Origin of the sequence: Micromonospora sp. AB353, from assembly GCF_049538395.1 — a bacterium.
Taxonomy (GTDB): domain Bacteria; phylum Actinomycetota; class Actinomycetes; order Mycobacteriales; family Micromonosporaceae; genus Micromonospora; species Micromonospora aurantiaca.
On the sequence record NZ_JBMVFV010000005.1, the window covers coordinates 111989 to 167878 of the forward strand.

Genomic DNA, 55890 nt, shown 5'->3' on the forward strand with positions numbered 1-55890 from the left:
GGAACCGACGCGGGCGGGGTGGACCCGCCCGCTGGGCCCGGTTCCTGCTCGGCGCCGGGCTCGTCCTGGTCCTGCTCGCCACGCTCGGCGTCGCCGGGCTGCACTGGCTCACCTCGCGCTACGACCGCACGGTCGCCAAGGAACAACTGCTCGACCCGTCCGCCCGCAAGAAGCGGACGGACCTGGACGGCGCGCTCAACTACCTGTTGATCGGCTCCGACCACCGGCCCGGCGCGAACCCGGAGGACCAGCGCTCCGACAGCATCCTGATCGTGCACGTACCGGCCGGGATGCGGCAGGCGTACCTGATCTCCGTACCGCGCGACCTGCTGGTGGCGCTCCCCCCGGCACCGGGCTTCCCCGGCGGCCAGGACAAGGTCAACGCCGCCTACGAGCACGGCGGCGGCGGTGAGGGCGGCGCGCGCCTGCTCAGCACCACCCTGAACCGGCTCACCGGGATCCGCTTCGACGGCGCGGCACTCGTCGACTTCTCCGGCTTCAAGGAGGTGATCGACCAGCTCGGCGGCATCCGGATGTGCGTGGACACGCCGGTGCGTTCGATCCACACCCGGTACCAGTTCGAGGCCGGCTGCCAGCAGATGGACGGCGCGCGGACGCTCGACTACGTGCGGCAGCGCTACGACCTGCCCGGTGGCGACTTCGACAGGCAGCGGCACCAGCAGCAGATGCTGCGGGCGGTGCTCGACCGGGCGGGCGAGACGCGGCTGCGCAGCGACCCGGTCAAGCTCGACCGGGTGCTGCGCGCGGCCGGCGGGGCGCTGACCGTGGACACCAACGGCGTACCCCTGGACGAGCTGTTGTTCGCGCTGCGCGGCCTGCCCGCGGACGCCCTGCGCGGGGTCCAAGTGCCCTCCTACCCGCAGACCATCGACGGCGTCTCGTACGTGGTGCTGGACGACGGCGGCGCCGGGCTGTTCGGCGCGCTGCGCGACACGCGCGTGCCGGAGTGGGCCGGCGCCAACCCGCGCTGGGTCAACCGGCTGTGAGCGCCGCGGGCGACTAGGCTTGGTCACCGTGTTCGGAGCCTCACTACCCAGCGTCCCCGCGTCGGCCGTGCCCGACGACGTCTACCTGCTCGACGTCCGCGAGGACGACGAATGGGCCGCCGGCCACGCGCCGGCCGCCCACCACCTGCCGATGACCGAGCTGCCCGCCCGGATCGCCGAGATCCCGCAGGACCGCGACGTGGCGGTGATCTGCCGCTCCGGCGGCCGGTCCGCCCAGGTGGTCGGCTACCTCATGCGCAACGGCTGGGACCAGGTCCGCAACGTCGACGGCGGGATGGGCGACTGGGCCGCCGCGGGCCGTCCGGTGGTCACCGACGACGGGCAGCCGGGCCGGGTCGCCTGAGCCGGTGACACGGCCATGACCGTCCCCCTGGTCTTCGCCCATCGCGGCGCCTCGTACGACCTGCCGGAGCACACGCTCGCCGCCTACCTGCGCGCCCTGGACGAGGGCGCGGACGGGCTGGAGTGCGACGTCCGGCTGACCCGCGACGGCCACCTGGTCTGCGTGCACGACCGTCGGCTGGACCGCACCAGCAACGGCCACGGCCTGGTCAGCGCGCGGACGCTCGCCGAGCTGGAGGCGCTGGACTTCGGTTCCTGGCACCGGGCCGCGACGCTCGCCGAGGACGACGTGCCGCTCGACGAGTCGCACACCCGGCTGCTCACGCTGGAGCGGCTGCTCGACGCGGTGCTGGCCGCCGGGCGGCCGGTCCGACTGCTGATCGAGACCAAGCACCCGTCCCGCTACCGGGGCGAGGTCGAGCGCCGCCTGATCGAGATGCTGCGCCGGTACGGGCTGGCCGAGCCCCGCCCGGACCATCCGGTCCAGGTGACGGTGATGTCGTTCTCGCCGCTCGCCGTACGCCGGGTCCGGGAACTCGCTCCGGCGCTGCCCACCGTGCTGCTGCTGGAGGTGCTGCCGCGCCTGCTGCCGCTGGGCCGGCTGCCGTTCGGTACCCGGATCGCCGGTCCCGGCGTGGACCTGGTCCGGGCCCGCCCGCGCCTGGTCCCCTCGCTGCGCGCCGCCGGCAACTCGGTGTACGTCTGGACCGTCAACGAGCCGGAGGATCTGGAACTCGTGCTGGAAGCGGGCGTGGACGGGGTGATCACGGACCGGCCGGCCCACGCGCTGGCCCGGTTGGGCCGGTGAGTCCCGTCGATCGGTCCCGGGGACCGTCGACCGGCCGGGGGTGTCCCGGACGCGGACGGCGCGGCACACTCGGGACATGCCGGAGCGAACCGACTACCCCGCCTTCATCGCCGGCCACACCGCAGTGATCAAGATGATCAACTCGGGCGAGTCCGGCCTCGCCGTCCTCACCCGCCTGCTCCGCGAGGTCGAACCCGCAGTCGGCGCGGCCGGCCTGGTCTTCGTGGAGTTCACCCCGGCCGGCGGACGCGTCGTCGCCGCGACCGGCAGCGCCGAGTTCGTCCTCGGCCGCCCGCTGCCCGCCACCGACCCGGCCACCGTCTGCCTGCTCGCCGGCCCGCCGGTACGGGAGGTCCGGGTCGACGCGATCCCCGGTGCGCTCGCCGACGAGGTCGCCGGCCGGGGCCTCTGCCGGATGATCGTGGCGCGCGCCGAGATCGGCGGGCTCACCATCGGCAGCCTGCACGCGCTCTACCCGCTGAGCGAACCGCTGCAACCCTCGCAACGCGCCGTCATCGGCTACATCGCCGCCTGCATCGCCCACATGTACGGCGACCAGACCGGACTGCCCGTACACGGGGACGGGCCGGTCGTGGCGGCGCTCGCCGACGGCCTCGCGGTGGTGGACCGGGACGGACGTGTCCGGCTCTGGAACCCGGCCGCGGTCGAGGTGACCGGCCGGTCGGCGGACGAGGCGCTGAGCCGGCCGTTGCCGTTCCCGCTGCCGCCGCCCGGTCAGGTGCTGGACCACCGGCTGCCGGACGGCCGCTGGCTGCGGATCACGTCCGGCGAACTGCCCGGCCCGAACGCGCTGCGCGTGGTCAGCTTCCGCGACACCACCGACCAGCAGCGGCGCGACCACGACCGGGATCTGTTCGTCGCGGTGACCAGCCACGAACTGCGGACCCCGGTCACCGTCATCAAGGGGTACGCGGACACGCTCACCGACCACTGGGACTCGCTGAGCGACGGCGACCGCAGGCAGGCCGCCCGGATCATCGGCCAGCGCGCCAACGAACTGGCCCGCCTGGTCGACCGGCTGCTGACCGCCGCCACCGAGAACCGTCCCGGTGGCGAACCGGCCGCACCGTTCGACCTGGTCGACGCGCTGCGCGCGGCGGTGGTGGACCTGCCGGCGGACGTCCGGCACCGGGTCGTGCTCGACCTGCCCGCCGACCTGCCCAAGGCGCTCGGCGACCGGCACAGCCTCGCCACGGTCCTCACCGAACTGGGCACGAACGCCGGGAAGTACTCGCTGCCGGACACACCGATCGAGATCACCGCCGAGGCGAACGAACGGACCGTCTCGTTCCGGGTGGCCGACCGGGGCATCGGCATCCGGCCGGAACACGTGGAGCGGGCCTTCGACCGGTTCTGGCAGGGGGAGTCCGGCGACCGCCGCCGGTATCCCGGCGCCGGGCTCGGTCTCTATCTCGTCCGCCAGATCGTTGAACAGCAGAATGGATGGGTATCCCTCCGGCCCAGAGCCGGTGGCGGTACGGTCGCAGAGGTGCGGCTGCCCCGGGGTTGACCGGGGCGCTCACGGGCGGGGAAGGAACGACGTGTCGACTGGTCCGGCCGAACGGTCGTGGTGCGTGGTGGTGCCCCACGACGCCTCCGGCGCGCGCCTGGCCCGGCATCGGCTCGCCGACGAGCTGACCGGCGTCGTACCCCCGGTTCTGGTGGCCGACCTGGTCGCGGTCCTCGCCGAGCTGGTCGGCAATGCGGTCCGGCACGCCGACTCGCTGCCCGGCGGCGTGGTGCGGGTCGCCTGGCGGCTGCGCCCGACCGAGCAGGGGCCGAGCGTCGAGCTGCGGGTCACCGACGGCGGTTCCGGTGCCGGCCCGTGCATGCGTACCGCCTCGCCGGACGCGGCCGACGGCCGAGGGCTGCACATCGTCGCCGGGCTCGCCAGCGGCTGGGGCGTGGAGCGCGACGGCCTGGGCCAGAGCGTGTGGGCGCGGTTCGACCCGGTCCCGGCGCATCGGACCGACCTGGTCGCCGCCGGCTGACCGACGCGGCGGACGGGTCCGGCCCCCGCCGCCGAGACCCGGCATCTAGGCTGTCTCGCCATGACCGAGCGGAGCGGAGCGGGCGCATGAGCAAGCGTCGGAAGAACCAGCGGGCCGGCGAGGCCACCCCGAAGCGGGAGAAGGTGCGCGACGTCTTCGTGCCCCGGCCGTTCGAGGGCCTGGCGGACGAGCCGGAGTGGATCGCCCTGCGCGAGCTGGTCCCGGCGGCGTCCGCGCCGCTGCGGCTGACCCCGGAACTGATCGAGGAGTACGGCGACCGGCCGGTCACGCTGGCGACAGTGCTGCCGATGGCCGCACCGGCGATGACCAAGCCGGACGGGCGGGTCTTCATCGGCCTGCAGCGGCACCAGCAGTCCGGCGACGTCTCCCGCGACCTGGCCGACGCGCTGATCTCCGCGCTGCGTACCGAGCCGGGCGGCCAGGTGAGCGTGCCGCCGCTGCCCGGGCCGGGCCCCCGCCTCCAGGACATCCTGGTGGACGGCCCGCTGGAGATCAGCATGCACGACGGGTTCGACTTCTGGCTCGACCCGGGCGCCGCCGACGACCCGAACGTCCAGGCGTCCCTGGAGCGGGCCAACTCGGCCATCTACCCGACCGTCAAGCTGGCCGCCGCGCCGGCCGCGTACTGGTGCCAGGTGCCGGAGAAGGCCCACGTGCGCCTGGTCCTGCCGGAGGACGAGGACACCGCGCTCGACGCGCTGTCCCGGCTCGCCGCGGCGGGCGCGCTGACGCTCGGCGACGACACGAAGTTCGCGGGCATGTTCCGGGCGCACGGGCGCCTGGCGCCGGTCTGGGACCTGCCGGAGGACACCCCGGCCGCCGAGTGGGAGGCGCCGGTGGCGGAGTTCGCCAAGCGCTACGCCGAGGCGGTCGCGGAGCGGGAGCCGCTCGACGCGGCCGGCCGCCGGGCCCGCCAGGGCCTCCTCGGCCGCCAGCTGACGCTGCGCTGACGTCTCCGGGTCAGGCGGCCCCGCCCTTCTCCCGCACCAGCGGGCAGGACATGCAGCGCGGGCCGCCCCGCCCGGAGCCCAGTTCGGACCCGGCGATGGCGATCACCTCGATGCCGGCGCGTTCCAGTTGCGCGTTGGTCTCCACGTTGCGCTCGTAGCCGACGCACAGCCGGGGTGCGAGCGCGAGCGTGTTGTTGCCGTCGTCCCACTGCTCGCGTTCGGCGGTGACCGGGTCCAGACCGGTGTCGATCACCCGGAGCTGGTCGAGGTCCATCGCGTCGGCGGCTGCCCGCAGGAACGGCGCCGGGCCGTCGACCCGCAGGTCGTCGCCGTCCGCGCCGGCGATGACCGTGTACGCGGACAGCTCGTGGGCGACGTTCGGGTACATCAGCACGGCGTCCACGTCGACCATCGTGCAGATCGTGTCCAGGTGCATGGTGGCGCGTTCCTGCGCGATCGGCACCACCAGGATGGTGTGCGCCAGGCCGGCCGCGAACACCTGCCGGGCCAGCCGTTCCGCGCCGGCCGGGGTGGTGCGTTCGCCGACGCCGACGGCGAGCACCCCCGGCGCGAGCAGCAGCACGTCGCCGCCCTCCAGGTGCTCCATCCGGGGGTGGTAGACGAACTCGGTGCCGACGAAGCGCGGGTGGTAGCGGTAGATCGCGTCGGTGAGCGTGGTCTCCCGCCGCCGGGCCGGCATGGCCAGGCTCGTCACGCCGACCCGGTCGCCGATCCAGACCGACGAGTCGCGGGTGAACAGCAGGTTGGGCAGCGGGTCGATGACGAAGTCGTGCCGGTCCATGAGCGTCCAGACCAGACCGCCGGGGCGGTCGCCGCCGAGCCGCAGTTCCTCGTGGGCGAGCCCGGCGGTGAGCACGTCGGCCAGCCCGGCCGGATCGAGGTACGCCAGATGGTCGGCGACGCGGCGCCGCAGGGTGTGGCCGAGCCGACGGGACCGCAGCACCTGCTCGGTCAGCTCGGCCCGGGCGTCGGGCACGGCGAGCGTCTCGGCCAGCAGGTCGGCCAGGTAGAGCACCTCGACCCCGCGGGACCGCAACGCCGCCGCGAACGCGTCGTGCTCCTCCTGCGCGCGTCCCACCCATGGGATAGCGTCGAACAGGAGACTGTCGTTGTTGCGTGGGGTGAGGCGGGCCAGTTCCGGTCCCGGGCGGTGCAGCAGCACCGTCCCGAGCCGGGCGACTTCGCTGTCCACATAGTGGGTCACCCCCGCAGCCTAGGGCAGGCTTGCGCACCATCCGGAAAAGAAGTGTGAATGAATATGGCATTCATCCGCACTCACTCCGGCGGTCCAACTTGCCGAGCCCCGGGGGGCGCAACGTAGGGTAGTGGAGACATAACTTCGAGAGACCTTTTGCCGGAGGTCGCGATGACTGTCTTTCCCGCGCGTCGAGCCGTACCGAGCAGGGCACTGCCGCCCCGCACGGTGCCGCACTCCCCCCGGGTCGAGCCCACCTCGGTGCTCGAGCCGGCCCGACCGACTCCATTGGAGTGGGCCCGGCGTCGCCGGGCGGAGCGGGGGGCCCGCCGGTTGGAAGCAGCAGGGGCCCGCGCCCTGGGCCAACTCGACCACCTCGGTCCCGCCTGGCACGTCATCGAGTGGCCCCGGACGGACCCGGCCGACATGCTGCTCGACCGCGGCCGTGACGACCGGGCCGGGTTCCTGGCCATCGGCCCGAGCGGTCTGTTCGCGGTCACCATCGCCGACCACGGCCGGGCCCGCGTGCTGGTGGCCGGCGACGTGGTCCAGATCAACGGCAAGCGCCCGCCGTACGTGCTGGAGGCCCGCCGGGACGCCAAGCGCGCCAGCAAGGCCCTCTCCGACGCGGTCGGCCTGCCGATCCCGGTGACGCCGGTGCTGACGTTCGTCGGCTCCGGGGTGATCAGCGTCTACGGCCTGCCGAAGGACTGCCTCATGGCCACCCACCGCGAGCTGGACCGCCTGCTCGTGGCCGGTGGGAACCGGATCAGTCCGGCCACCGCCGAGAAGCTCTCCCGCGTCGCGCAGGCGCCGGCCACGTGGTTCAACGGCACGTACCGTCCAACCGCCGACTACCGGTGGTATGACGAGGGCCGAACGGCCGCTGACAAGCAGGCCGCCCGCCGGTAACGTCTCCGGCGACGCCACGCGGCCCACGGCACCGCCCCCGACTGGTTCCGTCGGTCCGCGTCGTCGCCGGCCGCCCGGCAGCCGATGCTTCCGCCGCACCGACCGGCTAGCGTGGACAGACCGTCGGTGTACATAGGAGGCGCGGTGGCCCACGTCGAACTCTCACTCTCGGAAGTGTTCGCGCCCGCGGCATCCGCCGAGCAGGAGTCCGACAACTTCGGGCAGTGGTCCGGCATGGTCTCCCGGGCCGCCGAGCCGTGCCTGCTGATCGACGCCGGCACCACTGTCGTGGCGATCTCCTCATCCGGCTGCGACCTGCTCTGCCTGGGCGCCCCGGAGGACGTGATCGGCCTGCCGCTGCTGGAGGGCGGCCTGCGCCTCGTCGACTTCACGGCGAGCCCGAGCGAGCTGACCGAGCAGGAGACCGACAAGATCCCGCCGCTGCTCGCGCTGCACTCCGGGCGGCTCGCCCGCGGCCTGCTGCGGGTGCAGGGGCCCGGCTCCGACGCCGGCCGGACCGTCGACGCCATCTCCACGCCGGTGCTCACCGACGGCGCGGTGGCCGGGTCGCTCACCTTCCTCTCCGCGGTCTGACCCGCGACGAGACCCGGAGCCCTTCTCCCGGGCCGGTCCTGCTCCTACGATGACCTCGGCCCCACCGTACGACGACATCCCTCGATGCCCGAGGACGCCCCCGTGCCCCGCACCCCACGCCCCCGACGCCGCCACCGCCCGCTGGCGCTGCTGACAGTGCTCGCCCTCGCCGCCTGCGGCACCCCGCCCGAGTTGCGCGCGCCGCCACCCGCCGCCGCCACGCCCGTCCCGGTCCCGTCGGCGTCCGTCACGGCCGGCCCGAGCGCGACGCCGACCCCACCCGTGCCGATTCTCCCGCCCACGCTCTCCCCGTCCGTGCCGGCGTCTGCGGCACCCTGCCGGGGGCGGCCCTCCGGCGACCGGATCGTCGCGCTGCTGCGCGGCTCCGCCGGCGTGCTGCCCCGCGACGTCCGGGTCACCGTGTCGACCGGTCCGCTCTGCGCCGAGGGCTGGCAGTACACCGTCCTGTCGGTCACCGGGCACGAGGAGTTGCAGGTGGTCACGCGCGGCGAGAGCGGCACGCCGAGGCTGGTCACAGCCGGCACGGACGTGTGCGGCGTCGAGGTGCGGACCGTGGCGCCGGCCGGCATCCGTACCCTGGCCTGCGACGGCACGCCGGGTGCGTAGGCTGGTCGGCATGCCGGGAACACCGCCGACCCGCTTCGTCTACCTGGGCCCCGAGGGCACCTTCGCCGAGCAGGCCCTGCGTACGGTGCCCGCCGCCGAGCGCGGAGACCGCACGCCGGCCCGCAGCGTCGGCGAGGCGCTCGACGCGGTACGCGCCGGCGAGGCGGACGCGGCGCTGGTGCCACTGGAGAACTCCATCGGCGGCGCGGTCGGGGTGACGCTCGACGAGCTGGTCGAGGGCGACCCGCTGGTGATCACCCGCGAGGTGGTCCTCCCGGTCGAGTTCGTGCTGGCCGCCCGCACCGGCACCACGCTGGCCGACGTACGCTCCGTCGCGGCCCACCCGCAGGCGTCCACCCAGTGCCGGGGCTGGCTGCGGGCGCACCTGCCGGACGCCACAGTGGTCGACGTGCTCTCCAACGGCGCCGCCGCGGCCGGGGCGGCGAATGGCGAGTACGACGCCGCCATCTGCGCCCCGATCGGCGCGAGCCGGCACCGCCTGGCAGTGCTGGCCGACAAGATCGCCGACCACCCGGACGCGGTGACCCGGTTCGCGCTGGTGTCCCGCCCCGGGCCGCCCCCGCCACCAACCGGCGACGACCTGACCTCGCTCGCGGTGTGCCTCGCACACGACCGGGTGGGCGCGCTGCTGGCGGTGCTGATGGAGCTGGCCGTGCGCGGCGTGAACATGACCCGGATCGAGTCCCGCCCCACCGGCGAGGCGCTCGGCCGCTACGTGTTCTTCCTGGACTGTGCCGGGCACGTCGCCGACGTACGCCTCGGCGAGGCGTTGCAGGGACTGCGCCGGGTCTGCGCCGACGTGCGGTTCCTGGGGTCGTACCCCCGGCACCGCTGGAGCACGGCGGCGGGTGACCAGCAGACGCCGGTGCCGCCGGGGCTCACCGACGCCGACTACGCCGACGCGGCGGCCTGGGTGGCCCGGCTGCGGGCCGGCGAGCTGAGCTGACCGGCCCCGGGGCGACCTCCGCGGACGCCCCGGGCGCCCAGGGTCACTGCAGCAGGCCGCCGAGCACGCCGCCCTGCTGCTGGGAGCCGCTGCCGGCCACCGGAGGCTCCTCCGAGGGCTGGACCACGACGAAGCCCTGGCCGGCGAAGCTCATCGTGAACGCCTCACCGGTGCTGCGGCCGAGCAGCGTGCCCAGGCCGAGCTGCTCGGCACGGTGGTAGCCGGTCTGGAGGTTCGCCGACCAGCACACCGCCGCCTGCGGGTCCACGTACGTCGGGGCGTCCACGTTGAGCACCACAGGGGTGCCCTTGGTGGTGATGGCGATCCGGCCGTGGCCGGTGAAGACGCAGTTGAACAGGCCGGACGAGGACGCGAACCCGGCGCCGCCGACCATCTTGATGTCGTACTGGAGCGTCGAGTCGAACGCCAGCACACTGGAACCGTTGATGGACAGCGCGTCGCCCGGCTCCAGGTCGATGACGTGCACGTCCTTGGCGAAGTCGGCGAGGAAGACGTCGCCGCGCCCGGAGACCTTCATCAGCGGCACGCCCTCACCGGTGAGCCGCTGCTTGATGAACTTGCCGATGCCGCCGGAGCCGAGCGCCTGGAACTGCACCTGCCCCTGGTAGGCGACCATCGACCCGACCCGGGCCATCGCCTCGCCGTTCAGCTCGATCTTCAGCATCTTGGAGTTCTGCAACCGCATGCCGGGCTGCTGGGACTCCTTCTCAAGGTTCTCCGCGGAGAACAGCGCGCTGCGCATGGGTTTTCCTCCTGCATCAGGATCTGCCTGATCCGCAGGTTAGGCGACCGGCGCAACCGCCGGGATCGGCCGAGCGGGGACGCGCCGGAGGCCGGTCAGCCCCAGCCCAGGGCGTGCAGCCGCTCGTCGTCGATGCCGAAGTGGTGGGCGATCTCGTGCACCACCGTCACCGCCACCTCGTCGACCACGTCGTCGTCGGTGTCGCAGATCGCCAGGATCGGGTTGCGGTAGATCAGGATGCGGTCGGGCAGCACACCGGAGTAGTCCCAGCCGCGAGAGGTGAGGGCATGCCCCTCGTACAGACCGAGCAGATCCTCGCCCGGCGGCGGGTCGTCCTCCACCAGGATGACCACGTTGCTCATCAACCCGAGCAGTTCCTCGGGCACCTCGTCGAGCGCCTCGCCGACCAGTTCCTCGAACCGGTCCCGGCTCATCTCCACGGCCACGCGGCCCGGTCACTCCCTCCGGATCGGGCACACCGCACGGCGAGGGCGCCCCGCAGGACACCCCCGCCGTGCCGTACGCGATGTCAGGCCAGACGGGCGTTCAGCGTGATCTGCGCGCCCGGCGACAGCAGCCGGGAGATCGGGCAGTTCTCCTTGGCCGCCTCGGCGAGCTTGGTGAACTCGGCCTGGTCGATGCCCGGAACCTGGCCCACGGTCTCCAGGTCGATGCGGGTCACTGTCATGCCGGCGTCGGTCTTGTCGAAGTGCACCTTGGCGGTGGTCTCCACCGCCGTCTCCTGGGCGCCGGCGTCGGCGAGCTGCTTGGAGAGGGCCATCGAGAAGCAGCCGGCGTGCGCGGCGCCGATCAGCTCCTCGGGGTTGGTGCCCTCGCCCTCCTCGAAGCGCGACTTGAAGGAGTAGTTGCCGGACAGGCCGCCCTTGCCGGTGCGGACGGTGCCGGACCCCTCGGTGAGGTTGCCCTGCCAGCGAGCGGATGCGGTACGGATAGGCATGGCACCGACGCTAACCGAAAGCGGGCCGCCCCGCACCGGACCCCGGGGTCGCGATCCGGGCCGGCGGGAGCGGGCTGTGCCATGATTCGACGCAGGCCCGCGTACGGGAAGGGTGGCCATGTCGCAGGATCTCCCCGTTCCCCGGCAGGACAAGCGAATCCCCATGCAGGACACCAGGTCCGACGACACCACGATCGTCGAGTGGGGCGACGCCGAGCCGGAGTCGTCCGGCCGGGCCGCGCGCTCGCTCGCCGCGCTGGGCCGGGACCGCCGTCTGCCGCCCGTGCTCACCGGGCTCGGCGCGGTGGCCGCGCTCGCCTCGCTGATCGGCGAGTGGCTGGCGATCACGGTGCCGGCCGACACCCGGGGCGAGGACGCACCGGCCCGGCTGACCAGCGGCATCTCTGAGATCGGCGGGCTCGGTACGGCGTACCTGGTGGGCCTGCTCGGGCTGGCGGTGGCGGTGGGGCTGGCGCTGCGCGGTGCCCCGGCGGTGCGGCAGCACGCCCGGCTGGCCGGGCTGGGTCTCGCGGCGGCCGTGCTCGGGGTGCTGGTCGCGACCGCCGCCTCCCTCGAACAGTTGGCCCGGCGCATCCTGTTCTTCGTCAGCGAGCAGAGCCTTCAGGTCGAGCACGGACGCGGCCTGGTCAGCGCGTTCGTCGCTGTCGCACTGCTGGCGGCCGCGCTGCACCTGGCCGGTCGGGCGGCCGGCGGGACGCCCACCGACGGGGAGCCGGACGAGGATCGGCCCGAGCGCCGCCGCCGGGTGGACGAGGACGACGTGCCCCCGGCCCCGGCGGATCTGACGGTGCAGCCCACGGTGCCGTTCGCGGGGCCCGAACGGGCGTACTGACCCAGTTCCGGCGGCCACCGGAGCTTCGCCGCCGATTCGCCGGAAAGCCGTGGTTGCCGCCCGTTCCGCGAGATACGGTTGCTGCCCGCCGTCCCATGGTCGCGGCACCGAGGACCTGGTCGGCCGGCGTGACGGCGGCGGGCGAAGGAGGAACCATGACCCGCCCGGGACTGCCCAAGCTGATCGCCACCGACCTCGACGGCACGCTCGTCCGCAGCGACGAGACCGTCTCCGCGTACACCCATCGGGTGCTGGACCGGGTGCGGTCCGCCGGGATTCCGGTGGTCGGCGCGACCGGCCGCGGACCGCGCCTGACCGAACTCACCCGCAACGACATCCGGGCCGCCGACTTCCTGGTGATGGCCGGCGGCGGCCGGGTGGTGGACCAGAGCGACCCGGAGGGGCCCCTGGTGCTGCGGGACGAGCGGCTGCCCGGTGAGGTGCTGGCCCGGATCCTCACCGACCTGGAGGCGGCGGTCGGCCCGCTCACCGTGATGGTGGAGGCGTCGGACGAGCACGACGCGCCGCTGTGGGGCGACTACCACCCGAGCTGGCCCTACCCGGACCGGTTCGAGGCCCGCAGCCGGGTCGAGTGCCTGTCCTGCGACGTGATCAAGGCGTTCGCCCGGACCGCCGACCACCACGTGGACGAGCTGCTGGCCGCCGCCCGGACGATCGTGCCGCCGGACGTGGCCACGCTCACCCAGGCCGGGCTCGGCTTCATCGAGATCTGCCCGCCCCGCACCGACAAGGCCAGCGGGCTCAGTGTCATCGCCGAACGACTCGGCGTGGACCCGGCCGACGTGCTGGTCTTCGGCGACCAGCCGAACGACCTGCCGATGTTCGACTGGGCCGGATGGGCCCGGGTGGCGGTGGCGAACGCCCACCCGGAGGTCCGGGCCGCGGCGGACGAGGTCACCTTGCGCAACGACGACGACGGCGTCGCGGTCTATCTGGACCGGCTACTCTCCCGGTGATGGAAGATCCACCTCGGCTCGTCGCCTCCGACATCGACGGCACACTGCTGCGCGACGATCGGACGGTCAGCCCGCGTACCGCCGCGGTGCTGGCCCGCATCGCCGCCGCCGGCACCCCGGTGGTCCTGGTCACCGGCCGTCCGATCCGCTGGCTCCCGATGGTGTACGAGCAGCTCGACGCGCCGCTGCCGGCCATCTGCGCCAACGGCGCGGTGGTGTACGACCCGGACACCGACCAGGTACTGCGGGCCGACCCGCTCGCCCCGGAGCTGCTGGCCGAGGTGGCCCGGCGGCTGCGGGCCGAGGTGCCCGGCGTGAGCCTCGCGGTGGAGATCGTGGACAGCCGGCAGATGCGGCACGAGGCGCACTACCCGCTGCGCTGGGACGCCGACCTCGACGCGATCCGGGCGGTCGAGTCGCCGGAGGAACTGCTGGCCGCGCCCGCGGTGAAGTTGCTGGCGCGGGCCGGCGAGCAGGATCCGGACGTCTTCGTGCGGGTGGTGGCGGGTGCGCTGGAGGGGCTGGCCGAGGCGACCCACTCGTCGTACAGCGGGCTGATCGAGATCTCGGCCGCCGGTGTGACGAAGGCAGCCGGCCTGGCCTGGTACGCGGAACGGCTCGGCGTCGACGAGCGGGACGTGGTGGCCTTCGGCGACATGCCCAACGACGTGCCGATGCTGGCCTGGGCCGGACGGGCGGTGGCCGTCGCCAACGCCCACCCGGCCGTACGGGAGATCGCCCACGAGGTCACCGGACCGAACACCGAGGACGGCGTGGCCGCGTACCTGGAGAAGGTCTTCGAGCTGGACTGAGCGGCCGGGGCACCGTGCGGCGCCCCGGCCGGCTGTCACAGGTACTGGCCGGGCGCGTGGCCCTCGCCGGCGCCGGGCATCCCGGGCATGCCCGGCATCACGCCGCCCGGGCCGCTGGGCAGCGCCTGACGGCCGGAACGCATCTGCTCCAGCTGGACGCGGGCGGCCATCTGCTGGGCCACCAGCGCGGCCTGGATGCCGTGGAACAGCCCTTCCAGCCAGCCCACCAGCTGGGCGTGCGCGATCCGCAGCTCGCCCTCGCTCGGCGCCTGCTGCTCGGTGAACGGCAGCGAGATCCGCTCCAGCTCCTCGCGCAGCTCGGGCGCGAGGCCCTCCTTCAGCTCGACGATCGAGCGTTCGTGGATCTCCCGCATCCGGTGCCGGCTCGCGTCGTCGAGCGGCGCCGCCTTCACCTCCTCCAGCAGCTGCTTGATCATGCTGCCGATCCGCATCACCTTGGCCGGCTGCTCGACCAGACGGGTCGGGTCCTCGCCCTTGCCCTCGTCGGTCTGCACCGTGCCGACCGGGCGGCCGTCCGGCCCGACCACCACCACGGTGCCCGGGATGCCATCGTTGCCCTGTTCGTCGTCGTGTCCGGCGGAGTGCGCTTCGGTCATGGCACCCATCTTTACCCACGCCGACCATGTGCACGCGGCCGGTCCGGGGGACGCTACGGTCGCCGCATGCTCTCCGACCCGCGCGAGGTGCTGACCCGCCCGTCCCCGCCCCCGGATGCCACGGTCTCCTACGGCGACCACCCGGACCAGTGCGCCGACCTGCGGCTGCCGGCCGGTGACGGGCCGCCCCGGCCGCTGGTGGTCGTGGTGCACGGCGGCTTCTGGCGGGCGGAGTACGACAGGGCCCACACCGGCCCGATGGCGGCGGCGCTGGCCGCGCTCGGCCACCCGGTCGCGCAGATCGAGTACCGGCGGACCGGCCGGCCGGGCGGAGGGTGGCCGCACACGCTGACCGACGTCCGCGCCGGGATCGCCGCGCTGCCGGCACTCGCCGCCGCCGCGATGCCCGGCCGGGTGGCGCCCGTACCGCCGATCCTGGTCGGTCACTCCGCGGGCGGGCACCTGTCCCTGTACGTGGCCGCGCACGCCCCGGAGACGGTCGGCGGGGTGCTCGCGCTGGCGCCGGTGGCCGACCTCGCGCAGGCGTACCGGCTGGACCTGGACGAGGGTGCGGTGGCCGCGCTGCTCGGCGGCAGCCCGGAGGACGTACCGGACCGGTACGCAGCAGCCGATCCATCGGCATTGGTGCCCATTCGAACACGCACAGTAGTCATTCACGGTGATCAAGATATCCAGGTTCCGATCGCGATCAGCCGGTCCTGGGTGGCGTCCGACCACGCCGCAGGCGGCTCCGCCACGCTCGTTGAGCTGCCTGAATGCGAGCATTTCGGGCTGATCGCACCGGGCTCCACCGCGTGGCCCCAGGTGGTGGCGGCGTTGCGGTCGCTTCACGATGATCTTCAGGGCATTGACGCAGCGTCGTCGACCAGGTAGAACGCCGAAGGGGTGTGCACCATGGCCACCCCGTCGGGAAGGAAATTCGGTGGCACAGATGAACCGCAGGCGGGCGCTGCAACTGCTGGCCGCGCTGGGTACCACCGGACTGGCGGCGGGTTGCGGCTCCGGGGACGACGAGTCCGGGGACCAGGCCGGATCCGGCAGCCCGATCAAAGTCGGGCTGATCGTGCCCGGCAGCGGAGCGAACAAGGCCATCGGTGACGAGATCACCAACGGCTTCCAGCTCTTCCTCAGCATGCGCGGTCAGCAGATCGCCGGCCACCCGGTCACGCTCGTGACCGCCGAGGAGGGCGACACCGCCGCCACCGGAAAGGCCGCCGTCGACCGGCTGCTCAAGGAGGGCGTGCTCGCGCTCACCGGCGTGGTCAGCCCCACCGTGATGACCGGCATCAAGGAGGCGGTCGAGGAGGCCCGAGTGCCCCTGCTCGGCTCCAACGCCTCCCCGTCGACGCTCCAGGGCGTCGTCTACATCTGGCGTACCTCGTATGTGCTCACCGAGCCCGGCGAGGCGCTCGGCGAGTACCTGCGCCAGAAGCTGGACGCGTCCAGCCGGATCGCCATCTTCGGCACCCGTGGCCTGGGCAGCCAGGACGTCATCGAAGGGCTGCGGCGCGCGTACGAGCGGGGCCGCCGGCTCACCGAGGACCCGATCTTCACCGACGACGACCCGAACCCGTCCCGGACGCTCTACTCCGGGCCGATCCGCAAGGCGCTCGGGCGCAAGCCGGACGCGGTCTTCTGCCACTACTCCGGCGCGCAGGCCGTGCAGTTCGTCAAGCAGCTCTACGCCCAGGGCTACCGGGGACCGATCTACGCCCCCGGGTTCCTCACCGAGGGCACCGCGCTCGACCAGCTCGACGACGGGGAGAAGGGCCGCGAGCGCAAGCTCATCCAGACGTACGGGATCGAGACCGCGCTGAACTACTCGGCCGACCTCAACAACACCGCGAACCGGATCTTCGCCTCGGCGTACCGGAAGACGTTCAACTCGGCGCCCACCACGTACGCGATGGCCTCGTACGACGCCGCGCTGGTGCTGGACAAGGCGATCCGGCTGGCCGGGTCGAACCCCTCGCCGCAGCAGGTCAACCTGGCGCTCGGCAAGGTCGGCCAGGTGGACAGCCCGCGCGGCACCTGGCAGTTCAACCAGACCCGCACCCCGCAGCAGAAGTGGTACCTGCGCCGGGTGCAGACCGACGGCCGGCTGCTCTCCAACGTCGTGATCAACGAGCTGGCGACGCTGGGCTGACCGGCCCCCGTACACGCGCAAGGGCGGTCTCCCACCGGGAGGCCGCCCTTCGCGTCGAGGCTCTGCTCAGTGCCGCAGCTCGGCGATGCAGCACTTCACGCTGCCACCGCCCTTCTTCAGCTCGGCCAGCTCCACCGGGACCGGGTGGTAGCCGGCCGCCTTCAGCTTGCCGGCGAGCCGGGTCGCCTCGTTGTTCAGCACCACGTTGAGCCCGTCGCTGACCAGGTTCAGGCCGAACGCCAGCGCGTCCTCGTCGTCCGCGACGATCGCGTCCGGGAAGAGCTGGGCCAGCACCTTCTGGCTGGCGGCCGAGAAGGCACCCGGGTAGTAGACGACGTTCTCGTCGTCGATCGAGGCCAGCGCGACGTCCAGGTGGTAGAAGCGCGGATCGACCAGGTGCAGCGAGACGACCGGCCGCCCGAGCGCCTCCTGCGCCTCGGCGTGCGCGGCCGGCTCGGTCCGGAAGCCGTACCCGGCGAGGATCAGGCCGCCGTGCGCCTCCGGCAGGTACGCGAAGTCGCCCTCACCCTCGTTCGTCTCGCTCGGCGCGATGAACCGCCAGCCCCGCTGCTCGTAGAACGCCCGGTGCGCGGCGGCCTCCGCGGACCGCTGCTCGTGCTTGAACCGGGCGCCGTAGACCGTGCCGTCGACCACGAACGCGCCGTTCGCGGCGTAGACCATGTCCGGCAGACCCGCCTCGGGAGTCAGCAGGTGCACCTCGTGGCCCAGCCCGACGAGCGTCTCGCGCAGCCGGTCCCACTGCTTGACCGCCAGGTCGGCGTCGACCGGCGTGGTCACGTCCATCCACGGGTTGATCGCGTACTCGACCGTGAAGTGCTCGGGCGAGCACATGAGATATGTCCGCTTTCGCGAGACTCGCTGCTGGTTCACGGTCACCAAGAGTAGGTACGGTACAACTTTGGTAACAGCCACAAGCATTGCTTCCCGGGAGCGGAACGTTGCAGATAGACGCGGTCGACCAGCGAATCATTGCGTTACTCGTCGCGGATGCTCGCGCCTCGTACGCGGACATCGGCAGCCGGGTGTCACTCTCCGCCCCCGCCGTCAAGCGACGCGTCGACCGCCTCCGATCCGCCGGGGTGATCCGGGGATTCACCGCCGTCGTCGACCCGGCCGCGGTCGGCTGGACCACCGAGGCGTTCGTCGAGCTGTTCTGCGCCGGCCGGACCACACCGGCGCAGATCGGCGCCGCCGCCCGCCGCCACCCCGAGGTGGTCGGCGCGTACACCGTCTCCGGCGAGGCGGACGCGCTCGTGCACCTGCGCGCCGCGGACATCGCCCACCTGGAGGAGGCGCTGGAACGGCTGCGCGCCGAATCGTTCGTCACCTCGTCGCGCAGCACCATCGTGCTCTCCCGGCTGGTCGAGTCCCCCGGCGTCGGACCGTCCACGCCTTGACCTCAACCTCGCTTCATGTCGTGCACTGGACCGCGTGACCGGCGAGACGCGAGGAGGCGGTATGCGTGCGGTGTGGCTGCGGGAGTTCGGCGGACCGGAGGTGCTCGTGCCCGGAACGGCACCCGACCCGGCACCCGGACCGGGCCAGGTCCTCGTCGACGTGGCACACGCGAACATCACGTTCGTCGAGACGATGTTCCGGGCCAGCGGCTTCGGGCCGTTCGGCAGCGAACTGCCGGTGATCCCCGGTAACGGGGTCGGCGGCACGGTCACCGCGCTGGGACCGGGCGTCGACCCGGCGCTCGCCGGCCGCGTCGTGGTCACCGCCACCGGCGGCACCGGCGGGTACGCCGAACGCGTCGTCGTCGACCGGGACGCGCCTGTCCCCGTACCCCCGGGGTTGCCGCTGGACGCGGCGGTGGCGCTGATGGCCGACGGCCGGACCGCCCTGATGCTGGCCCGGGCGGCCGGGCTGCGGCCGGGCGACCGGGTGCTGGTCGAGGCGGCGGCCGGCGGCGTCGGGTCGCTGCTCACGCAGCTCGCGGCCGCCGCCGGCGCGACGGTGGTGGCCGCGGCCGGCGGCGACCGCAAGGTGGGCGTGCTCCGCGCCGCCGGCGTCGACGTGGCGGTCGACTACAGGCAGGCGGGCTGGGCCGACCGGGTCCGGGACGCCGTGGGCGCCGTCGACGTGGTGTTCGACGGCGTGGGCGGGCCGCTCGCCCGGGAGGCGTTCGACCTGCTGGACCCCGGCGGGCGGATGCTCAGCTTCGGGCTGGCCGGCGGCACCTGGGCGGACATCCCGGCCGAGTCGGCAGCCGCACGCGGGGTGACGCTGCTGAGCCCCCGACCCGGCCCGGACGAGCTGCGCGCCCTCACCGAGGCGGCGCTCGCCGAGGGCGCGGCCGGGCGGCTGCGGCCGCTGATCGGGCAGCGCTTCCCGCTGGAACGGGCCGCCGCCGCGCACGCCGCGATCGAGGCCCGGGAAACCCTGGGCAAGACCTTGCTCGACGTACGCTGAGCAGCGCTCAGAGGTACATGCCGGTGCGGTGCTCCTCGGCCCGGGCCGGCTTGTCGCCCTCGCCGAAGAAGCGCTTGCCGCCGAACTCGCCGTGCAGACGGTCGTCCAGCTCGTCGGCGAGACCGGTCATCACCTGCACCGCGAGCATCAGGTGGGTGGGCTGGAAGTTGCGGCCGAACACCGGGATCGAGGCCCACACCGTGTCGTCGGCGCAGTAGAGCCGGCCGATCGGCATCCGGTTGGTCAGCTCGGAGAGCTTCACGTACAGGCGCTCGGTCGGCTCGACCTCGGTCAGCACCGGCGAGAAGACGTCCACGAGCGGCGGGTTGTCGCGCACCCGGACGAAGACCATGGCCGAGCCGGCCCGGATGTTGATGTCGCCGTCGGAGTCGACCTGGAGCTGGTCGGACGCGGACTTCAGCATCGTCGACACGACGGTACGGACCCGCTCCTCCAGGGCCAGCACGTCGTTCTCGCCGGACTGCGCGGCCGCCGCCGCGGCCAGCGCCTCGTCCAGGTCGGCCTCGACGTCGCGGTCCGGGCCGAACTCGCTGCGTGCGGTACCGAGCGGCTCCACGGGAAGCGCGTCGCCCTCGGCGTCGTGCACCAAATAGACGAGGAAGGCCGGGTGCGGTGCACCGTAGACGTCACGCAGCGTCCGGGACAGCACGGCGGCCAGCCGGGTCGACTCGTCGGTGCCGCAGTCCAGCCCGAACTGCTCACCGGAACCCGGCACCACACCCGGCGGCGACCAGCCGAGCGCCACCATGTCGGCCACCGCGGCCCGGTCCAGCCGGTAACCCTGCGGCAGCGTGGCGTTTCCGACCGCGCGGGCCGAGAGGCGCCCCTCCTCGCCCGCGTCCACGCTCACCGAGTAGACGGCGTCGCCGGTGCCCGAGGCGGTCGGGTCGAGCGTGACCTCCAGGTGCCCACCGGAGGGCAGCCCGCGCAGCCGGTCGGCGAGCGCCCGGGCGAACTCGCGCCAGGCCTCGGTGACCTTGGCCCGCAGATCAGCAGTGGTCGGCTCGTCGAGCAGGATCGACTCGTGGTGCTCCGGCGCGCTGCCGGTGGCGTGGTGCTCCGACGTCGCGCCGGTGGCGTGGTGCTCCGGCGCGCCGCCGGCAGGCTCGTCGACCGGCTCCGAGGGGTGGTCCGCCGTCATGATCGCCTCCGTCCGTTCCCGCCACCCTACCCAGGGGCGAAGGGGACCGAATCCCGCGCGAGGCGCTAATCCTCGGGTGTGGAACCCCCCAGGTCCACCGGCCAGGACCCGGCCAGCGCACTGAGCCGCTCGGCCACCGCGGCCGGGTCCGCGCCGCGCCCCACCGCCAGCCCCAGCAGGTACGCGGTGACCGGCGCACCCGGCCGGACCACCTGGTGGGCCACGTCCCGGGCCACGTCGAGCACAGTCGGCACAGGCACCCCCGCCGGGTCCAGGTCCAGTTCGGCGCAGACCGCCGTGACCCAGTCGTCCAGCACCGTCATCTCGTCCACTCCTCCGCCCGGCGTACGTCCTCGTCAGTGTCGCAGTCGAACCACGGCGGCGGCCCCGAGCCGGACCAGGACACCTCGCGTACGGCGACGTCGGCCAGCAGCCCGCGTACCGGCGCGCCGTCGAGCGAGCCGCCCCGCGTCCCGGCGAGCCGGTCGAGGGCGGACCGCAGGGCCGATACCCGCCATAGGGCGCAGAGGTGCTGGCGTCGGCCGTCCCCGTCCACGTAGCAGGCGAGCGCGGCGGACCGGCCGTCCAACGTCTCCCGCCAGGTGGCAGGCGCGTCTTCCGGCCCGGCGGCGGCAGGCGCGTCTTCCGGCCCGCTGGCTGCGGGGTCGAGCGCGGGCGGCGGGTCGTCGCGGGGGTGCCAGGCGGCGAGCGCGCGTCGCAGCTCGGCCACCGCTGCGGTGGTGAGCAGCGGCAGGTCGGCGGCGAGCACTGCGACTGTCGTCGTACCGGGGTCGAGCAACGCCAGCCCGGCTGCCGTGGCGGCCACCGGACCGCCCCCGGGCGGCTCCTCCCGGGCCGTCCGGACTCCGCTGGGCAGCGGGCCGGACGAGCCGACCACGATCCGCTGGTCCGCGTCGGCCACCGCGTCCAGCACCCGGTGCAGCATCGGCCGGCCGCCTACTGCCCGGGCCGGCTTGTCCACCCCGCCCATCCGCCGCGCCGCACCACCGGCGAGCAGGATCGCCGCGTACCCCGTCACCGCCTCACAGTAGCCACAGCCACGTCGCCGCATCCCGGCTCGGACCTCTGCCCGGTGTTGTTGGCGGTTTTCCGACGTTGATCGACTGCTTTCCGCCGAAGTGGTGGCATCCAGGGCCCTCCGATACCGCCACTTCGCCGAACTGGTGTCGATCATGGGGCTCCGACCGGCCCTGGGGCGGGGTGGGGCGGGGTGCGGGCGGCGGGGTGGCCGGGGAGGATGGCGGCATGGGACGGGCGACGGATCGGCGTGGTGTGCTGCGGATCGACCTCGACGCGGCCGGGGACGGCCGGGAGCGGATCCGGCGGCAGGACACCCTGGCCGTGGAGGAGCCGCTGGAGATCCGCGTCGGCGCGGCCGGGCCGGGTCGACGCCGGCCGCTGGCGGTGACGATGCGTACGCCCGGCGACGATCTGGACCTGGCGATCGGCTTCCTGCTCACCGAAGGGCTGATCCGGTCGGCGGAGGACGTGCACACCGCGCAGCTCTGCGCCGGCGCGGAGACGCCGAACACGTACAACGTGGTCGACGTGGTGCTCTCGCCCGGTGTGCCGGAGCCCGTCACCGACCCGGCGCGCAACTTCTACACCACCAGCTCGTGCGGCGTGTGCGGCAAGGCGAGCATCGACTCGGTACGCACCCGCTCGCAGTTCGCGGTGCGGGACGACCCGCTGGTGGTCACCGCCGACCTGCTGGCCGGGCTGCCGGACCGGCTGCGTGCCGCGCAGCGCGCCTTCGACCGCACCGGCGGCCTCCACGCCGCCGGCCTCTTCACCCCCGACGGGGAACTCGTCGTGCTGCGCGAGGACGTCGGGCGGCACAACGCGGTGGACAAGGTGCTCGGCTGGGCCACCCGGGAAGGGCGACTGCCGCTGGCCGGGCACGTGCTGCTGGTCTCCGGACGGGCCAGCTTCGAACTCACCCAGAAGGCGTGGATGGCGGGCGTGCCGCTGCTCGCGGCGGTGTCCGCGCCGAGCACGCTCGCGGTCGAGCTGGCCGAGGAGGCCGGGATGACGCTTGTCGGCTTCCTGCGCGGGCCGACCATGAACGTCTACACCGGGGCGGCGCGCGTCGGCGGTTGACGGCACCGGCATCGCGGACGTGGCCGTCCCGCCGGACGGGTGAGCGGTCACCGGCGAGGCCGTCCCGGCGGACGGTGAGCGCTCATCGGCGGGCCGGTCCGGCAGACACGGGTGAGCGCTCACCGGCGTGGGCGTCGGCGGCGGCGGCGCAGCACCGCGCCGTCGTTCGGACCGCCCCGGCCGTCCAGCGCGGACGGGGCGACGCCACGCCGGAGCGCCTCGTCCAACAGCACCGCGAGCGAGTAGCCGGGGTGGGCGGACAACACCCGCTCCAGGGCGACGGCGGCCAGTGCCCCGTGCCCCGATCGCCACGCGGCGAACGCGAGCAGGCAGCCCGGCGCGGCGATCAGGTCCGGCTCGGCGCGCCGCAGCACGTCCGTCCAGAGGCTGATGTCCTCGTCCCGGCCGTCGGTCCGGGACCAGGCGTGGTCGCGTACCGCGGCGTGGACGAGGAGCACTGTCAGCCAGGCCACCTCGTCGTCGTCCATCCGCTCGCCGCGCCGCTGCCGGCGAAAGGCGGCTCGCACGGCTGCCGTACCCGCCGTCCGCACCGCACGCGGCGCCGCACCCGAAGCGGGGCCGTCGGCCGGAACCGGCAACTCCCCGTCCGACCCGGGGCCGTCGGCCGGAATCGACGCCTGTCCGCCCGGCCCGGAGCCGTCGGCCGGTGCGCCGCCCAGCGGGCTTCCGGCCGACGGTGCGGACGGGGGCCCGGTGAGCGCGGCCAGGCGGAGACGGGCCCGAGCGGTGGCCCGGCGCATGGCGAGCCGGACCGGCCCGTCGAGCGGGGACACCTGCGCGACCAGCGCGGCCCGGTCGGGCAGCGCGACCTGACCGGCGAACACGGCGGCCGCGCTGACCTGGCTGGCGGCCGGGTCGTACGGGGTGCCCTCGGGTGGGCAGCAGGACGGCTCGGCGCACAGGTACGACCACCAGCGCCCGTCGGTGACCCGCAGCGCGTCGAGCACCGTAAGACCGGTGGCGGTCAGCGCGTCGCCGATCGCGTCCACGATCCCCGTCACCCGGGCGGCCGGACCGTAGCCGACGACTGTGGCGGCGTCGGCGTCCTGCCGGGCCACCACCTGCGCCAGGTGCCGGGCCGCCGGGCCGGGGTCGACGCCCGGTGCGGGCAGGTCGCCTCGGGCGGCGAAGACGACGCGGCGGCCGCGTACCGCGACCACCACGACACTGTCGGCGGGATGGAAGCCGAGCAGGTAGGGCACGGCCGCGACCATGTCGGCCGGCGAGCGGACGGAGAGGCGCGCTGGCTCGGTGGAGTTCATGCCGGGAGCGTGGGCGGCCGAGTGCCACCGCGTCCGCCCCTGTGGACGACACGCCGTCCGTCCACAGATACGGAGCGTATCGGTGCAGCTCAGCGGCGATCGGCGGCGGCGCTCGGCACACGGATGTCCGGGGTACCGGCTACCTTGCGCACATGGACCTGGCGTACCTGCGGGCACACCCGGAGCACCTGCCGACCTTCCTGACCCACCAGCGGATCCGGGAGACGCCGGTGTCCGGTGGTGACATCTGCGCCGCCTCCCGGCTCACGCTGGACGACGGGCACTCGGTGTTCGCCAAGACGTGGCCGGAACGGGCCGCGCGTCCGCTGCCGGAGGGCTTCTTCGCCGCCGAGGCGGCCGGGCTGCGCTGGCTGCGCGAGGCCGGCTCGGTGCCCGTACCGGATGTGTTCGTCGCGTTGCCCGACCTGCTGGCGCTCGACTGGGTGGAGCCCGGCGAGCCGACGCCGGAGGCCGCGGAGGCGTTCGGCCGCGACCTGGCCGGGCTGCACCGCGCCGGGGCGCCCGCGTTCGGCGCGGACTGGCCGGGGTTCATCGGCGCGCTGCCGCAGGACAACACGCCCGACCCCGGTCCGTGGCCGGACTGGTTCGCCCGGCGCCGCCTCCTGCCCTACCTGCGCCTGTCGGTCGACGGTGGGGCGCTCGACGGCGCCGGGGCGGCGCTCGTCGAGCAGGTCGTCGACCGGATCGGCGAGTTCGGCGGTGACGAGCCGCCGGCCCGGCTGCACGGCGATCTCTGGCCGGGCAATCTGCTCTGGGGTGCCGACGACCGGGTGTGGCTGGTCGACCCGGCCGCGCACGGCGGCCACCGCGAGACCGACCTGGCGCAGCTCGCGCTGTTCGGCGGCCCGCCGCACCTGGACCGGATCATGGCGGCCTACCGGGAGGCGTGGCCGCTCGCCGACGGGTGGCGGGAGCGGGTGCCGCTGCACCAGTTGCACCTGCTGCTCGTGCACACCGCGATCTTCGGCGCGGCGTACGCGGACGCCGTGGGTTCGACCGCCCGTGCCGCCCTCCGCGGGCTCGACCGCGCTACGGTCGACCGATGAGTACCCCCCGGACGACGACCGACGGCGTTCTCGCCGACCGGTACGGCCGTGTCGCCCGGGACCTGCGGGTCTCGCTCACCGACAAGTGCAACCTGCGCTGCACCTACTGCATGCCGGCCGAGGGCCTGCCCTGGCTGGCCAATCCGCAGCTGCTCACCGACGACGAGATCGTCCGGCTGGTGGGTGTCGCGGTGACCCGGCTCGGCATCACCGAGGTGCGCTTCACCGGCGGTGAGCCGCTCATCCGGCCCGGCCTGCCCGGCATCGTGGCGGCGGTCGCCGCGCTCACGCCCCGGCCGCGCGTCTCGCTGACCACCAACGGCATCGGCCTGGCCCGCATGGCGCCGGCGCTGCGCGCGGCCGGACTGGACCGCGTCAACGTCTCGCTCGACACGCTGGACCGGGACCGGTTCACCGCGCTGACCCGCCGCGACCGGCTCGCCGACGTGCTCGCCGGGCTGGCCGGGGCCGCCGAAGCCGGGCTGACCCCGGTGAAGATCAACTCGGTGCTCATGCGGGGCACGAACGACGACGAGGCGCCCGCGCTGCTCCGGTTCGCCCTCGCGCACGGCTACGAGCTGCGGTTCATCGAGCAGATGCCGCTCGACGCCCAGCACGGCTGGGACCGCTCGACCATGGTCACCGCCGACGAGATCCTGGCCTCCCTGCGCGCCGCGTTCGCGCTCACGCCGGACCCGTCCGAGCGGGGCGCGGCACCGGCCGAGACGTGGCTGGTGGACGGCGGGCCGGCCCGGGTCGGGGTGATCGCCAGCGTGACCCGGCCGTTCTGCGGCGACTGCGACCGCACCCGGCTCACCGCCGACGGCCAGGTGCGCAACTGCCTGTTCGCCACCGAGGAGTCGGACCTGCGCGGCGCGTTGCGCGACGGCGCGGACGACGAGGAGCTGGCTCGCCGCTGGCGGTCCGCGATGTGGGCCAAGCGGGCCGGGCACGGCATCGACGACCCCACGTTCCTCCAGCCCGCACGCTCGATGTCGGCGATCGGAGGCTGAGGGTGGAGCTCACCGTCCGCTACTTCGCCGGCGCCCGCGCGGCCGCCGGACGACCCGAGGAGACCGCATCCGCCGGCGTATCACTGGACGAACTCCTCGATGACCTGTCCGCCCGGCACGGCGAACGCCTCGCGGTGGTGCTGAAGGCGGCGAGTTTCCTGGTCGACGGTGTGGCCTGTCATGATCGACGGGCACTGTTGCCGGCCGGGGTGACGGTGGACGTGCTGCCGCCCTTCGCGGGCGGCTGAGGGGGGCACACGTGCTGGCGATGGCGACATTCCTGGGCTTCGTCGTGCTCGTGATCGGCCTGATCCACTTCTACCTGTGGAAGCGGCTGGTCCGGGACACCACGCGCCCCGGGCGGTGGCGCCGGGCCGGTGGCGTGGCGATCGCGGCGCTGGCGGTGCTCGTACCGGTGACCATGGCGGGCACCCGCAACGGCTGGTACTGGCTGGCCTGGCCCGGCTACCTCTGGGTCGCGCTCATGTTCTACCTGCTGGTGCTGCTGCTGGTGCTGGAGGTGCCGACCGCCGTGGTCCGGCTCGTGCTGCGCCGGCGGGCCCGCGCGGCGGTCGCCGCCGGTCCGGAGCCGGAGCCCGCGCTCGTCGGCGCCGCGACGGCGGAGGGTGCGACGCCGCCGCCTGTCGACAGCACCGACGCGCCGCCGCCCGGCACCCACGCGCCGGACCACGACCCCTCCCGGCGCTTGCTGCTCGCGCGCGGGGCGGCGATCTTCGCCGGGCTCACCGCCGCCGGCGTCACCGGGTACGGCGTCCGCACCGCGATGGGCCCGCCGCAGCTCGACCGGGTGCAGATCCCGCTGGCCAAGCTGCCCCGGAGCATGGACGGCCTGCGTATCGCCACCGTCTCGGACATCCACCTCGGGCCGCTGCGCGGCAGGGCGCACACCGAGCAGATCGTCGCGATGATCAACCGGATGGACGCCGACCTGGTCGCGGTGGTCGGTGACCTGGTCGACGGCACGGTGGCCGAGCTGGGTGAGGCCGCCGAGCCGCTGCGCGACCTGCGGTCCCGGTACGGCAGCTTCTTCGTCACCGGCAACCACGAGTACTACTCGGGCGTGGAGGAGTGGGTCCGCGAGGTGGACCGGCTCGGCCTGCGCGTGCTCCAGAACGAGCGGCAGGAGATCCAGGCCCGGGGCGGTGTGCTGGACCTCGCCGGGGTGAACGACGTGAGCGCCGCCGGCACCGGGGTGGCCGCGCCCGCCGACTACGCCGCCGCCCTCGGTGACCGCGACCCGAGCCGGCCGGTGGTGCTGCTGGCGCACCAGCCGGTGGCCGCGCAGGAGGCGGCGAAGTTCGGCGTCGACCTGCAACTCTCCGGGCACACGCACGGCGGCCAGATGGTGCCGTTCAACCTGGCGGTGAAGCTCGAACAGCCGGTGGTCTCCGGTCTCGGCGAGGTCGACGGCACGAAGGTCTACGTCACGAACGGCGCCGGCTTCTGGGGCCCGCCGGTGCGGGTGGGCGCGCCTCCCCAGGTGACGCTCGTCGAGCTGCGCGCGCAATAGCGTGCATGGGCCGCCGAGTCCAGCACCGCATTGCTCAGGTCACCCGTACGCGTGGCGACGGGCGGGCGGTGGACCGGACGTGACAGGATGCGGCGTGCCTCCGTTCAGCGCCGCACCCCCCGGTGGCCTCCCGCCGTACGTCGCGGATCTGCACATCCACTCGAAGTACTCCCGCGCGTGCAGCCGCGACCTGACCCTGCCGAACCTGGCCTGGTGGGCCCGGCGCAAGGGCATCGGCGTGCTCGGCACCGGCGACTTCACCCATCCCGCCTGGTACGACCACCTGCGGGAGACGCTGCATCCGGCCGAGCCGGGCCTGTACCGGCTCTCGCCCGAGGCGGAGCGGGACGTGGCCCGTCGATTGCCGCCCCGGCTCGCCAGTGAGGCGGAGGCCGACCCGGTCCGGTTCATGCTGAGCGTGGAGATCTCCACGATCTACAAGCGCGACGACCGGACGCGCAAGGTGCACCACCTGATCTACCTGCCGGACCTGGACGCGGTGGCCCGGTTCAACACCGCGCTGGGCCGGATCGGCAACCTCGGCTCGGACGGCCGGCCGATCCTCGGGCTGGACTCCCGCGACCTGCTGGAGATCACGCTGGAGGCGAGCCCGGACGGCTACCTGGTGCCCGCGCACATCTGGACGCCGTGGTTCTCCGCGCTCGGCTCGAAGTCCGGCTTCGACGCGATCGCCGACTGCTACGCGGATCTGGCCGAGCACATCTTCGCGGTGGAGACCGGCCTGTCGTCCGACCCGGAGATGAACTGGCGGGTCGGCAGCCTGGACCGCTACCAGCTGGTGTCGAACTCGGACGCGCACTCGCCGCCCGCGCTGGCCCGGGAGGCGACGGTCCTGACCGCCGCCCGCGACTACTTCGCGATCCGCGAGGCGCTGCGTACCGGTGACGGGCTCGCGGGCACGGTGGAGTTCTTCCCGGAGGAGGGCAAGTACCACGCCGACGGGCACCGTCTGTGCGGCGTGAACTGGTCGCCGGAGCGGACCCGTGAGGCAGGCGGGCGCTGCCCGGAGTGTGGCAAGCCGCTCACGGTGGGCGTACTCAGCCGGGTGGAGGAGCTGGCGGACCGACCGGTGGGGCACCGTCCGGCGCACGCGCGCGAGGTGACGCATCTGGTGCCGCTGGCCGAGATCCTGGGTGAGTTGAACCGGGTCGGCGCGCGGTCGAAGAAGGTAGAGGGCAAGCTCAACGAGCTGATCGCCGCGCTCGGCCCGGAGCTGGAGATCCTGACGCGCACCCCGATCGAGGAGATCGGTCGCGTCGGCGGCGAGCTGCTCGCTGAGGGCATCGGCCGGCTGCGGCGCGGCGACGTGCGCCGGGTGCCGGGCTACGACGGGGAGTACGGCGTGATCACGCTGTTCGACCCGGCGGAACTGGGCGCTCCGGGTGCCCGGGCCGGGCAGGAGACGCTGTTCGACGTACCGGTGCCCGCGCAGCGGCGGCCCGCGGAGCCGGCACCGAAGCCGAAGGCCAAGCGCCCGGCGGCGGCCCGGCCGGAGCCGAAGCGCACGCCGCCGCCGGCGCCCCCGATCGCGCCGCCGCCGTCTCCGCACGAGCCGTTCGAGCCGATGCTCGCCGGGATGGAGGAGGTCGGCACCGGCCTGCTGGACCGGCTGGACGCGATGCAGCGGGTGGCCGCGTCGGCGCCGGGTGGCCCGCTGCTGATCGTGGCCGGTCCGGGCACCGGCAAGACGCGGACGCTCACCCACCGGATCGCGTACCTGTGCGCGGAGCTGAACGTCTTCCCCGACCAGTGCCTGGCGATCACGTTCACCCGGCGGGCGGCCGAGGAGCTGCGGCACCGGCTGGACGGGCTGCTCGGCCCGGTCGCCGAGGACGTCACAGTCGGCACGTTCCACTCGCTCGGCCTGACCGTGCTGCGGGAGAACGCGGCGGCGGCCGGGCTGCCGGCGGACTTCCGGATCGCCGACGACGCGGACCGGGCGGCGGCGCGTGCCGAGGCCGGTGACGACGACGAGCGGTACGTGGCACTGCTGCGCAAGCGGGACCTGGTCGACCTGGACGAGCTGCTGACGCTGCCGGTGGCCCTGCTGAAGGGCGATCGGAAGCTGGTCCGGGAGTACCGCGAGCGGTGGAAGTGGATCTTCGTCGACGAGTACCAGGACGTCGACGCGGTCCAGTACGACCTGCTGCGGCTGCTCAGCCCGCCGGACGGGAACCTGTGCGCGATCGGTGACCCGGACCAGGCGATCTACTCGTTCCGGGGCGCCGACGTGGGCTACTTCCTGCGCTTCTCGCAGGACTTCACCGACGCCCGGCTGGTCCGGCTGAACCGCAACTACCGCTCCTCGGCGCCGATCCTGGCCGCCGCCGTGCAGGCCATCGCGCCGTCGTCGCTGGTGCGCGGCCGTCGTCTCGACCCGGCCCGGCTCGACCCGGAGGCGCCGCTCGTCGGCCGGTACGCGGCGAGTTCCGCCTACGACGAGGCCGACTTCGTGGCCCGTACCGTGGACGAGCTGGTCGGCGGCCTGTCCCACCGTTCGCTCGACTCGGGGCGGATCGACGGGCGGACCACCTCGCTGTCCTTCTCCGACATCGCGGTGCTGTACCGCACCGACGCGCAGGCCGCGCCGATCGTGGACGCGCTGGCCCGGGCGAACATCCCGGTGCAGAAGCGCTCGCACGACCGGCTGCGCGACCGTCCCGGCGTACCGGCGATCGCCCGCGAGCTGCGCCACGCCGGGCTCGACGGTTCGCTCGCCGCCCGGGTACGCCAGGCCGGGCAGATCCTGGCCGAGCGCTTCGCGGTGCCCACGCTCGACGGCTCCGGCGCGGTACGCCCCGAGGACGTCCGCACGGCGGTCGACCTGCTCACCCCGCTGGCCCGGCGCTGCGGCGAGGACCTGGACCTGTTCCTCAACCAGCTCGCCACCGGCGCGGAGGTGGACGCGCTGGACCCGCGCGCCGAGGCGGTCACGCTGCTCACGCTGCACGCCGCGAAGGGCCTGGAGTTCCCGGTGGTGTTCCTGGTCGGCGCCGAGGACGGTCTGCTGCCGCTGCGCTGGCCCGGCGCCGAGCCGGACGACGACGCGGTGGCCGAGGAGCGGCGGCTGTTCTTCGTCGGGTTGACCCGGGCACAGGACCGGCTCTACGTCAGCCATGCGGGCCGGCGCGCCCGGCACGGCGCGGAACGCGACACCCGCCCGTCGCCGTTCCTCGGCGTGATCGACCCGGCGTTGTTCGAGCGCCTGGACGCGACCGAGCCCCGCCGTCCGAAGGACCACCAGCTCCGGCTGATCTGACCGGCGCGGGTCCGGCGGGCCACGAACGCCGGGCCAGGCCCGCACGATTCAGGTGAGGACGGCGGCGAGCCACGCGCCGCCGAGCAGCGCCGGTCCGAACGGCACCGGCGTGTCCCGGCGTACCCGGCCGGCGGCGAGCAGGACGAGCACCGCGACTCCGGCGAGCACGTGCGGCAGGAGCAGCCCGAGCCGCAGCGCCGGCCAGCCGAGCCAGCCCAGCGGCAGTCCGAGTGCGGCGGCGAGCTTCACGTCGCCGAAGCCGAGCCGGGCGCGGGGCAGCAGGGCCAGCAGCGCGTACCCGATGAGGGAGAGCGCGGCCCCGGCCACGGCGACGGCCAGGCGGCGCGGTTCGCCGGTCGCCGCCGTCGCAGCGGTGAGGCCGAGCCCGCCGCCGAGCGCGACCACGCCGACGAGCGGGTCGGGCAGCCGCAGCGCGGTCAGGTCGGTGACCGTGAGGACCAGCCCGGTGGCGGCGACCAGCAGCAGCGCGGGCAGTGCCGGGTCGGCGCCCCTGGTGGCGGCGAGCCCGCCGAACACCACGACGCCGACCAGGGCGAGCGTGCTCCGGCGCGGAGCGCCGCCAGGGGGCACCGTGACGAGCGACCGGCCGACCGGCACAGCCGCCCACCCGGCCGCCGCACCGAGCAGGGCGATCCCCGTCACCAGCAGCACCGACACGGCCGGGACGCTACCGCCGGGCGGGCTCCCCGGCCGTCCCGTTGACGGCTGGTGGCGGGGAACGGCGGGGTCGCTCGGTGCTCACCACCACCGCCACGCCGACCACGATGACCGCGCCGCCCATCAGCACCTGCGAGGTGATCGGTTCGGCGACGAACAGCGCGCCGAGTATCACCGCGACCACCGGGTTCACGTACGCGTACGTGGAGACCAGGGAGATCGGCGCGTGGGCGAGCAGCCAGACGTACGCGGTGAAGGCGACGAGCGATCCGGCCACCATCAGGTAGGCCATCGCCGCCCAGGACCGTCCGGTCACGTCCGCGAAGGAGAAGCCGCGCAGCTCACCCCGGGCCACGCCGACGAGCGCGAGCACCGCAGCGCCCGCGACCATCTCGTAGACGGTGGCCACGAACGGGTCGGCGGGCATCCGGATCTTCCCGGACAGGTACGAGCCGACCGACCAGCTCGCCGCCGCGGCGACCACGGTCAGCGCGCCCGCGACCGGCACGCCGTCGACGCCGTCGCGGGGCAGCACGAGCAGGACCAGGCCGGCGAAGCCGAGCGCCACCCCGAGGAACGTCCAGGGTCGTGGCCGGTCCCCGCCTGCCGTCCGCAGCAGCACCACGAGCAGCGGCACGGTGGCGACGAGCAGCGCCGCCACCCCGGACGGTACGGCGGTCCCGGGCGGGCCGGACTCGGCGAGCACCACCAGACCGTTGCCGCCGGCGAGCAGCAGCACGCCGATCAGCGCGGCCGAGCCGACGCGGTGCGCGGGCACCCGCAACGCGCCGGGTCCGCGTCGCAGGCGCAGCACGACCGCGAGCACCACCGCGGCGGCGGCGAACCGCATGGCAGCGGAGATCAGTGGCGGCAGGGACTCGACGGCGACCCGGATGCCCAGGTATGTCGAGCCCCACAGCAGGTAGACCAGCACGAGGGCGGTCCAGATCAGCGCGGTGCGGGCCGGCGGCATCGCGGAATCGACGACGTTCGTCGCACTCGTGGGGCGTGAGCTCATCGTCTGACCACGCTACGGTGACCACGGCGTCGGCGTCCCCAGTTGGTGGCCGGCCTCTCAGCACTGGCGTACGCAGGAGGCGTTCATGTCGAACTTCGGTCCACCGGGCGGCGGCTCTCCCGACCCCTGGGGACGGCCCGACGACGGCTACGCCCCGCAGCCCGACCCCCGCTACGCCCCGCAGGGCGATCCGCGTTACGCCCCGCAGCCGGATCCGCGGTACGGCCCGCCGGGCGCGCGGCCGTACGGCCCGCCCGCCGACCAGTACGGTCCGCCCGACCAGTACGGGCCGCCTGCCCAGCAGCACGGGCCCGCCGACCGGTACGGCCCGCCGGCCGATCAGTACGGGCCGCCGACGCAGCGCTTCGAGCCGGGCCCGGCCTGGTCCCCGCAGCAGGGTCATCCGGGTGACCCCTATGCCGGGCCGCAGTACGGGGGTGGTCAGCCGCCGTACGCCGAGCCGGCGCCGCCGAAGCGCGGGAAGGGCCCGCTGCTGGTGGTGGTGATCGTGCTGGCCGTGCTGCTGCTGGGCGGCGCCGGGGCGTACTGGATGCTGGGCCGGGACGAGCAGACGCCGACCGGCGGCACGACGGCCGCCACCCCGCCGGTAGCGGATCCGACCGGCGAGGCCGTGCCGCCGAGCGAGCCGGCCGACACGACGCCCACGACGGCGGCTCCGGCCTCGTCGACCGATCCGCGTTTCGTCAAGGCGGGCCAGTGCGTCGCCAACGAGGGTGGCGGTGGCCAGCCGAAGCTGGTGATCGCCGACTGCGCCCCGAAGACGTACGAGGTGCTGCGCCGCATCGACGGCGCGACGAGCGGCAAGAAGGACGCGGAGGCGAAGTGCGGGAAGGTGGCCGGTTACACCGACTGGTACTTCTTCGACAGTGAGCTGGACACGCTCGACTTCGTGCTCTGCCTGAAGCGCCGCTGACCCTGTCCGCCTGTCGGTAACCAAAACTAGGGCTGTCTAGCATCCACGCTAGACAGCCCTAGTTTTGTATCGAGGCCGACACGCGGTAGCCGCCTCTACGCGCATCTAGCCTGGTCACTAGAGAACCCGATACTGTGCGATTCGTGGATCCGGTCCGCAACCCGTACGCACCGGGCGCCGGCCAGCGCCCGCCCGAACTCGCCGGGCGGGGGCGGGAACTGGACGTCTTCGACGTGGTGCTGGAACGGATCGCCCGCGGTCGCCCCGAACGCAGCCTGATGCTCACCGGCCTGCGGGGAGTCGGCAAGACGGTCCTGCTCAACACGCTGCGTTCCGAGGCGATCAACCATCTCTGGGGCACCGGCAAGATCGAGGCCCGGCCGGACCAGTCACTGCGCCGCCCGATCGCCGCCGCGCTGCACATGGCGGTCCGCGAACTGGCACCCCGGCACCGCGCACCGGACCGGATCGACGCGTTCCTCGGCGTCCTCAAGGCGTTCGCGCAGCGCTCCGCCCCCACCGGACGGGGCGGCGCGGCACCCAGGCTGCGCGACCGCTGGCAGCCCGGCATCGACGTACCGGCGAGCAGCGGCCGCGCCGACTCCGGCGACATCGAGATCGACCTGGTCGAACTGCTCAGCGACGCGGCGGCGGTCGCCACCGACGTCGGCACCGGCATCGCGATCTTCATCGACGAGATGCAGGACGTCGGCGCCGAGGACGTCTCCGCGCTCTGCGCCGCCTGCCACGAGCTGTCCCAGCTCGGTGCGCCGCTGATCGTCGTGGGCGCGGGCCTGCCGCACCTGCCGGCCGTGCTCAGCGCCGCCAAGTCGTACTCCGAGCGGCTCTACCGCTACCAGCGCATCGACCGGCTCGACCGGATCGCCGCCGACCAGGCGCTCTGCGCGCCGGCCGAGCGGGAGGAGGTCGAGTACGAGCAGAAGGCGCTCGACCTGCTCTACGAGAAGTCCGGCGGCTATCCCTACTTCGTCCAGGCGTACGGCAAGGCCACCTGGGACCACGCGCCCCGCTCCCCGATCACCTCGGCGGACGTCCGGGTCGCCGCGCCCGAGGCGGAGGCCGAACTGGCGGTGGGGTTCTTCGGCTCCCGGTTCGAGCGAGCCACGCCTGCCGAACGCGAGTACATGCGCGCGATGGCGACGCTGGCGCTGGTGGACGGCGAGGAGGGCGGCCGGGACGACATGGACGCGGCGGTGCCGACCGCCGAGATCGCCCGCGCGCTCGGCCGCAAGCCGGCCAGCCTCTCCCCGGCGCGTGACGCGCTGATCAAGAAGGGGCTGATCTACTCCGGCGAGCGGGGGACCGTGGCGTTCACCGTGCCGCACTTCGGCCGCTACCTGCGTACCCAGCCCGCCTGACCGCTGCTCGTGAAACGGCCTCAGACCCGCGACCACGGTGGCGGGAAGACCACCTCGCCGGCCGGCGGTGGCGGCTCCCCGCTCGCCGACGGCGGCAGCACCAGCGCCTGCCACGGCTCCCCCAGCCCGGACCAGGGACTGGTCAGGCCCAGCCGGTCCGCCGGGCCGAACCCGAACCGCCGGTAGTAGGCCGGGTCGCCCAGCACCACGACCAGCCGCTCGCCCAGCTCGGTCGCGGCGTCCAGTGCCGCCTGCACCGCCGCCGTGCCGTGCCCCAGCCGCTGCCGGTGCCGCGCCACCGCCACCGGCCCGAGGGCCAGCGCCGGCCAGGTGCCGCGTTCGGTGCGCACGCCGACGCGTGTGAGCAGCGCGTACGCCACCACCTCGCCGCCGTACTCGGCGACCATGGCCAGCTCCGGAATCCACGCCGGGCTGTGCCGCAGTTCCTCGACCAGGCCGACCTCCGGTGGGGTGGCCACGTCGGGACGGGCGAAGGCGGCGGCCAGCACCCGGGCCACCGGCGCCTCGTCGGCGGGGCCCTCCGGGCGTAGTCGCAGCGTCGTCACCCGCGCGACCTTACCGAACGCGACCGGTCCATCCGCGACGGTCGCTGAAATCGATACCGTTCGGACGTCCACGTCGGCCGATACCTTTCGTGTGTTGCGGGGATGACGACGCCCCCGACGGGGTAAGACTGAGCCATGAAGCCCGTGCGCTCCCTCGCCCGAGTCATGTTGAGCGGCATCTTCGTGGTCAGCGGCGCCCGCAACCTGCGCAACCCGGAACGTCTGGTGCAGGCCGCGGAACCGGTCACCGGGAAGGTCGCCCCGCTGATCCAGAACGTGCACCCCCGTATCCCCACCGACACGGTCTCGCTGATCCGGGCCAACGCCGCCACCCAGCTCGTCGGCGGCCTGATGCTCGCCACCGGCCGGTTCACCCGCCCGGCCGCGCTGGTGCTCGCGGGCACGCTGATCCCGACCACCGCCGCCGGGCACGCCTTCTGGAACAACGACGACCCGGCCGCGCGCAACAACAACCAGATCCACTTCCTGAAGAACCTCGGCCTGCTCGGCGGCCTCCTCCTCGCCGCCGCCGACACCGAGGGCAAGCCGGGCCTGCGCTGGCGCGCAGGCCACCGGATCGACCACTCGCGCCGGTCGGTCACGCGCGCGGTCCGCACCGCCCGTCGCGAGGCGAAGATCGCCGTACGCTCCGCGGCGACCGCCCGTCGCATGCCCGGCTGACAAGCGTTCTCGTACGGCCACCACCCCCCGCAAGGCCACCAATCACCTGAACCGTCCGAGACCCGTTAACGCGGTGGAAATGTCAAAAACACGTGTGGGATCGGACACGGTCGCGTAACGCGGGAGGCAGCAACGTGAGGCGCCGTTCTAGGCTCCGTTCTGGACCTGGACGGGTACGACGACCTTGGTACGGGGGTGGCCACGCCATGCCGACGACAGTCGGTAGACGGACCAACCGCCTCGCCCCGACCTCCCGCGTCGACCGCCGGATCGTCGTGCGTCTCGGCGTCGTCGCCGCCGTGTCGTACGCCGCGTGGCTCGCCATCGGCGCTTTCGGACGGCCGTACAACTTCTTCGACATGAAGATCTACCACGGCGCGGTGCTGTGGTGGGCCGGCGGCAACGAGCTGTACGACTTCGTCGCGCCGTCGACCACGCTGGGTTTCACCTACCCGCCGTTCGCCGCCCTGGTCATGCTGCCGATGACCTGGCTGCCGGTGGACGGTGCCGGCTTCGTCAACGCGCTCGCCAGCATCGGCGCGCTCGCCGTCGTCCTCGCCGCGCTGCTACGCCCCATCGTGGACCGCCTCGGCTGGCCACTCTGGTTCACCGCCGGCATCGCCACCCCGCTCGCCGTCGCCATCGAACCGTCCCGGGAGACGCTCGGCTACGGGCAGGTCAACCTGCTGCTGTTCGCACTGATCATGGCGGACATGGTAGGCCTGCGCTGGCGGGCCAAGCGGGGCACCCACTACGAGACGGCCGACTCGCCGCTGGCCCGGTTCGTCTACAGCGGTGCCTGGGCCGGCGTGGGCATCGGTCTCGCCACAGCGGTCAAGCTCACCCCGGCGCTGTTCGTGGCCTACCTGATGCTCACCCGGCAGTGGCGGGCCGCGCTCACCGCTGTGGGCACCACGATCGGCGTGACCATCGCGACGTTCGGTGTGCTCGGTGAGGAGTCCCGCGCGTACTTCACCGGCGTGCTCTGGCAGACCGAGCGGGTCGGCGCGGCGGACATGACAGCCAACCAGTCCCTCGCCGGTCTGCTGGCGCGGCTCTACGACTCGATCGAGACGCCCGGCTTGCTCTGGCTGGCGTTCTCGGTGCTGATCCTGGCGCTGGGCCTGTCCCGGGCGATGAGCGCCCGCGCCGACGGCGACGAGTTGACCGCGTTCACGCTGGTCGGGCTCACCGCCAACGTGATCAGCCCGATCTCCTGGTCGCACCACCTGATCTGGGTCATCCCGTCGATCATCGTGCTGGCCGACGCCGCGGTACGCCGCCGCGAAGCCAGCCGCGGCCTGCCCCTGCGCGGCACCGGCGGCCCCTCGGCAAACGGTGTGCCGGCGCTGCGCCCACCGATCTGGTACCCGACGTTGACCGGCCTGCGCCACGGCGTCGGCGCGCTCGGGCTCTACCTGCTGTTCCTGATCTCACCCATCTGGCCGTACGAGCACCAGCTCCCCGAGGTGTCCCACTACCAGGACGGCCTGTTCGGCGCGCTGATGGAGAACTCCCTGGCTATCGCGCTGATCGTGCTCGTCGCGGCGCTGCCGTGGCGTCCCGGCGCCGAGCCGGCGTTCTACCACGAGCGGCTGGGCCGCACCGCCGCGCTCGCCGGCCGACGCTGAGCCGGCCGGTTCAGGGGCAGTTCACCCACTCCTCGGTGCCGTCGTCGAAGACCTGCCGCTTCCAGATCGGCAGCCGCGCCTTCACCTCGTCGACCAGCCGGGCGCAGGCGGCGAACGCGGCCGCGCGATGCGCCGTGCTGACCGCCGCCACCAGCGCCACGTCCCCGATCTCCAGCGGGCCGATCCGGTGCGACACCGCCACCGCGTACACCTGCGGGTCGGCCGCGATCTCGGCCGCCACCTCGCGCAGCACCGCCTCGGCGGTGGGGTGGCCCTCGTACTCCAGCCGGGTGACCGCCCGCCCGTGGTCGTGGTCGCGGACCACGCCCTGGAAGGACACCACCGCACCGGCCCGGCGGTCGGCGACCGCCGCCTCGTGTTCGGCCAGGTCGAGCGGCCGGTCGGTCACCGCGCCGAGCACCACGCCTGCTTCCACTGTCACGACGTCTCCCGTCGGCTCGTCCGTCGCGCTCACCCGAACCGCTCCCCGGGGGTCAACGGCAGCGGCACGAGCGGCACCCGATCGCCGGCCGCGCCGCTGGTGCCGGGCCGGATCACCGCGAACCCGTCCGCGCCGGCCAGCCCGCGCAGCATCGCCGAGCCGACGTGCCGCACCGGGTACGCGGTGCCGGCGACGCGGTCCCAGCGGGCCAGCGCCAGATGGGTGTAGTCGCCGCGCCCGGGAATCGGCTCGGCCAGCGTCACGTGCGGGAGCACCGGCATCTGCCGGCCGGTGAGACCCGCGAGCAGGGGCGCGACGAGCGACACCAGCGCCACCACCGCCGACTGCGGGTTGCCGGGCAGGCCGGCCACGAACCGCACCCGCCCGTCGCCGTCCACCAGCCGGGCGAGCAGCATCGGAAAGCCCGGACGCACCGCCACCGTGTTCACCACGTAGTCGGCGCCGAGCGCCTCCAGCGTCGGGTGCAGGTGGTCGACCGGGCCGTGCATGGTGCCGCCGGTCGTGCAGACCAGGTCGGCGTTGGCGAGCGCGCCCCGAAGCGCCGCCACGTGCGCGGGCAGCGTGTCGGCGACCGGGCCGACCACGTCGGCGGCGCGTACCTGGCAGCCGTAGCGGCGCAGCCAGGCCGGCACCGACGGGCCGAGCGCGTCGCGGACCCGGCCCGCGCCGGGCGGACCCGAGGTGAGCAACTCGTCGCCGAAGACCAGCAGCGCGGCCCGGGGTGGGCGGCGGACCCGCAGCGTGTCGTGCCCGCAGGAGGCGGCCAGGCCGATCACCGCCGGGTCCACCGGCGTGCCGGCGGGCAGCAGTTCCTCCCCGAGGTACGCCTCCTCGCCCGGCTCCCGCCACTCCGGCGCCGGGCGGGGCGTGCCGGCCACCAGGCCGTCCGCCGTCCGCGTCGACTCCTCGATCCGCAGGATCGCCGTCGTGCCCTCGGGGACCATCGCGCCGGTGGCGATCTCCACCGTGCTGCCGTCGGCCTCCAGCGGAGGTGCGGTCTGCCCGGCGAGCACCCGCCCGGCGACGCGCCACGGCCCCGCGCCGCGTACCGCCCAGCCGTCCACGCTGGAGGTGGGGAACGCCGGCAGGTCGGTACGTGTGGTCAGCGGCTCGGCCAGGGTGTGCCCGTCGGCCTCGGCCAGCGGCCGGGCCACCGCGGGGAGCGCGGCGGACAGGCCCACCGCGTACACCCGGGAGCGGGCCTCCTCCCACCCGGCCGGTGGTGGCGTGCCCGCCTCGGCCGCGGCGGCTTCGGTTTCCGTGCTCATCCGGCGAGCCTAACGCCGGGGCACGTGCCTCGCGGGTTCAGTGGTCGCCGCCGCGAAGCTGGTCGACGGCGTGCCGCAGGATCGGCCCGAGCACCGCCAGACCGTCCCGGGCGCCGCCGCGTGAACCGGGCAGGTTGACCACGAGCGTCCGGCCGGCCACCCCGGCCAGGCCCCGGGACAGCGCCGCCGTCGGCACGGTGTCGCGGCTGTGCGCGCGGATCGCCTCGGCGATGCCGGGAATCTCGTAGTCGAGCAGCGCGCGGGTCACGTCGGGCGTGCGGTCCGTCGGGGTGATGCCGGTGCCGCCGCTGGTCAGCACCACGTCGACGCCGTCGGCGCGGGCCGCGCGCAGGGCGTCGCCGACCGGTTCGCCGTCCGGCACCACCACCGGGTCGTCGACCTCGCACCCCAACTCCCGCAGCCCGGTCACGAGCAGTGGGCCGCTGGTGTCCTCGTAGACCCCGGCGGCGGCCCGGTTCGACGCCACGATCACCCGGGCCCGGATCACGGCCGGTCCTCCGGCCGGACCCACTCGCCGGTCTTGCCGCCCTCCTTGCGGAGCACCCGGACGGCGTCCACCGACGCGGCCGGGTCGACCGCCTTCACCATGTCGACAAGGGCCAGCCCGGCGACTGCCACCGCGGTCAGCGCCTCCATCTCCACGCCCGTGCGGTCGGCGGTCTTCGCGGTGGCGGTGATCTCCACCGTGTCGGCGGTGAGGTCGAGGTCGACTGTGACGCCGTGCAGCGCGATCGGGTGGCAGAGCGGGATCAGGTCGGGGGTGCGCTTGGCGCCCATGATGCCGGCGAGCCGGCCGACGGCGAGCGCGTCGCCCTTGGGCAGGCCGTCGCGGCGCAACAACTCCACCACTTCGGCGGTGGTGCGGAGGCGGCCGGCGGCGACCGCGAGCCGGCCCGAGACCGGCTTGGCGGAGACGTCGACCATCCGGGCCGCACCGGCCGGGTCGACGTGGGTGAGCTGCGCGGGTTCGGTCACGGCCCGACCCTATCCGCCGGGTACGACGCCGCGGGTGCTCCGGCCGGCGGCGGGGAGGAGCGTCGTGTCGGGTGCGCGTGCACGACGCCCCTCCCTCACCTGCCCACCGCCGATTCGCTGGGGGGAACTGGCGGTGGGGACCTCGTTCGGCCGGGTCCGCTCTGGCGCTGAACCCTCCCCGTGGCCGATGCCCGGGACGCTAACGAACGCCGCGATAAGAAATCGATAAGCCGGTTCAGGCAGGCGTCTCGGCGAGCTGTCGGCGCAGGTCGTGGCGCTCGGGCGCACCCATCCGCTCGAAGATCGCCAGCGCGCGCTGCCGGTACCGTCGTGCCTGCGCCGGCTCCTTTTCCACCAGGTGTCCGGCCAGGCCGTCGAGGGCGCGGGCCTGCTCGTACGGATGGCCGATCCGGGTGGCGATGGCGAGTGCCTCCTCGAAGACGGCCACCGCCTCGGCGGCTCGCCCCGTGGCTCCCAGGGTGACGGCCAGCTCGTTGCGTGCCCGGGCCTGGACGTCCCGCTCGCCGGACGCGGCGGCGGCCTCGATGGCGGCCTCGTGGTGCCGCAGCGCGTCGTCGTAGCGGCCGAGTTGCCGGTAGGTGCCGGCGAGGTCGCTGAGCGTCTCGGCACGGCCGAAGCCGTTGCCGGTGCGATCCCGGAGCGCGAGCGAGGCTCGGAGCAGGCGCTCCGCCGCGGCGTTCTGTCCCAGGCGGTATCTGAGGCCACCGAGATGCCCCAGTGCGTTCGACATGTGGAACGGATCCTGCTTGATCCGGGCGGCGAAGAGGTGTAGCCGATGGACCGCCATCGACTCGTCGTAACGACCGAGGTGGCGCAACGTGAGGCCGAGGTTCGGCAGGACCGGAAGGGTGTCCAGCGCGTAGCTGCGCAGCGTCATGCGGTTGGCTTCGAGCGACTGGTGGAGTCGCCCGGTCAGCCAGTGCACGGCGCCGAGGTTGAACCGTGCCCGCTGCGCGCCCGATTCGTCACCGAGCCCGGTGAGGATCGACACCACCTCGTGCAGGTGTGCCGAGGCGTCCTGGTAGGCGCCGGTGCGTACGCACGCCGAGGCGAGATAGTTGTGCATGAGGGCCACGGCGTGCCTGTCCCCGCACCGCTGGGCGGCGACGAGACCCACCGCGTGCGTGGCCGATATGTCGTCGAAGTAACCGCGAATGTAGAAGAACCGCCAACCGGCGCGAGCCAGGCGCCACGCCATCGGTTCATGGCCCTGGTCAGCCGCCTGACGGACGAAGGCGTCCAGGTTCGACCGCTGTTCCTCCAGCCAGTCCAGGTCGCGGTCGACGCGTCCGGCGAGCAGATCCGGTCGAAGCGGTTCTCCGAGCCGCAGGTGCTGCGCGAGCACCCGGCCGTCCTCGATCGACGCGGACGCCCGCACCACCGAGTGCAACACGTGATCCAGCAGGTTCCGGATCGCCGGTCGTCCGGTCGTCGGCTCGTCCTCCTGCCGGGCCAGTTCGGCGGCGTAACGCCTCATCAGGTCATGCAGGCGATACCGGCCGGCCGAGGTCTCCTGCACGAGGTGACGGTCCACCAGTTCGTCGAGGACGTCCGCCGCGTCCGGCAGGGGCAGGTCGGTCAGGGCTGCCACCATGGCGGTGTCGAGGTGGTTCCCGGCCGCCAGCCCGAAGGATCGGAAGGCTTTCCGGCACGCCTCGTCGAGCGGCTCGTACGACTCGGCGAACGCCTCTATCACGCTTCGCGCCTCGGCACGGAGACCGGGGAGGAAGATCGACCTGTGGCTCAACCTGTCGACAAGGTCGGAGATCCGCCAGTCGGGCCGATGTGCCAGCCGGGTGCCGGCCAGTCTGACGGCGAGCGGGAGGCAGCCGCAGATGTCGACCAGTTGTCGCGCGGCCTCCGGCTCGGCCGCCACCCGGCCGCTCCCGATGAGGGTGGCGAGCAGTTCGAGCGCCTCGGCCTCGGTGAGGACGGCGAGGGACACCGGCGGTCGTTCGGTGAGTGCCAGCAGGCGCCGCCGGCTGGTGACGAGGAAGACGGCCGATCCGGAGACGGGTAGCAGCGGCTCGACCTGCCGGCTGTCGGCGGCGTTGTCGAGCACCACCAGCACCGAGCGCGCGGCCAGTTCGCGCCGCCACATCTCCTGCCGGTCGGGCAGTTCCAGCGGTATCCGGCCAGTCGGCACACCCAGTTGGCGAAGCAGCGTGTCCAAGGCCGCCGCGGGCCGCATCCGGGTTCGCACGCTGTGTCCCCGAAGGTCGACGAAGAGCTGCCCATCGGGGAAGCGCTCGGTCGACCGGGCGGCCACGTGCAGGGCGAGAGTTGTCTTGCCGCAGCCCGCCATGCCGTCGATCACCCGAATCGTCGGGCCGGAGCCGGGCGCCTCGCGCACTTCGCGCAACAATCGATCGACCGTTTCCTCCCGGCCGACGAAATCCATCACTGTCCGGGGCAACCAATTGCGCTTATGCGCTGCACTCCGGATCGCTTCCACCTCGTGCGCCGATTCCGGAATCCGGCGCCGGGCCCGGGCCGCGACCATGCGAAGTCGCTCCATCTCCGCGCTCGGCGACACGCCGAGCTGGTCGGACAACGCCTCGCGAGTGGCGCGGTAGACGGCGAGGGCGCCTCCCGGGTCACCCACTTGGATGAGCGCGCGCATCAGGAGACACTGCGCCCGCTCGCGCAGCGGCTGATGCGAGACGTGGTCACGCAGTAACGACACCGCTGATTCAGGGCGTCCGAGGCTGAGATACGCCTCGGTCAACAGTTCCAGCGCCGCCTGGCGTTCCTCACTGACGGCCTCGCGCTGAACGGCGAGCGCCGGCCCCAGCGCCAAGCCGGCGAGCAGCGGGGCCGCCGCGTCGACCACCTCGACGAGCACGGAGGCCGCATGCGCGGCCTCCCCGTCGCGCATCAGATCCCGGGCACGGCGCAAGTGGAAGTTAAATCGGTGAAGATCGATCAGACCTGCGTCGATGAGGAGTCGGTAACCGCCCGGTTCCCGGACGATCCTCGGCGCGTCGCCCGCACCCGAGTCGAGGCTCCGACGCAGATTGGCGGCGTAGGTCCGGACGTTCGCGACAGCCGACCGAGGTGGCGCGTCCGGCCACAGCTCGTCCACCAGGTCGTGCAGCGTGACCAACTGGTTGGCCCGTACGGCGAGTAGCGCGAACACCAACTGCTGCTTGGGGGTTCCAAGCGGAAGGTCCACGGCGCCGAGCCGTACCGCCAGACCCCCGAGTACCCGGATTTCCACGCTGCTGTTCCAGCCTCGGTCGGCAACCTGCCCACCGGAGCGACAGCGTAATCGATTCGTCACAAAGGCGTCGCCCCGGCTCAGACGCTGGGCGGACAGCCGGTCGTCGCCCTCGTCCGACACGGCTGCCGAAGTGGCCCGAAGCACGGTTGTAATGTTTCGCCGCCGAGGCGACGCTACTGACGGACTGAGTGGTCTCGTGCTATTCGATGCATTCAGCGACGGCGCGGGTACCCAAAGGAGACAGCCTGGCTTCGCTCTGCAAGCACGCCATGGACAGAACGTCATTTAAGCTGCAATAGTTACTTATATTGCGCATACCGACATTAATTCTTTCAGACCCACTCGAATATCCCCTAATCTGCCCTCAGTCAGCAAGGCGCGGAAACGCACCGAGAAGGCATAGGGCAGCCGGCGGCAATGCGCGGCAGCGGATCGAAGTAACGACTTCAGTCCGTGACCATTCCGCCCCGGAGCGATATTCGAGGAGGGCAGCACAATGCGCAGCACCGAATGGGGATGAGTTTCCCGGACCCGGGTGAGGCGGTAGGCTGCCGCTCATCGCATACCGACGGTGAGCGGCGGGTGACGCGGGTTGAGCCGAACCACAGAAAGCCGAACGGCTGTGGACCCGCACCTGCGCGGGATTGTCTACACGTTGGTCGCGGGGGCGACGATCGTCGCCCTCACCGCGATCTACTCCGCCCGTACGCAACACCCCGACTCCGCACGTGACTTCGTCACCGTCATCGCACTCGTCGTCACGGTGACGCTGGCCACCGTCATCAAGACCCGTCTGCGGATCCGCTCCACCACCTTCTACTTCGCCTGGGTCGAGACCGCGATCGTCATCGGCCTCGCCGTCGCTCCACCCTCGTGGGTCGTCCTGGCCACCGGGATCGGCGTGGCGTGCGGATCAGTCACCCGCCTGGCACCCATCAAGGTGGCATTCGCCATCGCGAAGCACACCCTGGTGGCCGGCGGAGCCACTGTCGCCACCCTGCTGCTGGGAAGCACCTGGCCGCCTCGGGAGCCACTCGGCATCGTCCTGCTGCTGGGGTTCGTCTACCTGGTGGCCGCCGTCCTCGACGACGTCCTCGCGATCCCGGTTATCGCGCTCGCCTCCCGCACGCCGATCCTCCAGCAGTTCCGCGACGACCTCGACCTGCGGCTCGCCGGATTCGGCCTGCGCTTCCTGGTGGCCGCCAGCACCGTACTCATCCTGCGGGTCGACCCCCGCCTGTTGCCCGCCGTACCCGCGCTGGTGCTCAGCCTGCACCTGGCCTACTCCAGCCGGATCCGCACCCGCACCGAGCAGCAGGCATGGCAGCGCCTGGCCCGCGCCACCGACGCCCTCAACGTGGTCGACCTCGACCAGGTGCTCACCACAGCGGTCACCGAGGCCAGCGAACTCTTCTCCGCCGACGAGGTCGAGATCGAACTGCGCGACGGCGGACGCACCATCCGGGGCAACGGCACGGACATCGCCTACGACGGAACAGCCCCCCGGCCCAGCGCCGTCGACGGTCAGATCATGCCGATCGTGCTGGAGGGCCACGACCGCACCGACGACGTCGGCGTGCTGCGGCTGCGGTTCGCCGGCCCGGTCGAGCTCTCCGAACGCGAGCAGTACACCCTGCGTACCTTCGCCTCCGCCCTCTGCACCGCGGTCCGCAACGCCCAGGCGTACGCCGAACTCGCCCGCATCGCCGAGGACCACGCCTACGCCGCCACCCACGACGCCCTCACCGGCCTGTCCAACCGGCGGCACCTGCTCGACGAGGGCAGCGCCCAGCTCACCAGCCGGCACGCCGACGGCGTCACCGCCCTGGTGCTGATCGACCTCAACCACTTCAAGGAAGTCAACGACACCCTCGGGCACGGCGCCGGCGACCAGGTGCTGATCCAGGTCGCCGAACGCCTCCGCGGCGCGGCACGCCCCGACGACCTGGTCGCCCGGCTCGGCGGCGACGAGTTCGCCGTACTCCTGCGCGGCCTGCCCGCCCCCGCCGTCGCCGCCCACCGCGCCGAGGCCCTGCTCGCGGCGCTGCACGACCCGCTCGACCTCGACGGCATGCGGATCAGCGTGGAAGCCAGCGGCGGCATCGCCGTCGCCCCCGCCACCGGCGGCATGGCCGAACTGCTGCGCCGCGCCGACGTCGCCATGTACCAGGCCAAACGCGCCGGCCAACGCGTCGCCACCTACGCCCCGGCCCGCGACACCGCCGACCTGAGCCGGCTCACCCTCGGCGGCGAACTGCCCCGCGCCGTCGCCGACCACGAGTTCACCGTCAACTTCCAGCCCATCGTCGACCTCGGCAGCGGCGAGGTGATCGGCGCCGAGGCACTCGCCCGCTGGCACCACCCCACCCACGGGCTCATCGACCCGCTGCGCTTCCTCGAAGCGGTGGAACGCTCCGGGCTGCTCCCCGCCTTCGCCGAGGCGATCCTCGACCAGGCCCTCATCGCCGCCGGCTCCTGGCGCGACGCCGGCTTCGACCTGCCCGTCTCGGTGAACGTGTCCCCACGCAGCCTGCTCGACGCCCGCTTCCCCGGCGCCGTACTGGCCCGGCTACGCGCCCACGACCTCCCGCCGGACCGGCTCGTCCTGGAGCTGACCGAGACGCTCACCCTCAGCCAGCTCGACGTCGTCGACCGCGTCCTCAGCCGGCTGCGCGACTCCGGCGTCCGGCTCGCGCTCGACGACTTCGGCACCGGATACTCGTCGCTCTCCCTGCTCTCCCGCATCCCCGTACACGAACTGAAGATCGATCGCAGCTTCGTCGGCGCCATGGAGACCGCGCCCGAAGCCGCCGCCGTCATCCGCTCCACCCTCGACCTCGGCCGCAGCCTCGACCTCACCGTCGTCGCCGAAGGCGTGGAGAGCGAACCGCAACGCCGCGCGCTCTGGGAACTCGGCTGCGCCGCCGGGCAGGGCCACCTGTTCGCCCGGCCACTGCCCGCCGCCGCGCTGCTCGCCGCCCTCCAACGCGGCAACGGCGGCCGGACCGGCGCGCTCGCACCCGCGCTGCACGACACCGGCGCCGTCATCCGCCTCCCCGGCCGCCGCACCGGCCGTACCCGCCCGGCACCCCCCGCCGCCAGCGACGCCCGGCAACCCTGACCCGGCCGGGGCACCCCGCCGGTCTGCCACACTGGCCCGCGTGACCGCCCACGCCGACCCGGCAACCCCCGTCTCCCGCCGCTGGTCGGCACTCGACACCGCCGCCGGCGGCCTCGCCCTCGACCTGGGCCTCTACGCCGCCGCCACCGTCTTCGCCGCGATCACCGCCGCCACCTCCACGCTGCCGCCGCACCGCGCCTGGGGCACCGTCGCCACCATCGGGTACGCCCTCGCCACGCTCGCCGCGACCACCCAACTGCTCGCCCGCCGCCGCGACCCCGGCACACCCCTGGCCGGCCTGCCCGCACGCTGGACCGTCGCCGGCCTCACCTGGGCCGCCACCGCGCTCCTGCCGGTCGTCACGCAGAGCATCGAACGCGCCGGCGGACGCACCGACCGCGCCCAGGAGGAGGTGATCGTCGTCGAACACGCCGGCGCCCGCCTCGCCGAACACGGCACCCCCTACCTCGGACCCGACGCCATCGCCGCCCTGCCCCCCGCCGAACAACTCCTCGGCTACACCCCCTACCAGCCCGGCATGGCACTGTTCGGGCTGCCCCGAGCCGCCGTCGACGCCTGGTGGACCGACTCGCGCGTCTGGTTCGCCGTGGTCACCGCACTCACAGTCGTCGCCCTCGTCGCCACGCTGCGCGCCGGCGGCGGCCCGTCCGCACCCCGCCGCGACGCCGCCGTCCTGCGCGCCGTCCAGGCCGCCACCGTCCTGCCCGTCTGCGCGCTCACCCTCGCCACCGGCGGCGACGACCTCCCCGTACTCGCGCTCTGCCTCCTCGCCCTCGCGCTCGCCGCCGCCGGCCGACCCGGCCGGGCCGGCCTCGCGGTCGGCGCCGCCGGCGCCCTGAAGCTCTTCGCCTGGCCGGTCGCCGTCGTACTGATCGTCTGGGCCGCCACCCGCCGGGCCGCGCTCCGCACCGCCCTCGGCGCCATCGGCCTCCCCGTCCTCGCGCTGGTCCCGGTACTCCTCGTCGACCGCGACGCCCTCGTCGAGAACGTCCTGCGCTTCCCGCTCGGCCACGGCCTCGTCACCAGCCCCGCCCAGTCACCCTTCCCCGGGCACCTCATCGCCGAGACACTCCCGGCCGGCCGCGCCGTCGCCGCCGCGCTGCTCGTCGCCGCCGGCGGAGCCATCGCCGTCCGGCTGCTGCGCCGCCCGCCCCGCACCGCCGCCGCCACGGCCCTCATCTGCGGGTACGGGCTGCTCGCCGCGATCCTGCTGATGCCCTCCACCCGTTTCGGGTACCTGCTCTACCCGGCCGCCCTGCTCGTTCTCGCCCCCGCGCTGGCACTCACCCGACCGGACGACCCGGCGGCATTCCCGGCAACCGCCCCGCGCGACCCGGCCGGAAGGCGTACACCTGAGGAATGACCACCTACCGCGACCGGGCCGAAGCGGGACGTGAACTCGCCGAGCGACTCACCGACCTCGCCGGCCACCCCGACGTCATCGTCCTCGGCCTGGTCCGCGGCGGCGTACCCGTCGCCCGGGTGGTCGCCGACCGGCTCGGCGCCCCACTGGACGTCCTCGTCGTCCGCAAGCTCGGCGTGCCCTGGGCACCCGAGGTCGCGTACGGCGCACTCGGCCCCGGCGGCGTCCAGGTCCTCAACGACATGGTCGCCGACCGGATCAGCGACAACGACAGAGCCCAGGTCCGCCGCCGCGAACAGGCCGAACTGGAACGCCGCGAACAGCGCTACCGCGGCGGCCGCCCACCGCTCGACCTCACCGGCCGCACCGCCGTCATCGTCGACGACGGACTCGCCACCGGCGCCACCGCCCGCGCCGCCGCCCAGGTCGCCCGCCACCTCGGCGCCACCCGCGTCCTCGTCGCCGTCCCGGTCGGCTCCGAGCAGGCGTACGACATGCTCGCCGCCGACGCCGACACGGTCGTGACCTGCCAACTCCCGCACGACTTCGCCGCCGTCGGCGCGTACTACGAGGACTTCCACGAGGTCTCCGACGACGAGGTCACGCAGGCGCTGACCGCCACTGCGTGAAAACACCCGGTACCGTCGTTGTCATGCAGATGACCTGTCCCAAGTGCCGCGGAGAAATGCGCCAGTACGAGCGCAGCGGAGTAGTCATCGACCAGTGCGGCGAATGCCGGGGCATCTTCCTCGACCGCGGCGAGCTGGAAAAGCTGTTCGATGCCGAGGCCAACTGGAACCAGCAGCACGGCGGCACCCGGCAGGCCGCGCCCTCCGGAGCCGGCTACCCACCGCCCCCGCCGCCCCCGCCCGCCGCCGCGCCGCACCAGCCCGGCTACGGCGCCGTCCCCCCGCCTCCTCCGCCGCCGCCCGGCCACGGCTACGCGCAGCCCGCGTACGGCCACGGTCAGCAGCAGCACTACGGCTACCACGGCCACTACCGGCGCAAGAAGAAGCACGGCTTCCTCGGCGAACTGTTCGACTGACCGCCGGCCACGCGCACGCCGGGCCGGTGCACCGCATCGACCCGGCGCGCTCGTCGGCGTGCCGTGCCCGCCACACCGTGGCAGGCTGCTCGCCATGAGCCCGATCCGGCAGCACGAGGCGCTGGCCCAGGCGTACGACGGCATCACCGCCGTGGTCACCCCGCTCGACGACGCCGGCCTGCAACGGCCCACCCGCTGCCGCGGCTGGCTCGTCGCCGACCTGCTCTTCCACGTGCTCTGCGACGCCCAGCGCGCACTCGTCGCCCTGGCCAGCCCCGCACCCGGACCGGCCGACGTGGACGACGTCAGCTACTGGCGCGCGTTCACCTCCGGCGACGACGACGCGAGCGCGGGGCACGCCTGGTGGGCACGCCGCTCCGCCGCCGCCTTCGACCGGCCCACCGGCGTGGTCCGGCTCTGGTCCGACACCGCGCCCGCCGCCGTCCGCGCGGCCACCGCGGCCGACCCCGACGGGTACGTGACCACGCAGGGCCACGTGCTGCGCGTACCCCATCTGCTCGCCACCCTGACCACCGAGGCGGTCATCCATCACCTGGACCTGGTGGTGGACCTGCCGGACGCGCCGCGGCCGGCGGCGGATCCGACGCGGGTCGCGGTGACCACGATGGACGGTCTGCTCAGCGACGACGCGGTACGGCCGGCCGGATGGGACGACCACGACTACCTGCTGAAGGCGGCCGGGCGGGTGCCGCTCACCGACCGGGACCGGCTGGAGCTGGGCGAGGCCGCCGGCTGGTTCCCGCTGCTCGGCTGACGCGGCTCAGACGATCGCCATGTCCACGAAGCGCGACAGGTGCAGCTGGGCCGCTACAGTGACCGTGTCGGTCGGCCCATTCCTGTGCTTGGCAACAATAAAATCCGCCTCGCCTGCACGCGGCGACTCCTTGTCGTAGTAGTCGTCGCGGTGCAGAAGGATGACAACGTCTGCATCTTGCTCGATCGAGTTGTGCGCGGCGATCCCGTTGGCGATGAAGTTGTGTGTGCCGAGCACCGTGGCGTCGTAAACGTCCTTCTCGCCGACTGACTCGATCGAGACGATCTCGTCCCAGAAGATGTCGTTCGTGGCGTGCAGGTCGAGATCCGCAGCGTCCAGCACCGCGGCCACCTTGGCGAGACGGGACCGGCTGGGTGCACGCTTCCACATCGCGCTGCCGGAGAACTGGGTTCCGACCGCCGCCGCGAACTCCCGGTGGCTCATTTTGCGCTCCGCCAGGACCTCCCGAACCCGTGACCACACCTCCCTGGGAACGGTGTCCACGTTCGGGTTACTGATGACGGATTCGAGAATCACCAGCAGCGCCGCGCAGCTGTTGGCGCGCTCACCGTGCACACCGATTTCCCGAAGGAAGCGGAGCTGGTCGTCTCGGCCGGAGATGTCCAGGGTGTACTGCGGCCGGTGTCGAGCGACCGGTACCTGCCGCAGTCGAGCCGAGATTCCGTAGCGAAGCAGCAGGCGTGAGATGTCCTCCAGCATGCGCCGCGACGTGGAGGAGAAGTAGACCCGTCCGCCTCGGCCGGACTTGTTGACGGTCACGGACCCGTCGGTGGCCCAGAGGTGCCGAAGGAAGAGGGTGATCTGCTCCTTGGGCAGACCGAACACCGCTTGAGGTACGAACTTCTCGTGGGACCGCAGCCCGAACAGCCCCAACCCGTCCAGCCACTCGGCGATCGGATTCCGCCGCCCGCGAGCGAGCCGGAATGGTGCCGGTAGCCGGAGCGTGGTCACTCGGGCAGCCGGGTAGTCGTCTCGCACAGCCGTGATCCCGAAGTGCGTCGCGGCCTCAGTCACGGCCGCCAGGTTGGCCTCGTCACAACTGGCGTAGCGGATCGGCTGCCGGCGGACGAACGAGCCGTCCCCGAGGAGGTGTGCCAGCATGACCACCGCCGACTCGGCCCACGGCTGGATGTTCAGCGGCGGCGGAATGTGCCGAGGCGCGGCGAGCCGCGTTCCAACCGTGAGTTCCTCCAGTGGCACCCACCCGCCGAACGTGAGGAAAGGATGGTTGGCAGTGGCTTCCACCTGTTTCCCGGAGGCGAGGGTCATCCGGAACACCTCCCGCGTCCCACTGGGGAATGCGTGCGTGAGCGTCCGGGGGGTGTAGCGGAGACCTTCATCGAGGGCCCAGACCGGAATGTCCCTGACGTTCCCAGCAAGAAGCGCCCCGAGGGTGATCTCCGAGTTGTCGTCGGCCCTGATAAGTCTCGTATCCGCGGTCAGGCAGCCCGATTCACGCAGGTCGGAAAGCTGGGGTCGCTTGTCGGTGCGCTGCTCGGGGCCACGGTTCAGCTGACTCACCGCGATCACCGGGCACTCGACCTCCTTGGCCAGCAGCTTCAGGCCACGCGACAGGTCCGCGACCTCCTGCTGCCGGCTCTCGGTGCGCTTCGGCGAGGTCATCAGCTGGAGATAGTCGACGACGATCAGCTTCAGGTCGTGCTTCTGCTTGAGCCGCCGCGCCTTCGCCCGGATCTCCATGAGGTTCATGCTCGGCGTGTCGTCGACGAAGAGCGGCGCCTCGCTGATCTCGCCCATGCAGCGGGCCAGCTTGGTCCAGTCGTCGTCGGAGAGCTGCCCGCTGCGCAGGACGTGCAGCGGTACGCGCGCCTCGGCCGAGAGGAGTCGCATGACGATCTCAACCTTGCTCATTTCCAGCGAGAAGATCGCCGACGCTTGATTGGCTCGAATCGCCGCATTTCGGGCAAAGTCCATAGATGCGGTCGATTTGCCCAAGCCAGGCCGGCCGGCCACGATGATGAGCTGGCCGGCGTGCAGGCCGTTGAGCAGGCGGTCGAGGTCGGTGAACCCGGTCGGCACACCGGTCATCACCCCGCCCTGGGCGCCGACCGCCTCGATCTCGTCGAGCGTCGGCTGGAGCATGTCGGCCAGGACGGCGAAGTCCTCGCTGACACGCTTCTCGGTGATCTCGTAGACGGCCTGCTGGGCGAGGTCGACGATGTCGTCGACGTCGCGGCTGCCGCTCGGGCCGGTGCCGTAGCCGAGCTGCACGATCCGGGTGCCGGCCTCGACCAGCCGGCGGAGCACCGCTCGTTCGCCGACGATGCGGGCGTAGTAGGCGGCGTTCGCGGCGGTGGGCACGCTGGCGATCAGCGTGTGCAGGTAGGGGGCGCCGCCGATCCGGGCGAGGTCGCCGGAGTCGGCGAGCGCGGCCGCCACGGTGATCGGGTCGGCGGGTTCGCCGCGACCGTAGATGTCCAGGATCGCGTCGAAGATGGTGGCGTGGACAGGGCGGTAGAAGTCGTTCGTCTTCAGGATCTCCACGACGTCCGCGATGGCGTCCTTGGACAGCAGCATGCCGCCGAGTACGCACTGCTCGGCGGCGACGTCCTGGGGTGGTGTCTTCTCGAACGCAGATTCGCGCGGCGGCTCGGGCGATTGTCCCCCGGTCCGTTCCGCACGCGTCTCGTCGGTGACCGACACGGGTTCCCCCCTCGCTGCGTCGGATCGAGTCCAGCTCTATCGCCGGGGTATGACAACTCTCCGCCGACCCTCCGGTCGATCGGGGGTCATCGCCCGGCGGTCGGGGGACAACGATACGGAACCCGAGGTCAGCCGCTCAACAAGGCCGGTGGATGAGCCTCGGGACAACCTGTGGACGCCTGGGGACAGGCATGTGCGCAGGGTGTGCACAGGGGTGTGGAAAAGTGATGGGGAATTCCGGGCGTATCGCCTCTGACCTGGGCTTTTCCTATCCCCACCCTGTGGACGGAAGATTTCCGGCCAAGCTTTGTCGTCGTTCGTCCCGTACTATCGCTGCGAACGGCGACACCTGGGACAGCGGGTTTACTTTCGGGTTGAGAGAGGTCACGCTCCGGCCGTGAGACACCGGGACTGGGGAAGCGGGGAGGACAGCCCGCGCGAGCGACGGCCGAGCGGTTCCTGGGATGAGCCCGCCGGGCCGCGCCGGGTCGACTCGTACGCGCCGGAGGGCTACCGCACGGCGAGCCGGCGGCGGGCGATCGAGCGTGGCCAGGACGAGCCGGTGGAGACGTACCTTCCGCGGTGGGCGCTGGAGTCCGGGGTGAGCCGGGCGGACGGCGGTGGCCGGCATGCCGCGCCCGACGACGACGAGGTGGAGGCGCCGTCCTCCGGTGCTGGTCGGCGGGCGGAGGCCGGCCGGCGGGATCTGCGCGCGATCGGCGCGGGTCCGTTGTCGGACCACACCGCCGAGTGGACGATGGACGCCCCGCAGGAGCGGGGGTATGTGGGTAACCGGCGGGCGGACGAGGACGACGAGCCGGTGTCGGGTGCGGCGCCCCGGAGTCGTCCGCGCCGGGCGGCGACGCGCCGGCCGCAGGTGATCTGGTCGGGGCTGCCGGAGTCGGCGGGTTCGGGCGAGGAGCCGGCCGGGCCGGACGGTGGACGGCCGGCGGGTCGGCGGCGTCGGTCGGCGTCGGGTTCCTCCTGGCCGCCGCCGGCGGGGTCGGACTCCACCTGGTCGCGTCCGGCGGCCTCGGACGGCGCGTGGTCGCGCTCGGCGACGGATGCCGGGTGGCCGGCGGCGTCGGATGCGGGCCGGTCGGCGCCGACGGCGGAGCCGGAGCCGGCGTGGGGGCGGGCGACGGCGTCCGAGCCGGAGCCGACCTGGTCGCGGGCGACGGCGCCGGAGTCGGCGCGTCCGGCGGCGGATCCGTGGCAGCGTCGCCGGGGCGCCGAGCGGGAGCGGGTGGATCCGCCCGCTGCCGACCCGTGGGACGCGTCGGGGTTGCACGCCTGGGACCGGCCGGTGCCCGCGAGCCGCTGGGAGCGGGCGGAGAGCGGGTGGGACCGTACGGAGCACACGGGTGAGTGGGACCGGTTCACCGACACCGGTTTCCTGGAGCCGGTGCGGGACACGGACGACCGGTATGCGGGGGCGGATCCGTGGGATCGTTCGGCGCCGCCGGTGCGGGAGGGCTGGGCGTCGCCGGCGCGGGCCGAGGCGTTCTGGTCGGGTACCCGGCTCTCCGGTGACGATCCGCGGTGGATGGAGACCCCGTCGACGGCTCCGCGTTCGCCGGCGGTGGCGTACTCGGCGCCGCGTCCGCGTACCGTGCCTCGCCGTCGCCCGGTGGAGCCGGCGGCGTCGACGTTGCGGCGGCGGGTGGAGACGATCGGTGGCGGTTCGTGGGGTCGTCGGCTGGAGGACGACCTGCTGGACCCGGATCCGGGTGGTCCGTTGCGGCCGCTGGTCTACACGGCGGCCTGTTATCTGGTGCCGGCGGTGCTGCTCGTGATCGGTCTGCTGTTCCTCAGTGGTCAGCCGCCGGCGGGGTGCGTCACGGACATCACCGGTGGGGGTTGTGACTCGCCGCGTGCGCACGCCCTGGAGTCGTTGGTGTCGGCGGCGCCGCGGTTCGGGTTGGCGATGGTGAGCAGTCTGGTGGTGGCGGTGCTGCTGCGGCAGGTCGGTACGACGTGGCGGTCGGCGACTGTGGCGCTGGCGGCCGCTGTGGTGGGTGGTGGCTTGTCCACGGTGGTGATCAGCGCGGTGACCGGCAATCCGCTCGGTTGAGCGGCCTCGGCGGAGCGAATCCGGCCGGCGGCGGGGATGCGGAAAGGCCCGCACCGGCAGCCGGTGCGGGCCTTTCGCGTCGTGCTTCGGGTGTCAGCCCTTGACCACGTTCAGGTCGAACTTGGCGGTCACCTCGGGGTGCAGCCGGATGCTGACCGGGTAGGAGCCGAGCGCCTTGATGTGGCCGGGCAGCTCCAGCCGGCGGCGGTCCAGGGTCGGGCCGCCGGCCGCCTTGACGGCGTCGACGATCTCGGCCGGGGTGACCGAGCCGAAGAGCCGCCCGCCGTCGCCGGCGCGGGCCTTCAGGTTGACCTTGAGACCCTCGACCTGGGTCTTGACCTCGGTGGCGTGGCCGAGGTCGCGGATCTCACGGGCCGAGCGGGCCCGCTTGATGACCGTGACCTGCTTCTCCGCGCCCTTGGTCCAGGCGATCGCGAAGCCCTGCGGCAGCAGGTAGTTACGGCCGTAGCCGTCCTTGACCTCGACGATGTCGCCCGGAGAGCCGAGGCCGGACACCTCCTGAGTCAGGATGATCTTCATGTCCGTGCCTCCTCTCAGCGGGTCGTGGCCGTGTACGGCAGGAGCGCCATCTCGCGGGCGTTCTTGACCGCACGGGCGATCTGCCGCTGCTGCTGCGAGGTGACGCCGGTCACCCGCCGAGCGCGGATCTTGCCGCGGTCGGAGATGAACTTGCGCAGCAGCGCGGTGTCCTTGTAATCGATGTAGGTGATCCCGTCCTTGTCGAGCGGGTTCACCTTCTTCTTCGGCTTGCGAAGGGCCGCAGCCTTAGCCATTGCTCGTGCTCCTGGTTTGCGATCGCGGGCGCTCGGCGCCATTAGAACGGAGGCTCCTCGTCGAAGTTGCCGCCCGAACCACCGCGGGAGGGGGCGGGGGCAGCAGAGGCCCAGGGGTCGTCGAAGTTGCCTCCGCCGCCGCCCTGGCCGCCACCACCACCGAAGCCGCCGCCACCGCCACCGGAGCGGGACATCTTCTGCACCTTCGCCGTGGCGTAGCGCAGCGACGGGCCGATCTCGTCGACCTCCAGCTCGATGACGGTGCGCTTCTCACCCTCACGGGTCTCGTACGACCGCTGGCGCAGCCGGCCGGACACGATCACGCGAGCGCCGCGCTGCAGCGACTCGGCGACGTTCTCGGCGGCCTGGCGCCAGACCGTGCACGAGAGGAACAGCGGCTCGCCGTCCTTCCACTCGCCGGAGGCCTTGTCCATGAAACGGGGCGTCGAAGCGACCCGGAACTTGGCGACCGCCGCGCCGGAGGGGGTGAATCGCAACTCGGGGTCATCGGTCAGGTTGCCGATGACCGTGATGGTGGTGTCTCCTGCCATGACCATCTCCTCGCGCACTCATCTCTGTGCCGTACAGGCTCTCAGAGCCGTACGACAGCGTGGATGAGGCTTGTGATCCGGACGTG

55 protein-coding genes are annotated in these 55890 nt (G+C 73.3%); 33 read left to right on the forward strand and 22 right to left on the reverse strand.

Annotated features, from left to right (window positions below):
* Positions 1 to 146 precede the first annotated feature (146 nt).
* The 6 genes from ACPCK6_RS04345 (at position 147) to ACPCK6_RS04370 (ending at position 5161) form a co-directional block, all read left to right on the forward strand.
* A complete protein-coding gene (locus ACPCK6_RS04345) occupies positions 147 to 1007 on the forward strand; it encodes an LCP family protein (protein WP_514132350.1) in 861 nt (286 codons plus the stop codon).
* Between the two features lie 28 nt (positions 1008 to 1035).
* Positions 1036 to 1371: a rhodanese-like domain-containing protein gene (locus ACPCK6_RS04350; RefSeq protein WP_013289303.1), complete on the forward strand. Its 336-nt coding sequence runs from the start codon at positions 1036 to 1038 to the stop codon at positions 1369 to 1371.
* Between the two features lie 15 nt (positions 1372 to 1386).
* Positions 1387 to 2178, forward strand: a complete 792-nt coding sequence (locus ACPCK6_RS04355; protein WP_396881855.1) for a glycerophosphodiester phosphodiesterase — start codon at positions 1387 to 1389, stop codon at positions 2176 to 2178.
* A 76-nt stretch (positions 2179 to 2254) separates the two neighbouring features.
* On the forward strand, positions 2255 to 3709 hold the full coding sequence (locus tag ACPCK6_RS04360) for a sensor histidine kinase (RefSeq protein WP_423480392.1): 1455 nt from the start codon (positions 2255 to 2257) through the stop codon (positions 3707 to 3709).
* A gap of 31 nt (positions 3710 to 3740) precedes the next feature.
* The gene (locus ACPCK6_RS04365; RefSeq protein ID WP_396881853.1) at positions 3741 to 4190 is read left to right on the forward strand and encodes an ATP-binding protein; all 450 of its coding nucleotides are present in this window, start codon (positions 3741 to 3743) and stop codon (positions 4188 to 4190) included.
* Between the two features lie 86 nt (positions 4191 to 4276).
* The gene (locus tag ACPCK6_RS04370; RefSeq protein WP_423480393.1) at positions 4277 to 5161 is read left to right on the forward strand and encodes a DUF5926 family protein; all 885 of its coding nucleotides are present in this window, start codon (positions 4277 to 4279) and stop codon (positions 5159 to 5161) included.
* A 10-nt stretch (positions 5162 to 5171) separates the two neighbouring features.
* Here the strand turns inward: ACPCK6_RS04370 and ACPCK6_RS04375 are convergent, their stop codons facing one another.
* Positions 5172 to 6386, reverse strand: a complete 1215-nt coding sequence (locus ACPCK6_RS04375; protein ID WP_396881852.1) for an arginine deiminase — start codon at positions 6384 to 6386, stop codon at positions 5172 to 5174.
* A 162-nt stretch (positions 6387 to 6548) separates the two neighbouring features.
* Here ACPCK6_RS04375 and ACPCK6_RS04380 point away from each other — a divergent pair, with 162 nt between their 5' ends.
* The 4 genes from ACPCK6_RS04380 to pheA all read left to right on the forward strand — a co-directional run bounded on the left by ACPCK6_RS04380 (position 6549) and on the right by pheA (position 9477).
* On the forward strand, positions 6549 to 7289 hold the full coding sequence (locus ACPCK6_RS04380) for a hypothetical protein (protein ID WP_135242537.1): 741 nt from the start codon (positions 6549 to 6551) through the stop codon (positions 7287 to 7289).
* 144 nt (positions 7290 to 7433) lie between these two features.
* A complete protein-coding gene (locus ACPCK6_RS04385) occupies positions 7434 to 7883 on the forward strand; it encodes a hypothetical protein (RefSeq protein WP_318336171.1) in 450 nt (149 codons plus the stop codon).
* An 84-nt stretch (positions 7884 to 7967) separates the two neighbouring features.
* A complete protein-coding gene (locus tag ACPCK6_RS04390; protein ID WP_423480394.1) occupies positions 7968 to 8510 on the forward strand; it encodes a hypothetical protein in 543 nt (180 codons plus the stop codon).
* Between the two features lie 10 nt (positions 8511 to 8520).
* Positions 8521 to 9477, forward strand: coding sequence for a prephenate dehydratase (gene pheA / locus ACPCK6_RS04395; protein ID WP_396881850.1), 957 nt, complete (start codon positions 8521 to 8523; stop codon positions 9475 to 9477).
* A gap of 43 nt (positions 9478 to 9520) precedes the next feature.
* Here pheA and ACPCK6_RS04400 read toward each other — a convergent pair whose 3' ends face one another.
* The 3 genes from ACPCK6_RS04400 to ACPCK6_RS04410 form a co-directional block, all read right to left on the reverse strand.
* The gene (locus ACPCK6_RS04400) at positions 9521 to 10240 is read right to left on the reverse strand and encodes an AIM24 family protein (RefSeq protein WP_064448083.1); all 720 of its coding nucleotides are present in this window, start codon (positions 10238 to 10240) and stop codon (positions 9521 to 9523) included.
* A gap of 95 nt (positions 10241 to 10335) precedes the next feature.
* Positions 10336 to 10680 carry a metallopeptidase family protein gene (locus tag ACPCK6_RS04405; protein ID WP_026268384.1) on the reverse strand — a complete coding sequence of 115 codons (345 nt, stop codon included), beginning with the start codon at positions 10678 to 10680 and terminating at the stop codon, positions 10336 to 10338.
* An 89-nt stretch (positions 10681 to 10769) separates the two neighbouring features.
* A complete protein-coding gene (locus tag ACPCK6_RS04410) occupies positions 10770 to 11198 on the reverse strand; it encodes an OsmC family protein (RefSeq protein ID WP_013289315.1) in 429 nt (142 codons plus the stop codon).
* Positions 11199 to 11361: 163 nt separating this feature from the next.
* Between ACPCK6_RS04410 and ACPCK6_RS04415 the strand changes: the two genes are divergently transcribed.
* The 3 genes from ACPCK6_RS04415 to ACPCK6_RS04425 all read left to right on the forward strand — a co-directional run bounded on the left by ACPCK6_RS04415 (position 11362) and on the right by ACPCK6_RS04425 (position 13840).
* Positions 11362 to 12051: a hypothetical protein gene (locus ACPCK6_RS04415; protein WP_396881849.1), complete on the forward strand. Its 690-nt coding sequence runs from the start codon at positions 11362 to 11364 to the stop codon at positions 12049 to 12051.
* A gap of 155 nt (positions 12052 to 12206) precedes the next feature.
* Positions 12207 to 13028 carry an HAD family hydrolase gene (locus ACPCK6_RS04420; protein WP_396881848.1) on the forward strand — a complete coding sequence of 274 codons (822 nt, stop codon included), beginning with the start codon at positions 12207 to 12209 and terminating at the stop codon, positions 13026 to 13028.
* Positions 13028 to 13840: an HAD family hydrolase gene (locus ACPCK6_RS04425; RefSeq protein WP_318336176.1), complete on the forward strand. Its 813-nt coding sequence runs from the start codon at positions 13028 to 13030 to the stop codon at positions 13838 to 13840. The genes ACPCK6_RS04420 and ACPCK6_RS04425 overlap by 1 nt, the downstream gene beginning before the upstream one ends.
* Before the next feature lie 35 nt (positions 13841 to 13875).
* On the opposite strand, the gene ACPCK6_RS04430 is transcribed toward ACPCK6_RS04425, so the two are convergent.
* Positions 13876 to 14466, reverse strand: a complete 591-nt coding sequence (locus tag ACPCK6_RS04430; RefSeq protein ID WP_135242545.1) for a bacterial proteasome activator family protein — start codon at positions 14464 to 14466, stop codon at positions 13876 to 13878.
* A gap of 57 nt (positions 14467 to 14523) precedes the next feature.
* On the opposite strand from ACPCK6_RS04430, the gene ACPCK6_RS04435 reads away from it, so the two are divergent.
* Both ACPCK6_RS04435 and ACPCK6_RS04440 read left to right on the forward strand, forming a co-directional pair.
* Positions 14524 to 15351: an alpha/beta hydrolase family protein gene (locus tag ACPCK6_RS04435; RefSeq protein ID WP_423480395.1), complete on the forward strand. Its 828-nt coding sequence runs from the start codon at positions 14524 to 14526 to the stop codon at positions 15349 to 15351.
* A gap of 49 nt (positions 15352 to 15400) precedes the next feature.
* Positions 15401 to 16624, forward strand: a complete 1224-nt coding sequence (locus ACPCK6_RS04440; RefSeq protein WP_396881846.1) for an ABC transporter substrate-binding protein — start codon at positions 15401 to 15403, stop codon at positions 16622 to 16624.
* Positions 16625 to 16690: 66 nt separating this feature from the next.
* On the opposite strand, the gene ddaH is transcribed toward ACPCK6_RS04440, so the two are convergent.
* Entirely contained in the window at positions 16691 to 17524 is an 834-nt protein-coding gene (ddaH, locus tag ACPCK6_RS04445; protein WP_423480396.1) for a dimethylargininase, read from the reverse strand.
* A gap of 59 nt (positions 17525 to 17583) precedes the next feature.
* On the opposite strand from ddaH, the gene ACPCK6_RS04450 reads away from it, so the two are divergent.
* Together ACPCK6_RS04450 and ACPCK6_RS04455 are read left to right on the forward strand one after the other, a co-directional pair.
* Positions 17584 to 18042 carry an Lrp/AsnC family transcriptional regulator gene (locus ACPCK6_RS04450; RefSeq protein WP_026268389.1) on the forward strand — a complete coding sequence of 153 codons (459 nt, stop codon included), beginning with the start codon at positions 17584 to 17586 and terminating at the stop codon, positions 18040 to 18042.
* A 61-nt stretch (positions 18043 to 18103) separates the two neighbouring features.
* The gene (locus tag ACPCK6_RS04455) at positions 18104 to 19060 is read left to right on the forward strand and encodes a zinc-binding dehydrogenase (protein WP_423480397.1); all 957 of its coding nucleotides are present in this window, start codon (positions 18104 to 18106) and stop codon (positions 19058 to 19060) included.
* Between the two features lie 7 nt (positions 19061 to 19067).
* Here the strand turns inward: ACPCK6_RS04455 and ACPCK6_RS04460 are convergent, their stop codons facing one another.
* The 3 genes from ACPCK6_RS04460 to mobA form a co-directional block, all read right to left on the reverse strand.
* Positions 19068 to 20222 carry a T3SS (YopN, CesT) and YbjN peptide-binding chaperone 1 gene (locus ACPCK6_RS04460; RefSeq protein WP_423480398.1) on the reverse strand — a complete coding sequence of 385 codons (1155 nt, stop codon included), beginning with the start codon at positions 20220 to 20222 and terminating at the stop codon, positions 19068 to 19070.
* Positions 20223 to 20287: 65 nt separating this feature from the next.
* Positions 20288 to 20545 (reverse strand): DUF6457 domain-containing protein, encoded by a 258-nt coding sequence (locus ACPCK6_RS04465; RefSeq protein ID WP_396881842.1) that lies wholly within the window; start codon positions 20543 to 20545, stop codon positions 20288 to 20290.
* A complete protein-coding gene (gene mobA, locus ACPCK6_RS04470) occupies positions 20542 to 21261 on the reverse strand; it encodes a molybdenum cofactor guanylyltransferase (RefSeq protein WP_423480399.1) in 720 nt (239 codons plus the stop codon). Before mobA ends, ACPCK6_RS04465 begins: the two co-directional genes overlap by 4 nt.
* A gap of 227 nt (positions 21262 to 21488) precedes the next feature.
* Between mobA and fdhD the strand changes: the two genes are divergently transcribed.
* On the forward strand, positions 21489 to 22343 hold the full coding sequence (gene fdhD / locus ACPCK6_RS04475; RefSeq protein ID WP_423480400.1) for a formate dehydrogenase accessory sulfurtransferase FdhD: 855 nt from the start codon (positions 21489 to 21491) through the stop codon (positions 22341 to 22343).
* Positions 22344 to 22462: 119 nt separating this feature from the next.
* Here fdhD and ACPCK6_RS04480 read toward each other — a convergent pair whose 3' ends face one another.
* Positions 22463 to 23626, reverse strand: coding sequence for a DUF4192 domain-containing protein (locus tag ACPCK6_RS04480; protein ID WP_423480401.1), 1164 nt, complete (start codon positions 23624 to 23626; stop codon positions 22463 to 22465).
* Positions 23627 to 23778: 152 nt separating this feature from the next.
* Between ACPCK6_RS04480 and ACPCK6_RS04485 the strand changes: the two genes are divergently transcribed.
* From ACPCK6_RS04485 to ACPCK6_RS04505, 5 genes are all read left to right on the forward strand, one after another.
* Complete coding sequence (locus tag ACPCK6_RS04485; RefSeq protein ID WP_423480402.1) at positions 23779 to 24693, forward strand: fructosamine kinase family protein; 915 nt, start codon at positions 23779 to 23781, stop codon at positions 24691 to 24693.
* The gene (gene moaA / locus ACPCK6_RS04490; protein WP_396881837.1) at positions 24690 to 25706 is read left to right on the forward strand and encodes a GTP 3',8-cyclase MoaA; all 1017 of its coding nucleotides are present in this window, start codon (positions 24690 to 24692) and stop codon (positions 25704 to 25706) included. The genes ACPCK6_RS04485 and moaA overlap by 4 nt, the downstream gene beginning before the upstream one ends.
* Before the next feature lie 2 nt (positions 25707 to 25708).
* Positions 25709 to 25954, forward strand: coding sequence for a MoaD/ThiS family protein (locus ACPCK6_RS04495; protein WP_396881836.1), 246 nt, complete (start codon positions 25709 to 25711; stop codon positions 25952 to 25954).
* Between the two features lie 20 nt (positions 25955 to 25974).
* Positions 25975 to 27237, forward strand: coding sequence for a metallophosphoesterase (locus tag ACPCK6_RS04500; protein ID WP_423480403.1), 1263 nt, complete (start codon positions 25975 to 25977; stop codon positions 27235 to 27237).
* Between the two features lie 94 nt (positions 27238 to 27331).
* Entirely contained in the window at positions 27332 to 30517 is a 3186-nt protein-coding gene (locus ACPCK6_RS04505) for a UvrD-helicase domain-containing protein (RefSeq protein ID WP_423480404.1), read from the forward strand.
* A 48-nt stretch (positions 30518 to 30565) separates the two neighbouring features.
* Here the strand turns inward: ACPCK6_RS04505 and ACPCK6_RS04510 are convergent, their stop codons facing one another.
* Together ACPCK6_RS04510 and ACPCK6_RS04515 are read right to left on the reverse strand one after the other, a co-directional pair.
* Positions 30566 to 31195, reverse strand: a complete 630-nt coding sequence (locus tag ACPCK6_RS04510; protein WP_423480405.1) for a prepilin peptidase — start codon at positions 31193 to 31195, stop codon at positions 30566 to 30568.
* 10 nt (positions 31196 to 31205) lie between these two features.
* Positions 31206 to 32213, reverse strand: coding sequence for an EamA family transporter (locus ACPCK6_RS04515; RefSeq protein WP_423480406.1), 1008 nt, complete (start codon positions 32211 to 32213; stop codon positions 31206 to 31208).
* 490 nt (positions 32214 to 32703) lie between these two features.
* On the opposite strand from ACPCK6_RS04515, the gene ACPCK6_RS04520 reads away from it, so the two are divergent.
* Together ACPCK6_RS04520 and ACPCK6_RS04525 are read left to right on the forward strand one after the other, a co-directional pair.
* Positions 32704 to 33147 carry an LppU/SCO3897 family protein gene (locus ACPCK6_RS04520; RefSeq protein ID WP_423480421.1) on the forward strand — a complete coding sequence of 148 codons (444 nt, stop codon included), beginning with the start codon at positions 32704 to 32706 and terminating at the stop codon, positions 33145 to 33147.
* A gap of 143 nt (positions 33148 to 33290) precedes the next feature.
* Positions 33291 to 34526: a DUF8462 domain-containing protein gene (locus ACPCK6_RS04525; protein WP_423480407.1), complete on the forward strand. Its 1236-nt coding sequence runs from the start codon at positions 33291 to 33293 to the stop codon at positions 34524 to 34526.
* Between the two features lie 20 nt (positions 34527 to 34546).
* Here the strand turns inward: ACPCK6_RS04525 and ACPCK6_RS04530 are convergent, their stop codons facing one another.
* Positions 34547 to 35092, reverse strand: coding sequence for a GNAT family N-acetyltransferase (locus ACPCK6_RS04530; protein WP_120572552.1), 546 nt, complete (start codon positions 35090 to 35092; stop codon positions 34547 to 34549).
* Positions 35093 to 35227: 135 nt separating this feature from the next.
* On the opposite strand from ACPCK6_RS04530, the gene ACPCK6_RS04535 reads away from it, so the two are divergent.
* Positions 35228 to 35773, forward strand: a complete 546-nt coding sequence (locus ACPCK6_RS04535; protein ID WP_135242562.1) for a DoxX family protein — start codon at positions 35228 to 35230, stop codon at positions 35771 to 35773.
* Between the two features lie 206 nt (positions 35774 to 35979).
* Positions 35980 to 37404 carry a glycosyltransferase 87 family protein gene (locus ACPCK6_RS04540; RefSeq protein WP_318336193.1) on the forward strand — a complete coding sequence of 475 codons (1425 nt, stop codon included), beginning with the start codon at positions 35980 to 35982 and terminating at the stop codon, positions 37402 to 37404.
* Between the two features lie 10 nt (positions 37405 to 37414).
* Here the strand turns inward: ACPCK6_RS04540 and ACPCK6_RS04545 are convergent, their stop codons facing one another.
* From ACPCK6_RS04545 to ACPCK6_RS04565, 5 genes are all read right to left on the reverse strand, one after another.
* On the reverse strand, positions 37415 to 37840 hold the full coding sequence (locus tag ACPCK6_RS04545; protein ID WP_262013026.1) for a molybdenum cofactor biosynthesis protein MoaE: 426 nt from the start codon (positions 37838 to 37840) through the stop codon (positions 37415 to 37417).
* A 35-nt stretch (positions 37841 to 37875) separates the two neighbouring features.
* Positions 37876 to 39135 (reverse strand): molybdopterin molybdotransferase MoeA, encoded by a 1260-nt coding sequence (locus tag ACPCK6_RS04550; RefSeq protein WP_396881830.1) that lies wholly within the window; start codon positions 39133 to 39135, stop codon positions 37876 to 37878.
* A gap of 37 nt (positions 39136 to 39172) precedes the next feature.
* Positions 39173 to 39643 carry a MogA/MoaB family molybdenum cofactor biosynthesis protein gene (locus ACPCK6_RS04555; RefSeq protein ID WP_396881829.1) on the reverse strand — a complete coding sequence of 157 codons (471 nt, stop codon included), beginning with the start codon at positions 39641 to 39643 and terminating at the stop codon, positions 39173 to 39175.
* Positions 39640 to 40131 carry a cyclic pyranopterin monophosphate synthase MoaC gene (gene moaC / locus ACPCK6_RS04560; RefSeq protein ID WP_013289345.1) on the reverse strand — a complete coding sequence of 164 codons (492 nt, stop codon included), beginning with the start codon at positions 40129 to 40131 and terminating at the stop codon, positions 39640 to 39642. The genes ACPCK6_RS04555 and moaC overlap by 4 nt, the downstream gene beginning before the upstream one ends.
* Positions 40132 to 40366: 235 nt before the next feature.
* Positions 40367 to 43519, reverse strand: a complete 3153-nt coding sequence (locus tag ACPCK6_RS04565) for an AfsR/SARP family transcriptional regulator (RefSeq protein WP_423480408.1) — start codon at positions 43517 to 43519, stop codon at positions 40367 to 40369.
* A gap of 511 nt (positions 43520 to 44030) precedes the next feature.
* On the opposite strand from ACPCK6_RS04565, the gene ACPCK6_RS04570 reads away from it, so the two are divergent.
* The 5 genes from ACPCK6_RS04570 (at position 44031) to ACPCK6_RS04590 (ending at position 49700) form a co-directional block, all read left to right on the forward strand.
* Positions 44031 to 46496 (forward strand): putative bifunctional diguanylate cyclase/phosphodiesterase, encoded by a 2466-nt coding sequence (locus ACPCK6_RS04570; RefSeq protein ID WP_423480422.1) that lies wholly within the window; start codon positions 44031 to 44033, stop codon positions 46494 to 46496.
* Positions 46497 to 46536: 40 nt separating this feature from the next.
* Positions 46537 to 47880, forward strand: a complete 1344-nt coding sequence (locus ACPCK6_RS04575; protein ID WP_423480409.1) for a glycosyltransferase 87 family protein — start codon at positions 46537 to 46539, stop codon at positions 47878 to 47880.
* Positions 47877 to 48509, forward strand: a complete 633-nt coding sequence (locus ACPCK6_RS04580) for a phosphoribosyltransferase (RefSeq protein ID WP_423480410.1) — start codon at positions 47877 to 47879, stop codon at positions 48507 to 48509. The genes ACPCK6_RS04575 and ACPCK6_RS04580 overlap by 4 nt, the downstream gene beginning before the upstream one ends.
* Positions 48510 to 48532: 23 nt before the next feature.
* Positions 48533 to 48925 (forward strand): TFIIB-type zinc ribbon-containing protein, encoded by a 393-nt coding sequence (locus ACPCK6_RS04585; protein WP_423480411.1) that lies wholly within the window; start codon positions 48533 to 48535, stop codon positions 48923 to 48925.
* A gap of 94 nt (positions 48926 to 49019) precedes the next feature.
* Entirely contained in the window at positions 49020 to 49700 is a 681-nt protein-coding gene (locus ACPCK6_RS04590; RefSeq protein WP_423480412.1) for a maleylpyruvate isomerase N-terminal domain-containing protein, read from the forward strand.
* 6 nt (positions 49701 to 49706) lie between these two features.
* On the opposite strand, the gene ACPCK6_RS04595 is transcribed toward ACPCK6_RS04590, so the two are convergent.
* The gene (locus ACPCK6_RS04595) at positions 49707 to 52385 is read right to left on the reverse strand and encodes a replicative DNA helicase (protein ID WP_423480413.1); all 2679 of its coding nucleotides are present in this window, start codon (positions 52383 to 52385) and stop codon (positions 49707 to 49709) included.
* Positions 52386 to 52782: 397 nt separating this feature from the next.
* On the opposite strand from ACPCK6_RS04595, the gene ACPCK6_RS04600 reads away from it, so the two are divergent.
* A complete protein-coding gene (locus tag ACPCK6_RS04600) occupies positions 52783 to 54459 on the forward strand; it encodes a hypothetical protein (protein WP_423480414.1) in 1677 nt (558 codons plus the stop codon).
* 93 nt (positions 54460 to 54552) lie between these two features.
* Here the strand turns inward: ACPCK6_RS04600 and rplI are convergent, their stop codons facing one another.
* The 3 genes from rplI to ACPCK6_RS04615 are packed head-to-tail and all read right to left on the reverse strand — an operon-like array spanning position 54553 to position 55822.
* Entirely contained in the window at positions 54553 to 54999 is a 447-nt protein-coding gene (rplI, locus tag ACPCK6_RS04605) for a 50S ribosomal protein L9 (protein ID WP_135242573.1), read from the reverse strand.
* Between the two features lie 14 nt (positions 55000 to 55013).
* Positions 55014 to 55253, reverse strand: a complete 240-nt coding sequence (gene rpsR / locus ACPCK6_RS04610; RefSeq protein ID WP_013289355.1) for a 30S ribosomal protein S18 — start codon at positions 55251 to 55253, stop codon at positions 55014 to 55016.
* A gap of 41 nt (positions 55254 to 55294) precedes the next feature.
* Positions 55295 to 55822, reverse strand: coding sequence for a single-stranded DNA-binding protein (locus tag ACPCK6_RS04615; RefSeq protein ID WP_018788497.1), 528 nt, complete (start codon positions 55820 to 55822; stop codon positions 55295 to 55297).
* Positions 55823 to 55890 lie beyond the last annotated feature (68 nt).

What these genes read in the sequence shown, in the direction of transcription:
- ACPCK6_RS04355 (WP_396881855.1), top strand. Translation starts at nt 1,387, where the DNA reads ATGACCGTCCCCCTGGTCTTCGCCCATCGCGGCGCCTCGTACGACCTG.
- ACPCK6_RS04360 (WP_423480392.1), top strand. Translation starts at nt 2,255, where the DNA reads ATGCCGGAGCGAACCGACTACCCCGCCTTCATCGCCGGCCACACCGCA.
- ACPCK6_RS04370 (WP_423480393.1), top strand. Translation starts at nt 4,277, where the DNA reads ATGAGCAAGCGTCGGAAGAACCAGCGGGCCGGCGAGGCCACCCCGAAG.
- ACPCK6_RS04380 (WP_135242537.1), top strand. Translation starts at nt 6,549, where the DNA reads ATGACTGTCTTTCCCGCGCGTCGAGCCGTACCGAGCAGGGCACTGCCG.
- ACPCK6_RS04390 (WP_423480394.1), top strand. Translation starts at nt 7,968, where the DNA reads ATGCCCGAGGACGCCCCCGTGCCCCGCACCCCACGCCCCCGACGCCGC.
- pheA (WP_396881850.1), top strand. Translation starts at nt 8,521, where the DNA reads ATGCCGGGAACACCGCCGACCCGCTTCGTCTACCTGGGCCCCGAGGGC.
- ACPCK6_RS04400 (WP_064448083.1), bottom strand. Translation starts at nt 10,240, where the DNA reads ATGCGCAGCGCGCTGTTCTCCGCGGAGAACCTTGAGAAGGAGTCCCAG.
- ACPCK6_RS04410 (WP_013289315.1), bottom strand. Translation starts at nt 11,198, where the DNA reads ATGCCTATCCGTACCGCATCCGCTCGCTGGCAGGGCAACCTCACCGAG.
- ACPCK6_RS04415 (WP_396881849.1), top strand. Translation starts at nt 11,362, where the DNA reads ATGCAGGACACCAGGTCCGACGACACCACGATCGTCGAGTGGGGCGAC.
- ACPCK6_RS04420 (WP_396881848.1), top strand. Translation starts at nt 12,207, where the DNA reads ATGACCCGCCCGGGACTGCCCAAGCTGATCGCCACCGACCTCGACGGC.
- ACPCK6_RS04425 (WP_318336176.1), top strand. Translation starts at nt 13,028, where the DNA reads ATGGAAGATCCACCTCGGCTCGTCGCCTCCGACATCGACGGCACACTG.
- ACPCK6_RS04430 (WP_135242545.1), bottom strand. Translation starts at nt 14,466, where the DNA reads ATGGGTGCCATGACCGAAGCGCACTCCGCCGGACACGACGACGAACAG.
- ACPCK6_RS04435 (WP_423480395.1), top strand. Translation starts at nt 14,524, where the DNA reads ATGCTCTCCGACCCGCGCGAGGTGCTGACCCGCCCGTCCCCGCCCCCG.
- ACPCK6_RS04455 (WP_423480397.1), top strand. Translation starts at nt 18,104, where the DNA reads ATGCGTGCGGTGTGGCTGCGGGAGTTCGGCGGACCGGAGGTGCTCGTG.
- ACPCK6_RS04460 (WP_423480398.1), bottom strand. Translation starts at nt 20,222, where the DNA reads ATGACGGCGGACCACCCCTCGGAGCCGGTCGACGAGCCTGCCGGCGGC.
- ACPCK6_RS04465 (WP_396881842.1), bottom strand. Translation starts at nt 20,545, where the DNA reads ATGACGGTGCTGGACGACTGGGTCACGGCGGTCTGCGCCGAACTGGAC.
- fdhD (WP_423480400.1), top strand. Translation starts at nt 21,489, where the DNA reads ATGGGACGGGCGACGGATCGGCGTGGTGTGCTGCGGATCGACCTCGAC.
- ACPCK6_RS04480 (WP_423480401.1), bottom strand. Translation starts at nt 23,626, where the DNA reads ATGAACTCCACCGAGCCAGCGCGCCTCTCCGTCCGCTCGCCGGCCGAC.
- ACPCK6_RS04485 (WP_423480402.1), top strand. Translation starts at nt 23,779, where the DNA reads ATGGACCTGGCGTACCTGCGGGCACACCCGGAGCACCTGCCGACCTTC.
- moaA (WP_396881837.1), top strand. Translation starts at nt 24,690, where the DNA reads ATGAGTACCCCCCGGACGACGACCGACGGCGTTCTCGCCGACCGGTAC.
- ACPCK6_RS04500 (WP_423480403.1), top strand. Translation starts at nt 25,975, where the DNA reads ATGGCGACATTCCTGGGCTTCGTCGTGCTCGTGATCGGCCTGATCCAC.
- ACPCK6_RS04515 (WP_423480406.1), bottom strand. Translation starts at nt 32,213, where the DNA reads ATGAGCTCACGCCCCACGAGTGCGACGAACGTCGTCGATTCCGCGATG.
- ACPCK6_RS04535 (WP_135242562.1), top strand. Translation starts at nt 35,228, where the DNA reads ATGAAGCCCGTGCGCTCCCTCGCCCGAGTCATGTTGAGCGGCATCTTC.
- ACPCK6_RS04540 (WP_318336193.1), top strand. Translation starts at nt 35,980, where the DNA reads ATGCCGACGACAGTCGGTAGACGGACCAACCGCCTCGCCCCGACCTCC.
- ACPCK6_RS04550 (WP_396881830.1), bottom strand. Translation starts at nt 39,135, where the DNA reads ATGAGCACGGAAACCGAAGCCGCCGCGGCCGAGGCGGGCACGCCACCA.
- ACPCK6_RS04580 (WP_423480410.1), top strand. Translation starts at nt 47,877, where the DNA reads ATGACCACCTACCGCGACCGGGCCGAAGCGGGACGTGAACTCGCCGAG.
- ACPCK6_RS04585 (WP_423480411.1), top strand. Translation starts at nt 48,533, where the DNA reads ATGCAGATGACCTGTCCCAAGTGCCGCGGAGAAATGCGCCAGTACGAG.
- ACPCK6_RS04590 (WP_423480412.1), top strand. Translation starts at nt 49,020, where the DNA reads ATGAGCCCGATCCGGCAGCACGAGGCGCTGGCCCAGGCGTACGACGGC.
- rplI (WP_135242573.1), bottom strand. Translation starts at nt 54,999, where the DNA reads ATGAAGATCATCCTGACTCAGGAGGTGTCCGGCCTCGGCTCTCCGGGC.
- rpsR (WP_013289355.1), bottom strand. Translation starts at nt 55,253, where the DNA reads ATGGCTAAGGCTGCGGCCCTTCGCAAGCCGAAGAAGAAGGTGAACCCG.